This is a genomic window from Sphingobacterium sp. HJSM2_6 (genome assembly GCF_049316305.1).
In the GTDB taxonomy this organism is placed as follows: Bacteria; Bacteroidota; Bacteroidia; order Sphingobacteriales; family Sphingobacteriaceae; genus Sphingobacterium.
Genome location: NZ_JBMOXB010000001.1, coordinates 288,357 through 346,027, shown reverse-complemented (window position 1 = coordinate 346,027; position 57,671 = coordinate 288,357). Strand labels below are relative to the sequence as shown.

Here is a 57,671-nt window from a genome sequence, read left to right as displayed (position 1 = left end):
AAGATGCATTTGCTGTGGTTCATCCTGATCAGGTGTTATCATATGATCGGGTAGGCAATGTCATTAATTATATAAGTAATCCCAAAAACCCTAAAAATCAGACGGATAGTTTGTTGAATATGGCTAAAGCCTATTACGAGCAGGTTTATGAGGATTTTATGAAATTTTAGTACAGAAGAATATGTTGAAATTAAGAGGATGGTTTGCGCCATATTTGGCATTAGCCCTCCGTTTTATAACCTTATTAATTATTTATACCATCATGCGTGTTGGGTTTTATTATTTTAATAAAGCTCAATTCCCTCAAGTGGATATTTCCGGTTTAATAACCATGATGGCTGGAGGAATCCGTTTTGATATCGTGGCACTTTTTTATATCAATTTATTGTATATATTAATGGTCTCGCTACCATTTCCATTTAAATACCAGGATTTGTATCAAAAGATTGCAAAGTGGGTGTTTATTGTTTGCAATACCATAGGTATTGCTGTGAACCTGATTGATTTTCCCTATTACCCTTTTACATTAAAAAGAACCACCGGTACTGTTTTTGAACAATTTGCCAATGAAGAGAATATAACTTCGTTGTTTTTTGATTTCTTATTGGATTATTGGTATTTCCTGCTGGTATTTATTTTGCTAATCTGGTTCTTATTTAAAGCGTATGATTGGATTCAAATAGTTCGGCCTTCTTCAATAAACTGGAAATTTTATGCAGCGCAAACCTTATCCTTAGTTTTAGTAGCCTACCTGTTTATAGGTGGTGTCCGAGGAGGTTGGGCGCATAGCACAAGACCAATTACACTGAGCAATGCAGGAGATTATGTAAAAACTCCCGAAGAAATGAACATAGTCTTAAATACCCCTTTCTCCATATTAAAAACTTTGAAAGCGGTAAAGTTAAAAGAAGAAAAGTTTTTTTCTGACGAAGAGTTAAATGCAATTTATCCTGTCATACAGCATCCAAAGGATAGCGGAGAATTTAAAAAACTTAATGTAGTGTTTCTAATATTGGAGAGTTTTGGAAAAGAACACATCGGATTTTTTAATCAACAACTAGATGGAGGGAATTATAAAGGCTACACGCCATTTTTGGATTCCCTATTAAAAGAGTCTTATACGTTCAATCGTTCTTATGCCAATGGACGCAAATCTATCGATGCATTACCTTCAGTTATTACAGGGATTCCTTCTATTGGAGAGCCATTTGTATTATCCATATACTCCGGAAATAAAACAACTAGCCTTGCCAAATTATTAGGAGATGAAGGCTATGAAACGGCATTTTTTCATGGAGCTCCTAACGGAAGTATGGGCTTTTCTGCGTACATGCAATTAGCAGGAGTGAAGCATTATTACGGAAAAAATGAATATAACAACGATGAGGATTTTGACGGTATTTGGGGGATTTGGGATGAGCCCTTTATGCAATTTATGGCGAAGGAACTCAATGGATTAAAGGAACCTTTTTTTAGCAGTTTCTTCTCCTTATCATCGCATCATCCATTTAAAGTTCCCGAAAAATACCAGGACAAATTTCCTAAAGGGACATTAGCACTTCATGAGCCGCTTGGCTATGCTGATTATGCGTTGAAAAAATTCTTCGAAACCGCGTCTAAAAGTTCATGGTATTCCAATACGCTATTTGTTATTTGTGCTGACCATGCTTCTATGAGTCATTTCCCGGAATATAACACGATAGCTAATTCCTTTGCTATACCTATCGTTTTTTATTATCCTGGGGGTAATTTAAAAGGATTATCCAATAAACTCGTGCAGCAGATAGATATTATGCCTACCGTCTTAAACTACCTGAATTACGATAAACCCTATTTTTCTTTTGGATTTGATGCTTTTAATAATTCTACGGATAATTTCGTCGTGAGCAATATTGGCAATAGCTATAATTTTTTTATGGAAGATTATTTTCTGACTTACAGCGATAAGGAGGTAAAATCTGTATACAATTTAAAAGAAGATCCATTCATGAAAAAAGATCTTTTGGGAAAAGATCAAATCATTCAGGATAAAATGCTAAAACAATTACAAGCTTTTATGCAACAATACAATAATCGAATGATTCATAATAAATTAGTTGCCGATTAATTGAGGAGTTTTTTACCAAAAGAATACCGAATAATAAAGGACTGTTGATTATCAATAAATCCAGGTGAAAAATGAAAGGTTGCCATCAAACGACCTTCCAATCGTTTTGTTTTCAAAGGCACCCAACCAAGGTCTAATCGATTGTACCGATTGCGGTGATAAAAGGAGTCTCCTATAGGCAGATTCATAGCTTTACCAATATACAAGTTGTTGTCTATAAAGAAATTTCTATACCCCAAATGTAGGTTTGCAATAAAACCGGGAGATTTCCTCATCTCGTAAACGGAACGGAAACGATCAAATCCTATCGATGCTCCAGCATCCAAACTCACCGAATCTAGCCATCCTAATCTACTTAAATCTACCCCTAGTTTACCTAATAAGACGGCATTATCTTGAATGTGTTCATCGATACTATCGTTGCTAGTTAAAGCATTATGATACAACATTCCTTCATGCGCAAGATACATCCTTCCAAATCTAAACTTACCCTTTATGCCAGCAACAAATTGTTCTCGATTTTTATTCCCTTGTTTACTTAACCAATCGATAAAAACTGTTTGTTCAAATCGATCATTTTTATAGTTGAAGTACATCCCTTCGATGTTTGGCCGATCATACTGCAAGGTGTCAGCTAATACCATTCTAGAAATATCATTCAAACGCCCTTGCCTAGGCATAAAGCCCAGCGCAAATTGTATGTTTTTCGCTGAATAAGCATAATAGGCTATGGGCCTTACCCGGCTTTTATTTTCACGATTAATTCCAAATTCTTGATTAAAATGTATACCCCCCAATAATTTATGATTTTCTTCCAATTGAAAACCAAACTGCGGAGAAATGGTCGTGCCGAAAAATGTTTTAGGAATAGTATAAGGTGCAGAAAATTCCCGATTATCGACATAGCCTAAAAAATCAACCGTAAGATCAATTTTCTGCGAATAGGCACCTTGAGTAGAAAAGATAAATGTACAAATTAAGAGGATGGGATAAAAAATCTTCTTGTCGAATATCATAGATAAAGGTAAATTTTCTAATACCTTCAAATGTAGTTAAAATAAAGTTGAAATCTAGTCAATTATCAAGGCATTTATACGGTATCCGCAGGGTCTAATTTGGAGTTACATGATAAAAAATAAGGTCGAATGTTTTGCATTCGACCTTATTTTTTATCATGTATGGAAGTTTAAACTTCTAATAATAATCTTGCAGGATCTTCTAATAGTTGTTTCACACGAACTAAGAAGCTAACTGATTCACGGCCATCAATAATACGGTGATCATACGATAAGGCAATATACATCATCGGACGGATAACCACTTGGCCATTCTCCGCAATTGGACGTTGAATGATATTATGCATCCCTAAAATTGCAGATTGAGGTGCATTGATGATCGGTGTAGACATCATCGATCCAAATACCCCACCATTAGTGATGGTAAAAGTACCACCGGTCATTTCATCGATGGTTAACTTATTATCACGAGCCTTAGCAGCCAATTCAGCAATTGCTTTTTCAATTTGTTGAAGAGACATTGCATCTGCATTTCTGATAATTGGTACAACTAATCCTTTTGGTGCAGAAACTGCAATAGAAATATCTGCAAAATCAGAATATACGATTTCATTTTCATCAATACGCGCATTAACTGCAGGCCATTCTTTCAAGGCTGTAGTCACTGCTTTTGTAAAGAAAGACATAAAACCTAAACCAATGCCATGCTTCTCTTTAAACGTATCTTTATATTTTCCTCTTAAGTCCATGATCGGTTGCATGTTTACTTCATTGAATGTAGTTAACATGGCCGTTTCATTTTTTACAGCAACTAAGCGTTTAGCAATAGTTTTACGTAAAGAGCTCATTTTTTCACGACGCTCATTGCGAGCACCTGTTACTGCAGGAGCTGTTGTAGCTGCTGCAGGAGTACTGCTTGCCGCTGGCTTAGATTCAGGTTTAGCAGCACTTACTTGTGCCTTCTCCGCATCTTCTTTAGTTATTCTGCCTTCTTTCCCAGTACCTTTTATCGTCGAAGGATCAATTCCTTTTTCTCTTAAAATTTTTGCTGCTGCTGGTGAAGCTGTACCTGCTGCATAAGTTTCTGGTTTCTCATCTGCTTCTACAGCTGGGCTAGACGTAGATTCTTGTGCAGGAGCTGCTTCTTTTTCCGCTGCAGGAGCTGCTGCGGATGCACTGCCTCCTTCTTCAATTGTACAAACAACTGCGCCAATCTCTAACGTATCACCTTCTTGAGCAATGATGCGTAGAATTCCAGCTTTCTCTGCTGGCAATTCAAAAGTTGCTTTGTCAGATTCCAGCTCGGCGATATTTTCGTCCATTTCAACGTAATCACCATCTTGTTTTAGCCATTGGGCCAAGGTTACCTCCGTAATAGATTCTCCAACCGAAGGGACTTTGATTTCTAAGCTCATATAGTTTTTATTTTAAACCAGGTCGTCATATGCCTTAAATATACAACGACTGGTTAAATATTTTGTTTATTCAAATGATTTATTTATTATTTGCTCTTGTTGTGCTACGTGTTTTTTCATGTATCCTGTAGCAGGGCTACCACTTGCTGAACGAGCAATATAATCGGTAAATTCAATAGCAGTTTTACGTAGAGTACGGCAATAGAATGGCCAAGCACCCATGTTTTCATTCTCTTCTTGAACCCAGATAAATTCGGTAGCTTTTTTATATTTCGCATGAATTGCTTCCAATTGTTCTACTGGAGCAGGGTATAATTGTTCGATGCGAATCACCGCTACATCGCTACGCTTATCCGCTTGTTGTTTCTCTAATAAATCATAATAGATTTTACCAGAACAGAATAATACGCGTTTCACACTCGCTGCTTTTGCATAAGTATCATCAATTACCTCTTGGAAATCAATTTTGGTGAAATCAGCAATTTTTGAAACTACCTTAGGGTGGCGAAGTAAACTTTTAGGTGTAAATACCACCAATGGCTTACGGAATGAGCGCACCAATTGACGACGCAATAAATGGAAGTAATTGGCTGGAGTAGTACAATTTGCAATGATCATATTGTCACTTGCACATAACTCTAAGAAACGTTCAATACGACCAGAAGAGTGTTCTGGACCTTGACCTTCCATGCCATGTGGCAACATCATCACTAAACCATTAGAACGTTTCCATTTCGTTTCTGCACTGGATAAATACTGATCCACAATGATTTGAGCACCATTGTAAAAATCTCCAAATTGAGCTTCCCATACCGTTAAAGATTGAGGATTAGCTAATGCATAGCCATATTCAAAACCCAATACCCCATATTCTGATAATAGGGAGTTGTAAATGTTGAAGCGATCACCTCCATTTACATTTGCTAAAGGAATATATTTCTCTTCTGAATCTTCTAACGTTAATACAGCATGACGATGAGAGAAAGTACCACGTTGCACATCTTGACCAGATATACGTACGCGTTTACCTTCATTTAGTAAGGTAGCATAAGCCATCAACTCACCCATAGCCCAATCGTAACTATCGTTTTTGACCATCGATGAACGATCTTCAAATAACTTCGATATTTTACGGAAAAACTTCTTATCTGTTGGTAAACTAGTGATTTCAGTCGCTAATTGTAAAAATTCTTTCTCTGTTACTCTTGTTTTAGTATGCGCTGCAATTTCAATTTTCTTAGCTGCATGCAGTCCTTTCCAAGCACCACCGAACATCGGTATTTCTTCTTCTAGGTTTTCTACTTTTTTTGCAGCTTCTAATTGCACTTGTAGATGATCTTTAAATTCTTTCTCAATGTCCTTAACATAAGTGGAATCGACAGATTTTTCATCTACTAATTTCTTAGCATATACATCTTTTGGATTTGGATGTTTTTCGATGGTTTTGTACAATAATGGCTGTGTGAATTTTGGTTCATCCGCCTCATTGTGACCGTAACGACGATAACATAACAAATCGATAAAGACATCAGTTTTATATTTTTGGCGGTATTCTACAGCCAAGTTGATGGCATAAACTACGGCTTCTGCATCATCTCCATTGACATGGAAAACGGGAGAAGAGGTAATTTTAGCAACATCTGTACAGTAGGTACCAGACCGCGCATCTTTATAATTTGTCGTAAATCCTACTTGATTATTAATGACAATATGAATAGTACCACCTGTGCGGTAACCTTCCAGTTTTGACATTTGGGTAACCTCATAAACCACGCCTTGTCCTGCAATTGCAGCATCCCCATGAATCAAGATTGGAGCTATTCTTGAAGCATCTCCATCATATTTCATGTCGATTTTAGAACGTGTAATACCTTCTACGATCGGGGCTACAGTCTCTAAATGCGAAGGATTCGGTGCTAGCGATAAATGAATGTGTTTCCCATCTTCTGTAGTAATGTCGGAAGAATAACCCAAATGGTATTTCACATCTCCACCAAATTGTAATTCAGGATCTTCGTCCACATACATTTTCCCTTCAAATTCTGAAAAGATTGTTTTGTATGGTTTGCCCATGATGTTTGCTAATACATTCAAACGACCACGGTGAGCCATACCAATCATAAATTCCTGAATTCCTAGACTTGCACCTTTTTCGATCACAGAATCTAAGGCAGGAATTAAACTTTCAGCACCCTCTAAAGAGAAACGCTTTTGGCCTAAGAATTTCGTTCCTAAGAACGTTTCAAAGACTACAGCTCTATTTAATTTTTTGAAAATCTTTTTCTTTTGTTCAACACTGTATTTAGGTTGATTTCTACTCGCCTCCATATGGTCTTGCAACCATTTGATTTTTTCAGGATTACGAATGTATTTGAACTCCGCCCCAATGGATTGGCAATAGGTATCTTCAATTAATTGACGGATATCCCTCAATTTTGCAGGACCCAATCCAATTTCAATACCCGCATTAAATACGGTGTCCATATCAGCTTCGGATAAGCCAAAGGTTTCTAATTCCTTGCCTGGATAGTATTTTCGGCGTTCACGAACTGGATTTGTATGGGTAAACAAATGGCCTCGGTCACGATAACCATGAATCATATTCAATACGTTAATCTCTTTTAACGCATGGTCAGAAACATGTTCTGCATCGATGTTTCCGCCTTCTGATCCTTGTCCAAATTCAAATCCTTCAAAAAACTTTTGCCATCCAAAATCTACTGCGTTTGGATCCGCTTTGTATGCTTGATATAATCCGTCGATATAATTCGAATCTGCATTACTCAAATATGTCAATTTGTCCATGTGGATACGTAAGATAAAATTTTGCCAAATTTAGCAATTATTAAATTAGTTTATGGCATTTTATGTATATAAAAATCAACTAAAATTGCCACTTTTTATGCTATTACATGCTAAAAAATAAATAATAGTCTACTTTTAATAACATGCTATCCTTGTTATTGTTTATTTCGTTTGTTGTTTATTTTATTTCCTTAAAATCAACCTTTTTGTTCAGCCAATTTCTTTGCATAATCTTGCCAGCTAAACGTATTATTCTCTTTGACGCTTGTGCCCACCCCAGCCATATGCGACCAGAACCCATAAGTTGTGGATGGAGCGAAATCTAAGAGATTTTCCTCAAAAAAGGAAGCGCCTTCCAACCAATTAGAAGAAATTTCTTGTACAAAATAAGTCGCTAATAACCTCCGCTCAGCATAGGTTAGTGTACCCTGCTGTTTTAAGTGAATTATCAACTCATCTATTTGTACTTCGCCGGTATTACCCGCTTTCCAAAGGGGTAATATTTCTTCGTTGTTTACTTCAGGTTGCTCTTTTTGGTTCCCTACACCATTTACCTTAAAAAACACATTGGGATACTTTTTCAACATAAATCGAAAATAATCCCTCCACAATAAGGAACTGAGCAAGCGATCAAAACGTTTTTTATTTTGCGCTAAATTCGATTCATACATTCGGTGGAATATGTAGATAGGGGAGAGTGCTCCGCTAGCTATATAGGGAGAAATTAAGGAGTAATTCTTAAATTCAGGGTAATTTGGATCTAAAAGTGTTTCTAATTTTTCAATACCGAAAGCCTCTCCTCCAGCTAAATCATCATTTTGATGCGAACGAACCAAATCGTCCTCAAAACCTAATTCCTGTAATGTTGGGATGGAAGTAGACTCCAAATGCTGTGGGCTGGAAATCTGAGATGGACTAGGGAATGGTTTTCTGACTGAACTTTCACGTTCAATCTTTTTTCGAAAAATATTAAACTTATCTGGAATATCCTTAATTGGAAAAGGTAAATCTTCTTTATGGTATAAAGTATGACCTATAAAATGCTTTAAATTGATTTTAAGCTCCCATAATGCTGCCTCTACGCGTTCTGAAATTTGGGTTTCTCGCGTGGCAACCTCTCGGTGATGATAAACTTCATCTACCTCGTATTTCGCACAAAGCTTGGTAAGTATTTCTTCCGGTAAACCTGTGAAAGTCATTAAATCACTTCCTAGAGCTTGCAGTTTCTGCTTCAAGTGTGCTACTGTTTCCATGATGAAAGCAGCCCTTGAAATCCCGGTGTTATAATTGTCAAACTTGTTTTTGGAATAATAACGTGGGTCAAAACAATAAACTGGAATAACCAAATCAGCCTTTTGTGTTGCTTCCAATAATACTTCATTGTCGTGTAACCTTAAGTCATTTCGAAACCAAACAAGAACTACTTTTTTACCCATATTGTTATTTCCCCAAATTTGCTGCTAAGGCATTGGAAACAAATATACTTTTTTGAAGGGTTAAAATTTACAGAAAACTTAATTTTTACATGCATGAGACAATGTTTATGCGCAAAAGAATATGTTTATTTGTAAAATTTGTAAATACACTAAACTTTCAATGCGTATTACTGTTTCAATTAAGTAATAGATACAAATAAATATTAGAGAGCCAATGGAAGTGCTGTTGTCCGGTCTCAATTCTTATTTAGGGAAACGAGCCATGAGTAATTTGAATAGAAATGAATTTCATGTACATGGAATTGCTAGGGATCTCGATTTATTGAAATCAAGGTTATTTGAACCGCCTACTGGTAGTTTAAGTGTTGTGGATTTATTGCGTAAAGGCCAAACGTATGATTCGTTTGAAGTAAAAGGGGGCATTGATTTGTCTATTTATATAACACATGTGCCTACCCTTGCCGAAAAAATTTACCTCAACTTGGAATTAATTACCCTTCAAAATTTTATTCAACTCGCTATAAAAAATCATTGCCAGCGAATTGTTTACATCGCTAGGTTGATGGATAAACCTTTTATCCCCTACATTCAAAAGGTTTTAGAGGATTCTAAATTAGTGTATACCATTGTGCTTAAAAATTTGGCGATCGGCAAAGGGAGCGTATTGGATAAGTATATGCGACAGATGCTGAATAGTAAATACCTTGCTTATGATGGGGATATTGCGAATGTTAAATTCAGTCCCATATATGCATTAGATTTATTACGATGGATTTACAATGTGGACTGGACATCCTGTTTTAAAAATGAAATCATCGAAATTGGAGGTTCTCATGTGCTCACCATTCAGGAAATGTATCGCATGTATAAGAAGCAACTTTATCCAGATAGTCCGGTGAAAAGTTTTCGTATGCCTTCCTTTTTAATGCGATTACTATATAAAAAAATGTACCATATCAATAAGGAAGATATTGTTGAATTTAACCGATTGATGAAAATGGAATATCCCATTGATAACTCCAGTTGGAAAAATGTGGTTTTATTTTCTTTTACACCACTAGATCAAGTGATCAAATCAGATCAATAAGTATAATCCTTTATTTTATCCCCTGTTTAGACTACATTTGCAGGAAAAGATTTTAGCGATATGGGTTATAAAAGTTTACGAGACTGTGTAAATGATTTAGAGAAACATGGGCACCTTATTCGAATAAAAGAAGAAGTAGATCCCTATTTAGAAATGGCAGCAATTCACATGCGTGTGTATGATGCGCAGGGGCCAGCTTTATATTTTGAACGAATTAAAGGATCCAAATTTCCAGCAGTATCTAATTTATTCGGTACGCTAGATCGCTCTAAATTTATGTTTCGTGATACCTTAGATCATGTTAAAAAGCTAGTCGACATTAAAATGAACCCCATGTCGGTGCTGAAAAATCCTTTTCAGTATGCAGGCTCTTCTATGGTTGCATTAGGTGCATTGCCTTGGAAAAAAAAATCTGGAGCACCTATTCAATACGGTTTAACTCAAATTAGTGAACTCCCACAAATTGTCAATTGGCCAATGGATGGTGGTGCTTTTGTCACGATGCCTCAGGTATATTCTGAAGATATTCATAAGCCAGGTATTATGAATGCTAATTTGGGAATGTATAGAATTCAACTATCTGGTAATGATTATATACAAGATCAGGAAGTAGGTCTTCATTACCAATTGCATCGAGGTATTGGGGTGCATCAGACCAAAGCCAATGAATTAGGTAGACCTTTGAAGGTAAGTATTTTTGTAGGCGGTCCTCCATCACATCCATTATCTGCAGTAATGCCTTTACCAGAAGGCTTATCGGAAATGATATTTGCAGGTACGCTGGCCAATCGTAGGTTTCGTTATTTTTATGATGAGGAAGGTTTTTGCATCTCTGCTGATGCTGATTTCGTAATTACGGGTACCGTATATCCAAATGAGAATAAACCAGAGGGACCATTCGGAGATCATATTGGATATTATTCGTTGGTTCATCCATTTCCTTTAATGAAGGTGCATAAAGTATACCATCGGAAAGATCCGATTTGGTCATTTACGGTGGTTGGTCGACCTCCTCAGGAAGATACCAGCTTTGGGGCATTAATTCATGAAATTACAGGAAACGCTATTCCTCAGCAAATTGCAGGTTTACACGCTGTCAATGCAGTTGATCCTGCAGGGGTACATCCATTATTATTTGCTATAGGAAGTGAACGGTATACACCATATCAGGCGGTAGATAGACCTCAAGAATTACTTACCATTGCCAATCAGATTTTAGGAACAAATCAATTAAGTTTAGCAAAGTATCTTTTCATATCCAATTATCAAGATAATCCAGCACTGGATATTCATGATATAGCCGGATTCTTTACACATATATTGGAGCGCATTGATTTTAAAAGGGATGTGCATTTCATCACCAATACATCGATCGATACCCTAGATTATACGGGAGATGGACTGAATACAGGGTCTAAAGTTACTTTTGCAGCAGTTGGAAAAGCAAAAAGAACCTTATGGACTGAACTTCCTAGTCATTTTAACCTTCCAAGACCGTTTAATCAAGCTAAACTTGCCTTACCGGGAGTTTTAGTTTTGGAAGGAGCCAAGTTTACAAGCTACGCCGATGAAATTAATTTATTAGCACAATGGACAGCGGCATCCCAAGACTTGGATTGGTCGGGCATTGGATTAATTGTTTTAGCCGATGATGCTGGTTTTGTTGCTGAAAATGTCAATAATTTTGTGTGGACAACATTCACACGAAGTAATCCTTCTCACGATATTTATGGGATCCAAAGCTTTACGGAATTTAAACATTGGGGATGTCATGGACCTCTTATTATAGATGCTCGTGCAAAACCTCATCACGCTCCGGACCTGATTAAAGATCCTGAAGTCGAAAAGCGAGTAGACCAATTGGGCTCGAAAGGTGGATCTTTGCATGGCATCATATAGTGTAAAGCCTATCCTTAAATAAGCCTTAAGACAACAAATTAATTTGTTTAAAAATAAGAAAGCCTTGCTACTCATGTAGTAAGGCTTTTTATATGCATATTACCGTTTGCATCACCTAGTTATGCGGATTGTTTTTTTTGATTAAGTGTTCGGAATGTTCGATTTACCTTATTATCACGGTCAGAAGTAGGTTTAAACGGCAATTGTCCTAAGGACCTCCTGCCAGATTGCCTTTGGTTCAAAAAGAAATATGGACTTCATGTTTTTCTGCACCTTAATCACACTACAGCTTATGGCTTTTCAATGAAGTATGCTGTACAAGTTCATGCAGCATACCTATGCTCCAATGTGAGGCTGACATACAGTAGCTTGGCCTATCAGATGAACTCTAATTAAATAATAGAGAAGTGTTATTAAATTTTTATTTTCAATAAAATGAAGTTATTTGTGTTAATTATATAATTTTTAACACAATTGAATGTTAAATTTTCAATAAAAATTAAAAAACATTATGAATTTAATTATTTTATTCTTTCCTTTGTTGTGTTGATAAACAAAAACAAGTTTTAAAAAGATAAAATTGAAATAATATGTGTGGAATTGTTGGTGCATTTGATATTAAGCAGCCGGTTCAAGAATTAAGACCTCAGGTCTTAGAAATGTCCAAAAGAATTAGACATCGTGGTCCAGATTGGTCTGGTATATACAGTTCTGAACGGGCGATTTTGGCGCATGAGCGTTTGGCGATTGTGGATCCTAAATCTGGGAGTCAACCTTTATTTAGTCCAGATGGTCAAGTTGTGTTAGCCGTAAATGGGGAAATCTATAATCATCAAGAATTACGCAATTCATTACCAAATTATCAATTTTCAACGCTTTCAGATTCCGAAGTTATTTTGGCTCTTTATCTGGAAAAGGGGGTATCTTTTGTTGAAGAATTAAATGGCATTTTTGGATTCGCATTATACGATGGTCGTGATGATTCGTTTTTCGTTGCTCGGGATCATATGGGAATTATTCCATTGTATAAAGGAACTGATGCGTTAGGTCAATTATTTATAGCATCCGAATTGAAATCCTTAGAAGGCTTTTGTGATCAAATAGAACAATTTCCTCCGGGACATTATTTATATAGTAAAGAGAGCTTAGTACCAAAAAAATGGTATGTACGTGATTGGGAGTCTTATGAATCTGTAAAAGATAACGTGACGGATATTGCTAAATTGAGAAAAGGATTGGAGGATGCAGTTTATCATCAATTGATGTCGGATGTACCTTATGGGGTATTGCTTTCCGGAGGCTTAGATTCTTCAGTCATTGCAGCAATAACCAAGAAGTTTGCTTCTCGCCGTATCGAATCGCATAGTGAGGAAGAGGCTTGGTATCCGCAGTTGCATTCCTTTGCCGTTGGTTTAACAGGATCACCTGATTTAATTGCTGCTCAAAAAGCTGCCGATCATATTGGGACTATTCACCATGAGGTTAACTTTACCATTCAAGAAGGCTTAGATGCGATTCGTGATGTCATTTATCACCTAGAAACCTATGATGTAACGACAATTAGAGCTTCTACACCCATGTATTTATTGGCACGTGTCATTAAATCTATGGGAATCAAAATGGTCCTATCTGGCGAAGGTTCTGACGAATTATTTGGTGGTTATCTCTATTTTCATAAAGCGCCAAATGCGCAAGAATTTCATGAGGAAACTGTTCGTAAGTTAAAGAAATTGTATTTATACGACTGTTTACGCGCCAATAAATCATTAGCAGCATGGGGAGTGGAAGGCCGTGTTCCATTTTTAGATAAAGAATTTATGGATATCGCCATGACCATTAATCCTGCGGATAAAATGATTAAAGATGGTAAAATGGAAAAATGGGTTGTTCGTAAGGCATTTGAAGATTATTTACCAGAAAGTATCGCTTGGAGACAAAAAGAACAATTTTCGGATGGGGTAGGCTATTCTTGGATAGATACGCTAAAAGCGCAAGCAGAAGAAAAAGTAAGTGATACAGAATTTGCAGCTGCCGCGCAACGTTTCCCTATAAACACGCCGAAAAATAAAGAAGAATTTTTATACCGTAGCATCTTTGAAAAGCATTTTCCTTCAGATACAGCAGCGCGTACGGTACCTTCGGTAAAGTCGGTTGCTTGCAGTACTCCTGAAGCATTGGCTTGGGATGCGTCTTTCCAAAACTTAAACGATCCTTCTGGACGTGCTGTAGCAGCAGTACATAACGAAAGTTATGAGAAATCTAAAAGTGAAGTTACGATTTAAAAAAATTCAATTATCTCATATCAACTTGTATTAAGAAGATTGGACCAACTGGTTCAATCTTTTTTTGTATTCCATGAGATCCCATAATTAAATCGATTTTAATGTTATTTAATATAGGTTTTCCTTATCGTCGGTTTCGATATAGGTAGGCTATGGTGCTTTTTCAGATAGATTTGTTCTGCCATGTTAGCGCATCTCCTTCGGATCTCCTTCGAAGCATCTATGGATCTCCATCGCAACATCCTTGATAAATTGCGAAGGAGATGCGTATTAAATCCCAATGAGCTACGTTCATTGTACTAGCCTAGCTTTTACCTGGGCTTATTTAAGCCACGTTTATATTTAAGAGTATATTTCAAGGATTTATGCTGGTCCGGCAAATCAGAAACTTGTGGAATGGACACTCACGTAAATTCAGTTTTGTGGAATATTATTCGGATATCTAAAACCGTTTTTTGATAGCAGGGCTTTAGTCCTTAGCGGTGGAAGGAGAAAGGGCAGTGGTATAAATAAAGTATTGCGCTAGCATGTAGGTGCTCATGATGACTAAACCTGAGGTAGGAATATAAGCTACAAATTTGTTTAAAGCCAAGACACTGTCTGAAACAATAAACAAAACAGAACCTATGAATCCTGTTAAAAAATTCCATGTAAAACGACTTCCACTTCTTCGAAATGCAAAGTAACACATGGCAGATATAGTAACTACATAGAGGAGTACAGGGATTTTTAAAGGACCAAGGCTGGGCGATAGTATGCCGTAAAAATAGTAAGAGAAAGCAATTAATAATCCCAAAAGCAAAAGAGCAGGTATATCCTTAAGCAAATTTATCTTCGTTTTTTGTTTTAAGAAAGCGATAATATAACAGAGGTGGCCAAGTAAAAAGGAAAGTAGACCCAGCATAAATTGATCCGCTAGCATTAAAAAAACATCCCCCAATAGACCAAAAAATAGGCCGACTGCAATCAGTCTTTGGTACTTGCTGTTTAATTTTTTGAAAAGGACCAAAGACATCAATAAGCTCGAGCAAATTAATGGTTTGGTAGCGATTCTTAACCAAGAAAGATCAGCGTAAATACTTCCTAAATGAAGAAAGAATAAACAAATAAAAAAGAATTGAAAATATAGAATTTTATAATTTTTGATTTGATTATGCTCTTCCATCAACGTTTAGTTTATATTTTTCTTGGCTTTATTTCTTTTAACCAACAAGTAGCTTATCCATAAAAGAAATAACCAAACAGGTATCAATTCCACCGAAATTTTTAGTCCTGTAAACCACATCATCACCAAGACCGCAGTTAAAAAGAGCAGACTAAAGTAATTGCTTATAGGATATAAAATGGTAGGGAATTTAGTTTTGATGTTTTCTTTGTCTTTTTGCTTCCTAAAGAACATATGCGTTAAAGTAATCATGATCCAATTTATGATTAGCGCAGACACTACCAATGACATGAGGATACCAAGTGCTTCTTTAGGAATAAGTTTATTGATGATTACGGTGATAGCCACGATGCCAGCAGAAACTAATATAGCAGCAACTGGAGAGTGATTTTTATTTAATTTTTTTAAGAATCTAGGTGCATTACCTTGTTCTGCTAGTCCATATAACATCCGAGAATTACTGTATACACAACTGTTATACACGGATAAGGCAGCCGTCAAGACAATTACATTTAACACATTGGCAATAAGGCTAGTGAAGTAAAAAGTTTTCCCAAAAAGTTCAAATTCAAAGCCTTTCAGGGTTGCAAAAACTTCGACAAAGGGACTGGTATCTGCGGTAATGGAGCGCCATGGCATCAATGCAAAAAGAATAAACAAGGCGCCAACATAAAACACCAAAATACGCCATAATACTTGATTGGTCGCTTTAGGAATGTTTTTTTCAGGGTTTTCAGCTTCAGCAGCGGTGATACCTACAAGTTCTAATCCGCCGAAGGAGAACATGATGATGACCAGGGCTGCAAGCAAACCGGAATAACCAAGGTCAGCATTTCCACTTAACCATCCATGGGGGAGAAAACCGCCATCATTGTACAAATTGGAAACGGAAGCGCGATCACCAGCATTGCCCGAAATAAGGAGGTAAGTTCCAAAAATTATCATCGCAATAATGGCGACAACCTTGATGATGGAAAACCAAAATTCCGTTTCACCGTATACTTTTACGGAGGCTAAATTAATCACATTGATGATAGCAAAGAAAAATAAGGTCGAAACCCACAAAGGGATTTCAGGCCACCAGAATTGCACATATTTACCGATGGCGGTGAGTTCCGCCATACTGACAAGAATATATAATATCCAGTAATTCCAACCGGAGGAGTAGCCTGCAAAGGGCCCCCAGTATTTGTTTGCAAAGGATGAAAAGCTTCCCGATACGGGTTCTTCGACGACCATTTCACCCAATTGCCTCATGATGAAAAAGGCAACTAAGCCTGCGATGGCATAACCTAAAATAACGGAAGGTCCCGCTAAAATGGCGGCTTGGCCTACCCCTAAAAATAATCCTGTTCCTATTGCTCCACCAAGGGCTATCAATTGAATATGTCGATTGCTAAGTCCTCTTTTTAATTCGTTGTCGTTTTTTTCTTGCACAATAAATACGGTTAATTGTTGATGAAGATGTTTAAACTACTTCATGCTTGCATTTTGGAGATTTTATGATACCCACATTCTCTGAAAGTCGAAAATAAGAAATCTTAGGCTAGATTTTGTCGAAATAGTGATTTTATTCCTGTATTTGCTTTTATACCGACGGACTAACCGTAACCTGTCTGATTTTTTTAAGACAAATGGCTTGGTTCAAATTTACAATCAAAAAAATTAGACAAAAAAAATAGGCTTTTAAAAGCCTATTTACTATGTTTTTTTTGGGGTTATTATTTTTGCAAAGAGTTTGCACTACATCCGCAACCTTTACCACATCCAAGTTCATTCTTTTTCCGTTTAAAAAATGGTTTAAAAACAACGTAACATGCAAAAATAAAAAGTGCAAAAATGATGATGTATTGTATGACTAAACTCATGCGTAAAATTATTTAAGTAATTGATAAGCAATCAATGCAGCGACATAGGCAAGCCCAGTCATAAATAAGGTTTGTATTGCTGTCCATTTCCAAGAACCAGTTTCTTTCCTTACCACAGCAATAGTAGCCATACATTGCATTGCAAATGCATAGAATAATAATAACGAAATTCCTGAAGCAAAATTATACGCAGGTTTACCAGTGTTTGCATTTATTTCAGATTTCATTTTAGATAACAGCGTGTTTTTTTGTCCGTCATCGTCCAGGTCTACATCGTCTCCGATGCTATATACTACAGCCATCGTTCCTACGAAGACTTCTCTAGCAGCAAAGGACGATATTAAACCAATGCCCATTTTCCAATCGTAGCCTAATGGTCTTACGAAAGGCTCAATACCCATGCCGATATAGCCTAAGAAGGAATGCTCCAATTGATAGGAGGCAACTTCTTGCGCTAAGTCTTCTTCTGTTAAGTTGGGGCTTTGTTGTTCTACAATTTCTTGGGCATCATAAAATTTATTATTGGGCCCGAAATTGCCTAATACCCATAAGATAATAGAAATCATCAATATGATCTTACCAGCTTCAATTAAAAAACCAGAAGATTTGTCCCATACATTGGTGATTACATTTTTCCAGTCTGGAGATTTGTAAGTTGGTAATTCGAATATTAGAAAAGACGAACGAACGCTTTTGATGACTTTATTTAATATTAATGAAGAAAGTAAAGCGCCTACTATTCCTAAAATATACATGACAAATAAAGCGATTCCTTGCATATTGAAGCCAAGAATAGTATCCTCGGGTATTATTAAGGCAATGATAACAATATAGATTGGTAACCGCGCTGAACAGGTCATGAATGGGGTAACCAACATGGTCAACAACCTTTCTTTAGGGTTTTCAATATTTCTTGCTGCCATTACAGCAGGAATTGCACAGGCTGCGCCAGACATTAATGGTATCACAGACTTACCATTCAAACCAAATGGTTTTAACCAACGATCCATTAAAAACACTACGCGACTCATGTATCCTGTTTCTTCCATAATGGAAAGAAATAAAAATAAGATAACAATTTGTGGAATGAAGATTACAATACCACCTATTCCAGCAACGATACCATAGATCAACAAGGAAGTTAATGGTCCATCAGGTAATGATGCGTCTAAAAATGCCGTGATTTCTGCAAATAATCCATCGATGGAGTCCATCAATGGTCCTGACCAAGAAAATATGGCTTGAAAGATTAAAAATAACAATCCAAAGAATAAGATATAACCTAATATTGGATGTAATAATATTTTATCAATCGAATTCGTTTTATTCGATTGTTTGTTGGATTTTTTTTGAATGATATTGGATAATGCAAAAGACACTGATTCATGACGAATCAGAGACTCATCTTTTTGCATTTGATGGGTGTTTAGCTTGAATTTATTTCGAATATCAAGTAAGGCTTGTTGTTTTTCTATAGGAAGAATACCCACATTTTCTTGAGCCAAATACTGCCAAGTTAAATATTCTGTCGCTAATGGGAATAATTTTTTAGCCTCCTCTAAGGGTTCCTTGTAGTTGGAAGGAATTTCTAAACTATTAAAATATCCGGCCGGTTTTTCATCTAAAACTGCAATAAGTTCTTTAATGCCTTTTCCCGTCCGAGCGTTGGTCTTAATGATTTTAGTTTTTAGCAAGCTTGATAATTGATCTTCATCAATTTCAATTCCTTTGCTATCCATCTCATCCATCATATTAATTACAAAGATAGCTGGGAGCCCCAGTTCTCTAGCTTGTTGATATAAGATAATGGATCGTTTAATACTTGCTGGTTCCGCAACAACAATGGTTAAATCAGGGTATAATTCGTTGGATTTATCGCTCAGAATGTTGAACACGATCTCCTCATCCAAAGAGTTTGGAAATAGCGTGTAAGTGCCCGGTAAATCGACGATATGATAGGATTTCTGATTGGCAATTAAAGTTCCTTCACGTTTTTCAACAGTGATACCAGGGTAGTTACCTACTTTCTGATTCAGTTTAGTTAATCTATTGAATAGGGAAGTCTTGCCGACATTTGGGTTTCCAAGAAGGATAATAGCTGGTTTTTTCATTTGATATATTCTGCCTGTATTAGCTTAGCCTCTGATTTACGAATTGCAATTAACGTGTTACTTTCTAATATGTTTAGACAGATGGGGCCATTGAATGGTGCCTTGTGTTTGACCTCCACAATGGATCCTGGATAAAACCCAAGTTCAAAAAATTTGGCAGGGATTTCTGTGGATTGAATTTCATTTATTTTAACAATTTCACCGATTTTAAGTTGGTCGAGACTACTATTATACTGCATTTGGCTACAAATATTTTTCTATTTCAAAAAAAAAGATTAATCACAAAGATATATAATTAAAATCTTTTAAATTGCAAATTAAGTCACACTAATGTATTATTAAGATTATGCCAAAGATTGAAGAACTGGTTAAAGTGAAGCAATTCGCTAACCCTTGGCATCGCGTCACAATTAATGTTATTTATACGAGTAATTGGTTGAATGTAATGCTTGAAAAGCGCGCTGGAGCAAAGCAACTGACGTTGCAACAATTTAATGTATTAAGGGTACTTAGAGGTCAATTTCCAAGTCCTGTCACGAACAATTTACTGAAGGAACGATTATTGACAAAAACCCCGGATATCAGTCGGTTGGTGGACCGAATAGTCGGTAAAGGTTTAGCTTCTAGAGCGAAAAATCATGAAGATAAACGTGCCGTCGATTTACTAATTACCGATAAGGGTTTACAGCTTCTAAGTGAAATTGAACAGGATATGATGCTGGAAGATATCTTACAAACCAGCATTAGTTCGGATGATTGTTTACAATTAAGTGAACTCCTTGATAAATTTCGAGGTAAAATGGATGATTAAAATGCTAAGCTAATGGACATGATTATGGTCATGATCGTGATCATGATTATGTTCATTCTGCTCATGTTGATGTTCTTTTGGTTGGTTAGCTGGTAATTGATGGTGATGACTGTGGTCATGACCGTCGAACAGGAAATTAGCTAATGAAACCAAAACGCCACATAAAACAGCAAGCATCTTTTTCTTATTAAAAGTATGGTGGTCAGCAGAACCAGATTCGAATAAAATGGTGGTCGAAATGTGAAGGAAAATTCCAATCACTACAGCCATAATTTTATCGAAATATTGTGCTACATTACCAATCTCACCGGCGCTAATTCCTTTGCTGGTCAGGAACCCTAGTGGGGTCATGGCAGCAAATACGGCAATGAAAAGGCTTATTGATCTTTTCGTTAATTTGGTGTTTATGAGTAGACTTCCCAGCGCAAATGCAGCAGGGATATGGTGTATGGCAATTCCAAACACCAATTCATTACGATGCCCAGATGCTAAAGGGAATCCTTCCAAAAAAGCGTGTAAACATAAGCTGATTAAAATGGCTATTGGAAACGCATGTTTTTGACCTTCATGCCCATCGTGATGGATATGCCCATGTTCTATTCCTTGAGAGAAGTGTTCTAAAACTAATTGGAATAAGAATCCTCCTAAAATATATAATCCTATTACTTGGCCCGAAGTAGCTTGACTATGGTAAACTTCAGGAATTAAATGTAGAACCGTAATGGCAAACAAGTATGCTCCACTGAAGGATAAGATTAATTTTAATAATTGTGTATTGTCTCTTTTTACAAAGAAAACAGCGATACCACTTAATAAAGCGGAGAAAAATAAAATGGAGACAATTAATGTACTACTCATGGAAGTATTGGAGGATTAATAGTTTTGGGTTGAAAAAACTTCGGATAAAATCGCTGAAACAGATACCCTGTACCTAGGCCGATGAGGGCCCCTAGGAGAGCGCCTGAGAGTATATCTAATGGGTAATGAACGCCAACATAAATTTGCGAGAATGAGATGGAGAAGGCCCATAACAAACATAGCCATAGGGTGTGTTTCCATTTACGACGGAACAACACAATCCAGAAAAATGCCATGGCAAAATGATTCGTTGCATGTGAAGAGGTAAAGCTATAGCCTGAACCACATCGTGCCCTCAGGGTAATCTGCTCTTTAAATACAACATCGTTGCAGGGTCTAACCCTCTTAATCGTTTTTTTAATTAAATGAGAGGATGTTGCATCCGATATTCCAAAAGTTGCTAGCGTACAAGCAACAATAAGCACTCCCGTTTTTCCATAATGCTTTATGAAAAATATAATTAAAAATAAATATAAGGGAGACCAGGTGTAAGGATTTCTTAAAATGGGTAACAACCAATCAAAAATGGGGTTACTTAAGCCTTGATTGATGGCGAGAAAAAAATCTTGATCGAATAGGATAATTTTATCTAACATATAAAAATTCTAAATAGATAGGTTTAAATTCTAAACCAAATCTATAAAAAAAAAGCAATACCTATCAGATAATTGCAAACGAAACTTTGTTGCAACAAAAGTAGGTAAATAATTTAAAAAAAGAATAAAAATCTTTAATAATTATAGAATTCCTTTAATTTTACGGGCAATAAACTTTATACTATGGCATTAATCAAATCGATATCAGGAATACGAGGTACAATTGGTGGAAAACCTGGGGATAACTTAACTCCTGTAGACATTGTAAAATTTACCGCGGCTTATGGAAAAATCATTTCGAGCAATTCGGAAAATAAAAAGATTGTACTAGGACGTGATGCCAGAGTTTCGGGTGAGATGGTTTCTAATTTAGTGATTGGAACTTTACAAAGTATAGGCTTAGATGTTATTGACTTAGGCCTGTCGACTACGCCTACAGTCGAAATTGCGGTTCCTAAACTTGGAGCTGCAGGAGGTATTATCTTAACGGCATCTCATAATCCTGGGCAATGGAACGCACTAAAATTATTAAATTCGAAAGGTGAATTCATCGATGACGAAAAAGGAAAAGAAGTACTTGCTTTAGGCGAACGTTTAGATTTTGACTTTGCGCAAGTCGAGGAATTAGGAAAAGTAAGCTCAGACACTAGCTTTATGCAAAAGCATATTGATGAAGTGTTGGCTTTGGAGTTTGTCGATGTAGAGGCGATCAAAAAAGCTAATTTTAAAATTGCAGTTGATGCGGTGAATAGTACTGGTGGTACATTTATCCCGGCACTATTAACATCCTTGGGTGTTGAAACAATATATAAAATACACTGTGAGCCTAATGGTTTGTTTCCGCATAATCCAGAGCCGTTAAAAGAACATTTAACGGATTTATCGAAAGCTGTACTAGACCATCAAGCGGATTTAGGCATTGCTGTGGATCCAGATGTAGATCGTTTGGTGTTTATGATGGAAAATGGAGAGCTATTTGGGGAAGAGTATACCTTAGTTGCGGTTTCAGATTTTATTTTAGGACATAAAAAAGGTAATACGGTATCCAATCTATCCTCTACTCGTGCATTAAGAGATGTTACTGAAAAACATGGAGGTGAATATTTTGCTGCAGCCGTAGGCGAAGTAAACGTTGTAACTAAAATGAAGGAAGTGGAGGCAGTTATCGGAGGGGAAGGTAATGGAGGTGTTATTTATCCGGCATCGCATTATGGTCGTGATGCTTTGGTAGGTGTTGCTTTATTTTTGACGCATTTAGCGCAATTGGCTAAGTCAGCTTCTGCTTACCGTGCCGAACTACCACAATATTTTATGTCTAAAAATAAAATTACACTTACGCCTGATTTAGACATTGATCATTTATTGCTTAAAATGCAGGAGAAATATGCTCATGAAAAGCACAGTACTATAGATGGTTTAAAAATTGATTTTGAAAATGAATGGGTTCATTTGAGAAAATCGAATACAGAACCTATTATTCGTATTTATTCGGAAGGACAAAGTCCAGAAGCGGCAGAAGCGATTGCTCAAAAAATCATGAATGAAATTCAAGAAATTGTAGGCTAAGGTTTATCGCTGAAAATTATATTTAAAAAGCTCCCATTCCATAAGATTGGGAGCTTTTGTTTTCGAGTTGTTTGTATAGCATTGATAATAGCCTCCGCATAGGGGACAGGCAAGGGTTAGTTTAAACAGTAATTTGGGAGCGTGAGATAAATATACGGGTTTGATAGGGGTGAAAAGAGCTTAAATGGATGACAAAACGAGCATTTATTCCCTGATTTACGGAATATAAAGTAAAAAATAATTGTAGAAATGGAAATTTACTTTTATCTTTGCAACTCATAAAATATTAACAAATTTATTTATAACAATGTACGCAATAGTAAATATAGCAGGACAGCAATTTAAGGTTGCAAAAGACCAATATCTTTTTGTACACCGTTTACAAGGAGACGAAGGCGCTAGTATTGAATTTGACAATGTATTGTTAGCAGAAGACGGTGGTAAGTTTACTGTAGGTACTCCAAGTATCTCAGGTGCTAAAGTTTCGGCTACTATTTTGTCACATTTGAAAGGTGAGAAAGTTATCGTTTTCAAAAAGAAACGTCGTAAAGGTTACAAGAAGAAAAACGGTCACCGTCAACACTTCACTAAAATCCAGATTACTGGTATCAGTTTATAATTGAATTTTTAATCTGACGTAAGTCATAAATTAAGATAAAGAAATGGCACACAAAAAAGGTGCGGGTAGTTCCAAGAACGGCCGTGAGTCACACAGTAAGAGATTAGGTATTAAGATTTTTGGTGGTCAAAAAGCGATCGCTGGTAACATTATCGTTCGCCAACGCGGTACTCAACACAACCCTGAGGCTAATGTTGGAATCGGTAAAGATCATACCTTATATGCTTTAATTGATGGAACTGTAGTTTTCCGTAAAAAAGCAAACAATAAATCTTATGTTTCAGTATTACCTACTGAGCAAAACTAAGATTACAAAATATAAAAAATAAAGCCTTCCAATTTGGGAGGCTTTATTTTTTTTACCGTTTTTTTATAGATCTCGGGTAGTTTTGTTGGATCTTTTCCTCGCGGCGAATCCTATTGTTGTGAATATTTAGGATTATATGCTGAACGGTTTAAACTATTGGATTCATTCAGGAAATTCATAGAGCACAAAAAAGAGTCAAACTATTAGTTGAGGAATAGTTTGACTCTTTATTTTGTGGAGGATAACGGATTCGAACCGATGGCCTCTTGCCTGCCAGGCAAGCGCTCTAGCCAACTGAGCTAATCCCCCGTTTGCTGGAGCCAAATATAGCAAATAGTTTTATTTTTTATTGATTAAAGGTAAATTATATCTAGTACCATCCATAAATGTAGTTTCCGTTATCATATGGTTAAATTGCTCATAGGAGGCGGCTGGATATTCACCTTCTTTAATTTGTATTTTTCGATAGCAAATCATTTTATCTTCTTGGATAGCTATGGAGAATTCAATCTGTCCCATCGGAGAATCTACTTTCTTATTCATTGGTTTAATGATTGGAATTAAATTTTTGGGCAAGGTTATTTCAATTTCATCAATATCAGTATACCCTCGATGTATTTTTACTGGATTTTGCCTATTGTTGATAGTAGGTATTGGTCGAGTCCTATTGAACACATTTGGCAATATCGTCATATTTTGTTCATTCAGGATCCCATAACCTTCAATGTCAATTTGAATAGTCTCTGTTAAAATCGGTTCGCTGACATTATCTAACGTATAATGGATGGAATTAAAATTGATCCGATTGATATTGTACCAGTTTTTAAGGTTTTTGATCTGTTGATCTTTATTCTTATTGTAATTTGCAAAATGATTATCGAATTGAGTACCAGAAAATTTTGTGATGAGTTCTCCGGATAGTTTGCCTTTCTCATCCATAACTAATTTAGCTGTACGCTCTTGTAAGTTCTCGTTATAAGGATAAATAGACGTTCTAAGTATTTTCCCGCCTTCCTTGGTACAAGCTAATACCAATCGATCATCTGTGAAATCGCCTAAATATCCGAAAGGCATCTGTTGACTTGTACATTCAAGCCAAGTGGTATCTTTTTCAAAAGGTAAACATAGGATGATATGGTTTCCATCCACGATATTGGCAAATGAAGGGTCTACATCAATTTTGCTGGGCCCAGCTTCTACAATGCAATAATAAGAAGGGATATTCACCACATCCAATAATGCTTGCATATAATTGACTAGTGCTTTACAATCTCCATACCCTAAACGATCGACCTCCGAAGCTGGGAATGGCTCAAATCCTCCAATTCCTACTTGTATACTGATATATCTCGTCTTTGTTTGTAAATATTCATAAAGTTTTTTAGCTTTTTCACGATCTGTAGATAGATCCTTGGTCATTTCCTTAACTAATGCAATGGTTGGTTCGGGTAGTTTCCGCTTATCTTTTAATAAGGTTTCATTCATCCATAAGCCAAAGGACTTCCAATCGTTAAATTGACCTTTACTTTTATAGTATTGGAAGGTATGAGGAACGACTTCTACAGAAACACACAAGTTATCACGGTTAGGGCTATAGGCTTCCAATCTGTTAGCAGCAATATTTTCTACTTTCCATTCCCAAGTTTTTTGTTTTTCAGTAGACGATGTTACGGCCTCTGAAATCAAGTTTTTTGTGTTAATTCGCAGTTCTTCGTTGGGGGAGGAGATGATTTTATAACTGCTTTTTTCTATGGATAAATCGTGGTAAAAATTTGGTCTCCAAGCAGAAATAACTAAATTTTGATTATGCCTAATCTCAAATTCGTAACTGATGGTATAGGGGTAATTGATGTTGTTATACTGAAAGGACTTGACGCGATAATCATCAAAAAGACTCGATTCGGAACTTGCACTCTGATCCTGAAAGTCTTTCATTGAGAATTTTTTGATTGATTTACCGTCGGCATCAAATACCTCTCCTTTGATTTCTTTGATTTGCTTTGACTTATTGTAATAAAATGAAATTTCCCCATAATCATCACCGGATTTATTATGGATTGTAATCACGCGGTTGCCTGTCTCTACCATTTCTGTAGGTGATTTTATCCATATGGATTTATTTTCATCACGAACGGTGGCGGAAGCACGGCTTAATAGGTTCTTCGGAATTGAATTGCTGTCAAATTGAGCATATCCAGTAGCAATTGAAATAAAAAAAGTAAGAAAGAAAATAAGCAGCTTATTAATCATTTTTTTTAGTGAATTGAAAGTCTGTATTTTGTTGTTGAATAATCCTTGAGAAAAGTTCTTTTAAATGAAAGTATTCATCAGGCGAATACAAGGCATTATTTAAAAAAGTTTCTTGCCTAATCATGAGTTGATTGTTTTCAAATATAGATCGATAAGAAAATTTTGCTGCAGACTCAGGTAATACCAAGGACATGTTTTTTGGACCTCCACTTAGGTTGTATTTTTCTGGGATAGAAATATTAATATTATAGCTTTCATGCCTAGCGGCACCTAAATCCACATGAAATTTTCGCTCTTCCAGATTAAATGGGTTTTTAGTTGTTCTTTCGTAAAATATGGGGTTAAATAAGATTCTTGCCTCATTAAAATTATCTCTTAAATTCAATTCAAACTCGATCGTCTCTACCATAAAACTTTCTAAATTTTCGAGATTTTCAAGTTTACTGGATTTAATTTTGAAATTAGTCGTTTTTTCTATTAGTTTTTCTTCATACTCTTCAATCGAGTTATATTCTTCAATTTCAAATCTTTTTTGATAAGCTTCTAAACCGCTTGTTTGGATTCGGATATTTCCACTCAATATGCCCTCCTCATTTATTTTCCCTATAATATTGTAGAATGTTTTGGAGGGAACGGTATTAATCAATTCGATCCAGTCGGATTTATCTTTTGAATAGACTATGCGACCACGATCATTGATGGAGGAAATAGACAGTTCGCCAAATGGTAATAAGGATTTGGAGGCGTCTAATAAATAATCTTTTCCGTCAATCTTTGCTAAGCATAATACCCCATTAAAATCAGACATAACGGGGAAAATATAACTCGGAATTCCATTGTTACGCGTGGAAAATAACACAGGATAAGCTTCAATTTCTGCTGCCGATAGTGCAGCGATTAAACTAAAATTGATATCAGCGATATTACCCTTTTTTTGTTCGAGGGCTTTTTTTACACCATCTTGGGAATACTTACCTAAAAACTCATTCCAAACTATATTTTTTTGAATATAGTAATAGATCGATTTGGCTTGTTCTAATTTATTTTGATCCGCCTTAATAATTTCAGGAAGAATAGTTTTAAATGCTCCCTTATTTTTTATTTGTCCGCCAAATTCTTTGTCTGTCATTAGTTCTAAATCGATATCAGACCATTTTCTAGTGAAATTTTTAAATCCTCCATTCGCATCATGAAAGGTTCTCATTTCAAAATTTATAGACGAAATGTAATTTACTGGAGCCAACATAAAGGCCTCTTCTTTAAAGGCAGGAAGCTCCCTCATGATGTAAGTCATTTTAGAACAATCTTGACGCTGACCACCCCATAAAAAGTTTTTAGAAAGTAATTCAGATTTCTGGTCACTTAGGGGATAATGTCCTTTCAAATTGACGTTGTATTCAAAAACGGAGGGGATTACAGCAACATATTCACTGTATAATTTCGGTATATCACTCTGAAAATTCCATTTTTTAAAGTTATGTACATTGGGTGTGTAAAAACGGTAACTATATTCGATAATTGAATTGTTTTTGATGTTCGGTAAGGTAAACTTGGTCAGGTTCAAATATTCTGATGATTTCTCGTTGAATATTGCGCTTTTTTCCAAGTCAGTCGTAACAATAGTTCCATTTTCATAATTATAGGTTTTACCCTTTAATTCCCTTAGGTATTCAAACGTATTTCCATATTTGTACAAAGGGATTACAATATTTGCATCTTCAGACTCGTCTTTATTGAATATTTTGATACGTACATGTTTGATATGCGAAACCATCAATTGCCTTTCACTTTCCACATATTCTAATTCAGATCGTCCATATTCAAAAAGAACTATCGCATTTGCAGAAGTATCAATCAAGCTATGATCATTTGTGAATTGATTCGCTTCAATTTTAGGCATTGGTGAATCTTGGGCATAACCAATGGGACTCCAAAGAAAAGCTAAGATGAGAGTTTTTAAAAATTTCATACAATAATTGGTGATAATTAAGACTAAGTTAATAATATTATTTATCTAATAATTCAAGAATTTGAAATATTCCTTAATATATATACTGAATTCAATTTTAAAAACACAATTTACAGTATAGTTAATATAGAATTTAATGTTTTAATAAACTAATAGCTTAAATGACTAATAATTATAGGGAAACTTTAATTTTTATCATTCAGGAATTCTAAGGCCGAAGTTTATCATTCGCCTATTTTTAGAAGGCTTGGAATAGCCATCTTTTCAAAAATATGAAACCGATTAAACGTATTAACTAAGCTTCGAGCAACTGTTTTTCATAAAGTGAAGCGTATTCTTGTCCGATAGCTAATAATTGCTCATGCGTTCCTGATTCAATGATTCTGCCTTCATCTAATACTAAGATATGATCGGCATTTTTAATAGTGGAAATTCTATGTGCAATAATAATTGCTGTTTTTCCTGCCATGATTCGGCTTAGATTGTATAATATTTCTTCTTCAGTTTTTGTGTCAACAGCTGATAAGCAATCATCAAATATCAATATTTTGGGATCTTTAATGAGGGCTCTTGCAATAGAAACCCGTTGTTTCTGACCACCAGAAAGGGTAATGCCTCGTTCACCTATGTGGGTGTTAAATCCTTCTTCAAAGCCTTTTATATTATCATATACAGCTGCATCTTTTGCTGCTTGTTCTACATCGTCCATTTGGAGTTTGTCTAGTCCAAAGGCAATATTTCGAGCTATGGTATCTGAAAAAAGGAAAACTTGCTGCGGAACAAATCCGATTTGAGACCTTAGGGAATGTTGTTTGAGCTGCTGAATATCTAAGCCATCTATTTTAATCTGACCTTGGTCTACATCGTACATGCGTAGTAAAAGATTGGCTAAGGTAGATTTCCCAGATCCTGTTTTTCCAATGATAGCCAATGTTTTTCCAACAGGAATAGTAAAACTTACATTGTCAATGGCCGTTATTCCAGTATCTGGATAGGTAAATGAAATGTTTTGGACTTCTATAGCTCCTGATAATACGGGGGATTGTGTACCATCGACGATATCAGATTTTGTTTGAAGAAATTCATTGATTCTTTTTTGGGAGGCTGCAGCTCGCTGTATAAGCGAGGTGACCCAAGCCAAAGACATGGCTGGAAAGGTCAATTGATTTACATAAATGATGAATTCTGCAATATTACCAGCGGTGATATTGCCATTATTTACTTCCAAACCGCCAATATATACGGTTATAATGGTGCTGAATCCAACTAGAAAAATGATCAATGGGAAAAATATCGCTTGAACTTTAACTAGGTTTAAATTGATGGTCTTATAATGATCACTTTCTTTTTTGAAATTCTGTATAATATCTTCTTCTCTACTGTAGGATTTGATGACGCGTATGCCCGAAAATGTTTCTTGAACAAAGGAGGATAATTGGGAAAGCTGCCTTTGAATTCTTTCGCTTCTTCGGTTCATGACTTTATTCACAAACAATATGATGATCGATATAATGGGTATAGGGAGTAACGCGTAGGTAGCCAATTTCGCATTTACACTATACATGGCATAAATAATCATGATGGAAAGTACAACGGTATTAATCGCGTACATGATGGCAGGCCCTAAGTAATTCCGAACTTGATTTACATCTTCAGTGGCCCGACTCATTAAATCGCCAGTGTTATTTCGTCTATAGAACGCAAAATCTAATTGTTGGTAATGATCGTATATTTCATTTTTGATATCATATTCAATATGTCTGGAGGTCAGAATAAGTGTTTGCCTCATCATAAATAGAAAGATTCCTCGTAATAATGCAAGGATTAATACTACGGCACCGAAAAACAACAAACTATATCCAAATAAATCGTAAATGATTTTTTGGCGGTCAAAACCATCATACAATCGATATAAGTCTATGTTTTCTTTTACTAAATCGAAGGCTTCGCGAATGACTTGAGCAGGAAGAATGCCGAAATAATTGGAAATAATTACAAATATTACCCCAGGGATAAGTCGCCACCGATATTTGTAAAAAAATTTATTGAGATAGGCCAGTTCTTTCATCAAAACAAAAGTAAGGTATAATTTTAAATTATTTGACTTACAAGCCTCTGATGAATGTAATAGTTTAGCAATTATTAATATTTTCTATCAACTGCCAATAGAACTAAATAATTTCTTAATTTTGTAGCTGTAAATTTTTATTTTTTATGTTTAATGACTCTTCCTCTCTTTTTGATCTGATGCGCGTCTCAGACCATCAAAATATTTTTGTTTGCAATGATAAAGAAGTAGGTCTAAAAGCTATTGTGGCTATTCATGATACCACATTAGGTCCTGCGATTGGTGGTGTGCGGATGTTACCTTACAATACCGAAGCTGAAGCTATTGAGGATGCTTTGCGATTGTCTAAAGCCATTACTTATAAAGCTTCTCTTGCTGGCTTAAATTTAGGTGGAGGTTCTGCAATTATCATTGGAAATAATAGAACAGAAAAAACGGAAGTTTTAATGCGTCGTTTTGGAAGATTTATTGAAGGTTTAAATGGTAATTTTATCGCTTCTATTGACGTAGGTACAACTCAAAAAGACTTGGAACATATTCATGCAGAGACTAATTATGTTGCTGGATTACCAACATCGTTAAATGGCTCAGGAGATACCACTGTATTTGCGGCTAAAGGTGTTTTTTACGGTATTAAGGCGGCTATCAAAGAGCTTTATGGGGATGAGAATTTAGCAGGTAGAAAAATCGCTGTTCAAGGAGTAGGAAGTGTTGGAGAACATTTGGTTTCTTTATTAAGAGCGGAAAATGCGCGTGTTTATGTTTCGGATATGACCGAAGAACGTAAAATGAAAATTGCAGCTAAATATAAAGCGGAACCTATTACTTATTCTACTAGCTTCGAACTAGACGCCGATGTTTATGCACCATGTGCTTTAGGAGGCACTGTTAATCCGGATACTGTGGCCCGCATGCGATGTAAAATAATTGCTGGATCTGCCAATAATCAATTGTTGGAGGAAGAACGTACCACAGCACTGTTAAAAGAAAATAATATTTTATATACGCCTGATTTTTTAATCAACGCAGGAGCTTTAATAAGTTGCTATTCAGAATTGGAAGGTTATGGAGCAGAACGTACAGACCATTTGGTTAGACATATTTACACTGCGACAAGACATGTAATTCAGAAAGCAAAAGAAGAAAATATATCTACGCATCAAGCAGCTAAAGAGATTGCTGAAAAGCGTATTCTTGATATGAAAAAATTAAAATAAGTAGTATAATATCGTTCTTTATTCATACTCGTTCTTACCAATAATTTATGCTAAATAGAAGACACCTACGGGTAAAAGTCATGCAAGTATTGTATGCTTACAATTTGTCAGACGACAAAGCCATTGTAAACTTTGAGAAAGGTTTACTTAAAAATGTGGAAGAGGTAGATGAAATGTATATTTGGACACTCAACCTGCTGGATGAAGTTTCTGAATATGTATTAAAAGATGTGGAAGGCATTTCTAATAAATGGATACCTACAGAAAAGGATAAATCCTATACCTCAACAAAATTAAATACCAACACTTTCATTGAATCTTTACGTCAAAATAGAGCTTATCTTGAGAAAGTAAAGAAATTCAATGTAGATTGGAGTTATGATCCTGAGATTGTGCGTTCTATTTTTGCTCAATTGAAAGATTCAGAAGCCTATTTGGATTACTTAAAACTGGAAGATCGTTCTATCTCTGCAGAAAAAGACATCGTAAAGCATATTTTCAAAAAAATTATATTAAAATCTCCTGATGTTGAACAAGCATTGGAAGAGCGTTTCATTAATTGGCAAGTCGATAAGGAAGTGCTACAAGCGATGATTGCCAAAACTTTTAAAAATTTCAGCAATGAGGTGCCTTCAAAAAACAACCTTGCCGAATTAACACCTAGTTGGATTGAGGATAGGGATTTTATTCTTGATTTGTTAAAAGGAAGTATTAAATACGCTAAGGAATTCCAAGACTTAATTTCTGCTAAAACAAAGAACTGGGAATCGGATAGGATCGCATTATTAGATAATATTTTAATGCGTATGGCTATTACAGAATTAATTCATTTCCCAACGATTCCTGTAAAAGTGACAATTAATGAATATATTGAGCTTTCTAAATCGTTCAGTACGTTAAAAAGTAGTACCTTTATTAACGGAATTTTAGATAAAATATTAGCAGACCTAATCGCTCAAAAAAGAATTAAAAAAGAGGGTAGGGGTTTAATAGCATAATCTTAAACATATGAAAAAATTATTTTTTGGTTTTCTGTCTTTGTCATTTTTAATAGCATCTTGTAACCAATCGGCAGATGCGAATAAAGGCACTCAAGAAACAGAAAATGTGGACTCTACGAGTGCTTCTGATGGTATTGGCATTATGACTTTTAAAGAGTCTGAATTTGATTTTGGAAAAGTTAAAGAAGGTGAAGTAGTAAAACATGTATTTACTTTCGAAAACACAGGAAATCACCCAATCATTATTTCTCAAGTTTCTGCCAGTTGTGGCTGTACGACACCTTCCTACAGTACAACACCGGTATTGCCAGGTAAGTCTGGGGAAATTTCTGTAGAGTTTAATACGGAAGGACAGACTGGTCAACAACAAAAGATAATTACTGTTGCTTCAAATGCGGAGTCTAATATTGTAACTGTACAATTGAAGGGTCAAGTAGAAGCAATCTAATAACTTAAAACTATTAAAATTAAATAAAAATGATTTCAACTATTTTATTGCAAGCTCAAGGAAGTGGCTTGATGCAATTTTTACCAATGATTCTTATTGTGGTGGTTTTCTACTTCTTCATGATAAGACCTCAAATGAAAAAACAAAAAGACCATAAAAAATATATCGAAGAAATTGATGTGAACACTCGTGTTGTTACTACTGCAGGCATACATGGCCGTATTGTAGAAGTAGGCGATAAAACCTTTTTAGTAGATGTAGGTAATGGTGTAAAGATTCGTTTTGACAAATCTGCAATATCATTGGAAGCTTCTAAAGCTTTGAATACTGAAAAAACTGCTTAAGCTTTCGCTTAAGACTTTATAACAAAGCATAAAAAGAGCCGTATGATTATCATACGGCTCTTTTTATGCTTTTATAGGAATGTGTTTGGCATTTAAAGCACTATTGATGGTTTTGTTTGATCTCTTGAAGACTCCTTGTTCATTGCGTTAATTTACCTACCCATTCATCTGAATAGGCTATCAGCTGCTTGTTAAGGGACTAGGTCATTAGTCCTTTAGTCATGCAAAAGTTATTGGTTATAATACATCCTGATATAAAAAAAGGGCTGCATAAATGCAGCCCCTAACAGTCACCGAATGAATTATCATCGGTCTAGGCAGTTTTCTCAACTGGCTAAATGTTTTATTACTGATGATTCTATAAATCATCAGTAATAATTTATTTTGGAATATTAAATAATCGAACTTCAGACATTTGGAAATTAGTTCCTGAACGTAATTCCGTCATTGAAAAACGATAGTGCTTGTAAGCGGTATTGTTATCAAATATGAATGTTCTTGACTGATACCTATCTGTCCACTCTTCATTGGATCTTTGATCAACAGTAGTCCAGGTTTGACCATCTTGAGAACCTTCAATTCTCCAAGCTTTAGGATCTCGTTCTGGAGCATCATTTCCTGAAGTCATGCGGTATCCATTGACAATTTGAGGAACAAAATACTCAAACCTCCAGGAAAGATTATTTCCAACACCGCCTAAAAAGACTTTGGTTCTCGTGTTATTGTCAATTAGTTTTTTAGAACCTTCACCTCCATCTGGTCCACCTCCATTTTCATGAGAGATTGTGAAGGTATTATCTACATTAGTTATATCTTTAATTATACCTAATTCGGCAACTAATAGATTTAAATATGCGATAGATCCTTTTGGAGTCTTAATATTCAATTTAATCTCTTTAAATGCACCTGCATCAAAAGTTAATTCAGTATTATCCTCATTAGAGATCACCGGAGCAGCATTTGTATATCCATCTAACCAGCTAGTGCTTCCAACATTCATATTGGTCTCATAACTGATCTTTAACTTTCCAGCTCCTGCTGGAGCCGTGATCACATTAATTAAACTCGATGGATTAATTCGAATAGTTTCCTCACGTTGCGCCCAATAGCCATCTTCGTTTAGTACCACTAATTTCACATTAAATGTACCAGTATACAAGAAGGTATGAACGGGTGATGCTTCTGATGAGGTACTGTCATCTGCAAAATTCCATCGTACATCCTTATAGTTCGAAGATTTATTGGTGAACTTGTAGGTAAATGGATCATTAGGATCCACCAATTCAAACTCAAATCCAGCTGCTGGTTTGGGTGCCTCTTCAATGAGAACAGGTACTTTCTCTTCCTTTCCGCATCCACTTAATACAAGCGAGAAGAATAGGCAACAATAAAATATGTTTAAAAATTTCATAATCGTCGTATATTAATAGTTATGGGAATCTAACTAAACGCCACTCTGATGCTTGAAATAAGTTATTTCCTACATTTGAAGTAATGTTTAATCTAAATTGAGTAAAGGCCTGTGGAATATCGATATCAAATCGTTTTGTCAATAAACGAGTAGCAAAATCAACCCCAGACCTTGTATCTACTGTTGTCCAATTGACACCATCATTAGATCCTTCTAAAAACCAAGCATTAGGATCTCTTTCCTTTGCATCGCCCCCAGAAGTTAAGGTATAAGCACCGATTTTTTGTGGAGTATTGAAAATCAAAGTACACTGTAGGTCACCTGTAAAACTTGATTGGAGGAATTTACTTCCATAATTTCCATCGACCAATTTTAAAGAACCTTCATTTGAGTTTGGCCCACTATTATTGTCTCTATTTACAAAAAAGTTAGAACGATCTCCTGTAACATCAACTTCAACCACATTTTTGGAATCTATTAAAAGAATGGTATAATTCTTCTCAGGGTTAATTACATGTAGGGTGGAAGAAGCTAATTTTACTACAATAGCTAATTTATTGTCAATATTCTCATTGATCACTGACCATGGGATATCTAAGTTTAAATTTGCTGTTTTTGCATTGCTAGCTACCTGTACTCTAGCTGGTAAAGTATATTTACCAGTTTGTAATGGAACGGTGTTAGCTGGTAAAATACCTTGCGCAATTAAGCTAGCGATAGTATCTGTAGATGTTTCCACATCAACAAAAAATGTAGAACCTGGAAAGCTTGCCAAGCTAATACCGATAGGAATACTCATACCGGAAGAGGAACCTTCATAATTTACTTGGTTTTTAGCCTCTAAAACTTGTCCTGCTCCATTCACTAGCGATAAATAATGAATATCATCAGTGCTAATTAGATCAGATACTTTTAACACAATAACACCTTTGGCATTATTTGGATCGATGCTGTTTCCTTTCCCAGCATTGGTAATTCGGTAACCTATTACAATCGTTTTATCAAAATATTGTTCCACCTCTGTACGGGTAATTTTGATATTAAATTGCGTTGCATCTGATCCAAAATTTACTTTTGTAGAGTTCGGTAGAAATAGGGAGCCCGAACTAGCAACAACATGGGTAGCACCTAAATTAGAACTACTAATGTATGCTTCGGCAGCTTCTTGATCGACTTCAAAAGTCACCTCAAACGCTTTTGAAGCTGCATTACTCAACTTTAATCCTACTGGAATTGTTAGGTCAGTATTCGTTTTAATAATGTCACCTATAACAGTTCCTGAGCTCACCGAAGTTGGTGAGCCAGGTTGAATGTTGAATTCCTGTAATGTATCTTCACTACAACTAGCAAGTAGCAATGCAGATAATAAGCAGAGTGTTTTTATATGATTTAACTGTTTTTTCATAATGCTATTCTATTTATCGATCCAAACTCTACCATCCAATTGCCAGCTTGTTTGTCTTGGTACTTTTAACCAGCTGATAATTTGAGTGGCAATATCCAAATTTCTAGGCACCATTGCCGCCAGACTACTGGAGGTAGGCGCACACATATAATCATTTAAACGAGCGATAGGGTAGTTGTTACTTCCGGTAGTCAAGTGGTTACCTAATGGGCCGTCATCAAACAATTGATTTTGATCAGTACCCGTTAAAGGCCAGTTTCCTGCCAAGAATCCATAATAAGGATGATTTGGAGATACACCAATTTCACAGCTGAATTGTTTAACTACATCAGGTGAAAGTGCAGCCTTCCAAATTTTAACATCTGCAACATAAGCATCGGATGCCCAACCATTCTTATTGGGTAGATAGCCTACACGTAGCTTGGCAGCTGAGTTAATCGCCCCCCAACCAGTAATATTACCTTCTTTAGACAATTCACCATTGGTGTATAAACGCACTGTTCTGACTCCATCTTTAGTACTTCCTGTAACGGTAATGGAATTCCAAGTGCCTCGATTAAGATTTTTATCAGCTTTAACTTCACCAGTTCCTTTATCACCTCGAGCATTGAATATCCAAGACTCTCCAGCTAGGTGAATGACCCAACCAATACCGTCTGTTTCCCTATCCCAATCGGATTGCCAGTGTAGTCTTTTTCCAACTACAGATGGATAACTAAAACTATAGGTATTATTTGATCCTTTATTCTTTTTGATTTTAAATTCAATGGTAAAATCATTTAAGCCTAAGTTGAAGACATCATTATCGCCTTCATTCAGTTCTGCGTAATTCTGACCTTTAAACAACATAAAATCACCAATATATTTATTACCTATAAATGGCTTCCCTACATATTTAGAAGTAAATTTAGGGGTATACATTATTGTGAAGGTATTTAGATTGGGATTACTAAATATCGTGTTATCATTTTGATTATCTGGAATTTCCGCAAATCCACCTTGGCTAGAGGTAATCACTACCAACCAATTTTCTTTATCAAAATTACTCCGACTTCTTAAACCTGCTAATATTTCACCAACTTGTCCATCAAATTTTTCAATACTTGCTTTGTAAGTAGGGAAGGAGTTATCATAACCTACTTCTTTTCCTGCAGTTTCAATATCTGTAAAATGGGCAGTTACAAAATCAATATCTTCAGCCTTAAGCTGATCCACTGTTTTTGTGGTTACATCGGCATCATTTTGAGCGCTTACTCCTGTAATACCAGTTGCATATTCGTCAATGAATTGGGAAGATGGGCTGACAATACTCATTTTAGCATCTTCATTTTCCTGAAGTATACGTTTAAATACCAAAGGATAATCTTCCAATTTATTTAACGAGTAATCATTATCCCGAACACCGTGTTTAGTATAATTTACACCAGTTAATATATTAGTCCAGTTAGATTGAATAGCTAATGCATTCTCTTCACTTAATGAAACCCACGAATAAATGGAGTTTGGTATTATTGAATTTAAGTTACTAATGTTAGCAGTTCGTACCGATTCACCCCTTGCTCCGTCAGCAATGATGAGTAAAACTTTCGGTTTACCATATAATACATCCACATTTTCTTCACCAGTCTCTGGGAGAATCTTACTAAATTCTTCATTGCACGATTGAGATAAAACAGCAACCGTAAATAGCATGCAACTTAGAACTATCTTGTTTATCATCTTTTTCATAACGTTCATTTATTCGATAATTAATCGGATAATATTTTGAGGATTATATTCATCAAATTTTGAGAAGTATCCAATTAACAATAGTGCGCGTCGGCCATCATCAGATTGTGTTTCTACCACTTTAGATAAACTGCCATTCAGCATTCCTGTGGTATTTAAACCTGAAGCTAGTTGACCACTACTATCCAAAATCATAAATCTTTTTCTAATGATTCCACCGTAATTATTAAATTGTCCACTTACTACTATTAGGCCATCATCTAATTGTTGAGCGAATGATGGACTTCCAGTATCAAAAACTTGAACTTTAAAACTATCATCAATAGATCCATCGGAATTAAGCATGACCATTTTTGGAGTATTTACCCCATTAAATGATCTGAAATCCCCAACAAGAATATATTTCCCAGTTGTTTCATTATAAGATACATTCGATATTCTATAGTTAGCACCTTCGCCACCGACATTAAAGGATTGGTCTATAGTACCATTAGCATTTAACCTCGTAATGTATCCAACAGGAGTATTGTCAAACCTGTTAAAATTACCGTATACTAATAATTTTCCTTTTAAGGTTCCTTCCTCATGGAAATAAGAATTTACGTTTCCATTAGCACCTGGCAAAGCAGTGTTGTTATTGAATCGGTAAGTTTTATCTAATGTTCCATCTAAGTTCAATCGAGCCACATTTCTTATTTCGGTACTATCCAAAATTACCGAGTCACGGGTTTCCATAAAATTTGGTTTTCCGTATATTCGATTAATATGGTATCTGAAATTTCCAACAGCAAGAATTTTGTTCTCGTGGTTGTAAATTTTATTCACAGAACCTTCAAAACCTCCATTAAATGTTGGATAATATTTGATAGTATCCGTTTGGTCAGGTCTTCTAAATGGAATAACTGGCATGGTATCAATTTGTCCAGCTACATGGATTCTGGTTAAGTTGGAAATATTATCTCGACGTTGATCGTAACCAGAAAATGCACCACCTATATAATAATGATTTCCAATTTGTACCAAGGAATTTAAACTTCCATTAGCACCTGTTCCTGTTCTCCAGCTCACATCATAATTACCATTTTTATAAGTTCTAACCAAGCGATTAATTGGTTTTACCAAACCTCGATTTTCGTAATTAGTAAATGAACCTACATAAATAATTTTATCATCAGGAGTTTCAAAAAGATTGTTAATTCCATTATTAGTACCTATTAAAGCTTGCCAGCTAGGATCTATTTGAATCTTTCCAACTACATCAAACTCAGGTCCATAGACTACAATATCATCCACATTGATAAAGGTTATTCCAGAACTTGCAAATTCTGGGACTTTAACTGTCAGATCTTGGTCTGTTACTGAAATGATCTCTGCGATTTGGCCATTAAAGAAAAACTTTAGTTTTTCCCGAAAGGCTAAAAGGCCTGTTGCTTTAATTTTCACTTCTGTTCCGGGAGTTCCAACAGATGGACTTGGCAATTGTGTTCTTTCCATCACAATGCCTATTGCCTGCTTGCCCTCTTCGTAAGGATTGCTGTGAAACTCTATTTCCTTATTACAGGAAGAGAGTGCTAATATAAAAGCTAATCCTAAAATATTGAATAGATTTATCTTCATGGGTTACCTCTTACTTTCTAAAATATCGTTAATAATTTCCCATGATCCATTATCCAAGCCGAATGAAGACTTCGTGTAATTTAAAACATGGATTACTCCGTTATTGGGTTGTATGTCTGAACTTGAGACAGGGATCTGCCAAAAATTATTTGGATTTGTTTCGTCAGATATATAATTTAAATTCAATTGACGATACCCCATATATTTTAACCTGCTAGTTTCATTACCGTTTCCGTCATATTGGATAACGTCTTGGTATTCAACACCTATGTTCGTTATATTTCCTGCAAAGGAAATGTAGTGTTGCCCCGGGAAGGTGCTTATTAAAGAATAGTCTATTTGAGGATAATCTTTTAATAAATTCTTTCCTCTAAACATATATTTTAATAGATGATTTCTCCAAATCGCGGAATCTACATCAGACAAGTTTTTTATGGTATCTAATCCTAGTCCAAATAATTGGGAGTTCAATCCACCTTTTTCTAATGAACCTATTAAGTCTTTAATATCAGGATCAGATGGAGCAAAAAATGTAAACTCGTCATTTTTAAACGTCTCTTCTAAGCCTGCTAATCGGATTATTTGAGCAATTGTGTCAAACAGTACAGGTTTAGAATCCATATAATCTAAAATACTCCCGTCAAATTTTGCTTGTGCTTGACCTCCATCTGAATAATATTCGTCCTTACTACAAGAATACATTAGGATACTTGTACAAAGAATGAAGACTATTGTTTTTAATGTGTTTTGTATGTTCATAACCTATCTTCCTATAGTTGTCCAATACTCATTTAATTTCATGTCTGGATTATAGTTTAGTGCACTTCGGTTAATCGGCCAGGTCCAACCACCTCTATTGAATTGATCTAAACTTAAAGGAGACATAGTCCATTCGGGGCTCATGATTCTTCTAGTTCTCACCAGATCAAAGTAACGATGCCCTTCTCCAATTAATTCACGACTTCTTTCCAAGAAAATAAAATCCTTTAATCCAGATTCTCCTCCTGAATAAGGAGTTGCCTCTGCACGATTTCTTACAAGGTTTAAAGCCCCAATAGCCAATTCAGTTCTACCTAATTCCGCACAAGCTTCAGCATACAATAAAATGGCATCCGAATAACGGAAAATAGAGAATGTATTATCTGGGTTTTTATCTTCATTACCCGAAGCATATACGTTCGTACCAAACTTCCGTAATACGAATTGACCATTATCCGAGATAATATCTTCAAACCACATATCCCTTCTTTTGTCTGCTACATCATCTGGGAAAATTTGGTTCATGTAAGTTGAGATAAAGTAACAATGGCTTACTTGGTTCGTATATCTAGGAAACTTATAAGGCCAACGTAAGAAATGATCCCAAAATGGAGCTAATGCAGCGACATCATCTCCGTAATTGATACTACGGTAAAATTCAAATAAGGATTCTTCACTTCTTCCTTTTGTTACAATAGCCCAATTTTGATCCGTAAAAGGTTGGATTAGCTTATGCTCACGACTATCAATTAATTCCTTACCTAAATCCGCAGCAGCAGTATAATATGCCGTTTTGTTGTTCTGATCAAAACTTGCATTCCACATGTTCATGTGCATTAATAAAGCAATCACCGCTCCTCTAGCCGGTCTAGCTCCGCGAAGGGAAGCATCATTATAGGCCCAAGGCAAATTGTTTTTTTCCGGAAGTAATTCAGCTATACAGTTATTCAGAACCGTTACCATGTTTTCACGACCCTGAGATTTAGCATGGTAAGCATCGGTATAGTAGACCACATCTCCATACAAACGAACCATCCAGAAATAGGTAAAACAACGTATGAATTTAGCTTCAGCAATGTATTTAGTCGTTTCTGCAGAGCTTAAATCAGGAATTCCTTCCTCTAATTTATCCAATAAGATATTGACGCTTTGAATAACTTGATAATACTTGGTCCAATCGGTAATGGCATTAATATTATACCAAGAATAGGTGCTATTATTGATGGCTTCCATAATATCATTTTTACCGAGTACTTCGATAACTCTTCTTGCATCTAAATTATTAGCCGTTGGCGCTACAAAAATTTCTCCGGATCTAGCTTCACCTATTGCACCCATCACCCATGTTTCATTTATTTTCTCAAAAAACTTACTATAGGTAAAGGCTAAATTACTTTCTACATCCTCTACTGTTTTATAGTAGTTATTTCCTGTCAAACGATCTATCGGTTCTACGGTTAGGTAATTTTTACAGCTTAAACTGGCAGAAGAAATCAATATTCCTAAGCCTATTGTCTGAAGTTTATATTTAAAAAATCGTTTCATAATATTAAAAGCTAAGATTTAAACCAAGATTGTAGGTACGAGGTACTGGGTATCCATCTGTCATATCTCTTCCTAAACTGGATACGTTTTCTGGATTTGGACCTGAATACTTAGAAAATGTAGCCACATTATCTAAAGAACCATACACTCTTAATCGTTGAACACCAAAACGACTTAAAAAGTCTCTATTAAAATTGTATGCAAGAATGATGTTATTAATTTTGAAATATGAACCATCCTCTAACCATAGCGATTGATCACTTCTTAATGGTCTGATATTATTCATTCTAGAATAATCGTATGCATAAGGGTATTTTGCTACATCGCCTGGTTGTCTCCACATATCGATATCATTTAAAGGGACAACGGCATTTCTTCCGAATGGATCACCCATCAAATTCATTCTACTTGCTAAGGCTGTATTTATAATGGATCTCCCTGCTGTATAAGAAGCATAGAAAGACAATTGGAAATTTTTGTATTCAAATGTATTTTGCAGACCACCTGTCCAATTTGGTTGGGCAGATCCTGTTCTTGCATAATCACGATCATCTAATATATAATCCCCATTTCTATCTTCCCAAATTGGATCTCCTGCTTGGAAGTACGTTCCATCAGCAGTTCTATACCTTAAGCCTGTAACTGGATCTACTGGTACATCTTCATCTCTACTGTATACGCCATTATTTATTAACATATAATTGGAAAAAGTCGAAGTACCTACACGATTCACGATATGCAATCCTTCATTAGTAGCATCCCATTTAATGTATTGACCTCCATAACTAGCTGGTAATTTTAGTAGCATATCTTTATTATATGCACCATTTACGGATAAAATCCAATTAAATTGACTTTCACTAGGCATTGGACGAATATTGATCGCAAATTCATGACCGTAATTTATTATACCTGCATCATTGGAATATAGTTTAGAAAATCCACTAGTATTATTTAAGAAGGATTCAAATAATACATTATCTACTTTCTTATAATACGTATCATAAACTAAAGTAATTTTATTGTTAAACATGTTTAAATCCAAACCCACATTATATTGCATAGATGTAATTGGTTTCAAAGATGGATTTGGAATAAAATTGTAATCGATACCTATACCACGTTCTTGATTATAAAAACCAGATATATTATAACGTCCATACACACGTTCTAATGAACTGGATGGCATTACATTGATACCCCAAGTCGTTCTTATAGCAGCTTGGTTGATCCAAGGCAATGACTTAATCCATTCTTCGTTATGCGCATTCCATTTTAATCCAATCGAAGGATTCTTCGTGTATAAATTTTCGAATCCATTGATGGATGAACCGTCCATACGATAGGTTAAATCCAAAATGTAGCGCTTTTTATAACCATAATTTGCTGCAAATGCAAAGGAAGCTGCGCGTTCATCTGTGAAATTACTTAATACACCACCACCTCTTGAAAAATAGCCATCATAACCCAAAGGACCTTCGAATTGATCGTTTGGTGTTCTTTTTTGTAGTGTTGCAGTATTTAACTCTTGGACATGTCGAACCTCATTGAATAAGTTGAAGAAAATATCATGAGTCTCTGCAAAACTTTTCGCAAAGGTCATGGAACTACGACTATATAATTGAGATCGTCTTCCAGCGTAAGAATAGACTTCTGAGAAAGAACCTGAAGATGCCGCAGGTGAAAATTTCTCTTCATTTCCAGAATTAAACTCATAACTCAAGGCTGAATTGATTCTTAAACCTGGTAATATTTCAAAACCCGCCTCCATATAAGGTCTAATTGATTTCGAGCTGTTATCATTTTTAGTCCGTATAGCTCCAATGTAATCTGCAGATGCATTATAAAATCCGGGAGGAGGTAATAGGGTAGAGGACATACCACCAGATGCTACACCTGTTTGCAAAATTCCTGTTCCATCTCCTTTACTTTGCTTTCCTAAATTGGCAAATACCTGTCCTGTAAAATTGAATTTTCTAGAAGGTTTATAATCCATTCGTAAGTTAGCAGAATAACGTTTGAATCCCGTATTTCTAATGATACCGTTTTCTGAATAATAACCTAAGTTACTTTTGTAAGATAACATTTGATTACCACCATCTAAAGTCACGTTATGACTTTGGTTAAACGTGTTTTGATAGTATAAATCTTGCCAGTTAGTGGAATTATTAAAATACGAATTTAAACTATCTGCTAACATAGGGTTATTCATAATTCTGTCTATTTCCGATTGAAACCGCGCATTATCTATAATTTGGAGTAGTTTTAAACGACGCTCCAAGTTACCACCTAGTGTTTCTCTAAGTTTTGGTGGAGTTTTAAGGAAGGTATTATTTACGTAGGATATTCTCGGAACTTCTGAATTTCCTTTTTTGGTATTGATAATAATTACCCCGTATGCACCTTGAGAACCGTACAAGGAAGTTGCCTGAGCATCTTTCAATATCTCAATACTTTCCACATCTTCTGGAGGTATCATTGAAAGTGGGCTAATGCCTGGTCCTTGTTGCTGTAGACCAAACTCTGAAGCTCTGTCAGCATCCATAGGTACCCCATCAATAACATACAATGGTGAAGTTGGCATCAACACTGATTGGCTACCTTCTCCAGCCGTTCCTAAGTTGGAAAGACCACGAATCTGTGTAGATCCTCTAAAACCTGGTGCTCCGGTATTCACCTGAACATTTAATCCTGGTACTTTACCTTGCATCAATTGTTCTAAGTTTGCCGCTGGAACATCTCGGATGTCTTTTTGACCTAATGTGGTAGAAGCTCCTGTGGACGATTCTTTAGAACGTGTTACATAGCCCCGTACAACAACTTCCTCTACCGCATTATCAGTTGAACTCATTTGCACTGTTAGGGTAGTTTGATTGGGCTTGATGGTCACTCTTTTTTCAGCAAAGCCTACGGCCTTAAATAAGATTACTGTATTGGGATTTACCGAAATTGTAAAATTTCCGTCTGGGTCAGAGGCCGTCAGCGCTCTACCCGTAGTGACATTGATAATGGAAGCACTACTTATTCCATTATTGGATTCATCAACAATTTTACCCTTGACTTGCAAAGCTTGCCCAAAAGCTGCTTGTGCTGAAAAGAGTACTATGATAGTGAATGCGAATATATTGCTTAATAATTTCATAGAAGGTTTCATTTAATCATCCTCAAATTTTGGATTGTCATTACGGAAATGGAAAATAATCTCCCAATCACCTTGCTTAAATATTCTAAAATCTAGTCCTAGATTGGCGCGTTCACGAACCCCATTCCTTGCCATTCTCGAATAAGCAAATTCTACTCTTGCATGATCTCCATTGACATAATCTGTCCGGTAATTGGTTAATGGAATAGGATATGCGACATCATATTGTACATATTCTGTATTTACAGTTTTATTAAATCCGTGAACCAATAAATCCCATTTGGTTTCATTGAATTTCAATGGATTAATAAATGTACCGTCTTTGGCCATAAACTTAAACCGCAGATTGTTCCCGTTTCCACCTTCAAATTTTCGAATATACACCACAATATCTTTCCGCTCTGAATTATTCTCTAATCTTCGTTCCGTTTGTTCACCAATTAAATTTGTACTAATCCATGCTGGAATAATATAATCTTGTTTACTTGGATCTTTAGGACTTTTCGGGTCTGGAGCGACTCCTCCTGTATACGGATTAATATCGGTTGAAGGAGAATAATCGCGTTGGAACCATGGTATTAATTGAAAATCCTTTAAAATCTTGGATCCACCTGTATTCGTTATTTTTATATCAAAAAATCGAATATCCTGAGTTTTTAATACCGTATCTACTGGTCTTGGTGCGATTAATTCATTGGAAGAGGACCCCCATAGAATAATTCTTCCTAATGAATCTATTTCTAAAAGAGATTTATTCACCAATTTTCGCTTGGCCTCAATTTCTGCTAAAGAATTTTCCAAACCATCATATTCCGTAATCCACTCGTAAGTCGGTACCTTTTGGAAAAGATCAGTAACGGGTCTTCCATCACCATATCGAGCGTTGATAATTTCAAATTTTAGTGGTAATGTTGAATTATTTGGATTTAATGTACTAAACAGGTTAGTACGACCTAAAATAGGCTCTAACACTAAATTATCATATTTTATTTCGTCACTAATAAAGTCTCGATCTTCAGGAAGATTATAGATATCTGTACATGATCCAAGTAATCCATAACTGGCCAGCAGAATACCCATAAATCGTAAGCTATTTTTAATTTTCATAATTTATCATCTGCTTTAGGGTTAATCATTTGATTTATAATTCATGCTCCAATCCGCTAATTGGAATAAATTCCCATTACGTAATCTCAACACTGTCAATCGGTAATGTTTATACGGTACCGTATTATTAATCCAGAACACGCGTTGTTGGAACCTTCCTGTAAACTGTTCACCAGCTCTGGAATCTAAAGTCGTCCAATTGCTTCCATCGTTTGAGCCCTGGATAATCCAATCAGCTGGATCTCGCTCAGGCGCATCATTAGCAGAAGTAAGGGTATAAGCATTCGAAATAGATGGTTCATTTAATTCTGCATTCATCCAAGCTGAACCAAAATCACCTAATAAGAATTTCGTTTCTGCATTACCATCGAATACATATTTAGATGCTTCAACTGCATTAGGACCATTTGAATGTTCTCTAGAAGTTGTAAATACCCCACCCACAACTTTAAATAAATTCGGCGGTGGCGGTATATAAGTTAAACGTGTTACGAAATCATTAAAACCAAATACATGGCTTGTATTTATTACGTGGATGATTCCGTTTTTTGCTTCAATGTTTATCGAAGAAGTATTCGCTGTTACCCAGTTTCTATTGAACTGACTATTTTTAGTGTCTGCAAATTCAATGATCTTTGGTCCTCCTTCTAAAAATCCAGCAGAATTGGCATTCACCAATTTCGCATTCATACGTCTACCATATTTGAAATCAAATATTCGAAGACCATCTTTAAATTCCATTGAATCACTTAAAAAGGCGCCTCTAATTATATAATTAGAAATCATCGTGTCTAATTGTTTAAGTTCAACATTAGATAAGTATTCTAATGGTTTATCCGCTTCCCTTCTCGTATTGTTTAAGTTTTCAATAGCAATTTGAAAGTTCTGGTTAGTTGGGGCAAAGAAAGTGAGGTTGGAGCTATCTTTTAATATTCCAATGTTTTCTGTGCGTTCTAAAACTTTTATTAGGGAGTCAAAGACACCCGGTTTACTTGCTAGGTATTCAGCGATTGTGCCGTCGAATTTTATTTTTTGAACACTTTGATCAAAGTATCCTTTATCTTTCGCACAAGAGCCAAAAATGACCAGTAGCAGGAAATAAAAATATGATGTATTTATTTTCATGACTTTACTAATTTATTTCCAGTATTCGTTTTGAATTAATTCCTTGTTCTCTGTGAGTACATTATTTGCTAAAGGCCAAAAAATTCCATTTTCCGCTATTAATTGTTTTAAGGAAGATTGTTCAGATTTTAATTTAGCCTGACGGATAAGATCATACCAACGATGTCCTTCACCCATCAACTCCCGATTACGTTCTTTAAAAATAGCATCCAACAATTCCCCATGTTGCTGAGAAGAATAATTGGTTAAACCTCTACGTTCTCTAAGCATGTTTAAGATGTTAATAGCCTCGGTTTGTTCTCCTAATGCCACAAGTGATTCCGCACGCAGTAAATACATATCTTCTAATCTTGTAAACACAGTAGCACTCGTATACATTCGGAAACTTGGATCAGTAACGCCACCCATAATGACTTTTATTTTACTAAAAATTGGATATTGTCCATTAAAATTTCGGAAGTAGTATTCTGTTGTTGGATTTCCGAGCGTATCAATGCTAAAACGCTGATCTGTAGGTTCATCGAAAAAAGACAATATTTTATCTTTTGGAAAGTACATGTCTGGTGTACTTTTATTTACTACCGGAGATGCTAAGGTTAATTCTTCAATATGTCCAGTAAATGAACCTTCCACATGCGCCCAAACATGGCCAAAAGCTAATAGATGGTTATTGTTTTTATCGTAGAAAAACCCATTAGGACTTTGTAAATTTTCTGTCTGTAACAAGCTTAAGCTACCTCTAGATTGATTGTCAAGGACAAATTTGCTATACGCAGCGGCATCAGGATAGTTTGCTTGCCAAGCAGAAAGATGTGCGAGTACAGCATAAGCCGTCAATTTTCTGGCTAATGCTCCATCCCAACGAGAAGCGGCTTCATTATAATAATTTCCTTGTTGTTGCTCATCATTTGAACTATACTTGTATGGAAGCATTGCCGCAGCTGCTCTTAATTCCAATTCTGCCCAAGCAAGTACTTTCTCTTGATTTTCTCTTATTTTACTTTCAAAACCACCTTCTTTAGAGGAAGTAATCAATGGTACATCTCCCCAAATTCGAACCATATAGAAATAGGCAAATGCGCGGAGAAACCTCGCTTGCGCAATATCAACTTCCATGTTATTATTGGTATAACGTGGGTCATTGTTTTTTACTTCTATTATTCGTTCGATAAAGATATTGGAAGCATTAATGACAGCGTACCACCTTCTCCAACTTTTAAGATCATTCATTACTCCAAATGAAGCATTTAAATCATTGTTGGAAATGGCTTTTAAATCTTGCCTTAAGGGAATAGAATAGTCACCTGAACGCACCTCTCCATAAAGCCAATGTGCATTGTGATCGTTCATTGCGGCCTTGGTAAGACCATATATACCCATTAATGCGGCTCTGGAATCCTCCATATTTAACCACATATTTTCTTCCGAAACAAGGCGAGAGGAATTCACATCCAGCATCTTTTTGCAGGAACCAAATAAAATGGTTAAAAGTAAAAGTATTATATAATTAATTTTCATGATTTCCTCACAGTTTAAGTTTAAATCCTAATGCAAAGGTTCTAGGCAATGGCATACTATAGCCATTATCATAACCTAAGTAATTGACTAACTCTGGATCTCTTCCCGAATATGAGCTCACGGTAAATAAATTATGGGCAGTTAAGTAGAGGTATAAATCTCCTCCTTTGCCTAATTTATTTTTTATAATGTCCTTCATATTATAGCCCAAACTAACCGTTCTTAATTTTAAAAATGATCCGTTTTCTAGGAATAATGTTTGATTCTCTTGGTATGGACTAACTGAACTCCAAGGGTTATAAAGGGGATATTTTTCATAATCTCCTCTTTTTTCCCAATAAGTGATTTCTTTGATGGAATTAATATTACTGGAGTTTTCATTTTCAATGAAGTTAAAACGATTAGCCATTTCTTGGTTAATGATCTTACGACCTAGGTTGAAATAGAAATTTAAATTAAGATCAAAGTTTTGATAAGCGATGTTATTGTTCCATGAACCAGATAATTTAGGGATGATGTTCCCTTTAAGCACTTTATCTTCTTTGGTGATTTTGTTATCTTTATTTGTATCAGCCCAAATAGGATCTCCAGCTTTTAGCGTAATGCCATTATAAGTCATTTTATCACCCGCTGCACCTGGAACTTCTTGATCTGTATTGTAGATGCCAGAATTTTCATATACCCAAAACGCATCGATTCGTTCGCCAATTTTTAACATTCTATTGCCAATTTCGACTTGTTCAAGGCCATTTGGTAAGGCTAGAAGTTTATTGTTGTTGACGCCTAATGTAAGCCCTGAGTTCCATTTCAAAATGTTATTGGACACAAGATCTGCACTCACACTAAGGTCTAAACCGATATTACGAACATCCATACCGCTCGCATATTCGTATTGGTACCCAAACTCTTTCTTGCCTGGCAATAACACTAATTGTTCTTTGTTATCTCGGATATAGGCATCTAAACCTAGTTGAATATTATGTTCCTTGAAACCTAAATCAACACCAATATTTGCCTGATCTAAATAAGACCAAGGAATATCATAACCTACCCATCCAACATCATATGGACGAACTAGAACTGCAAAACCATTATAGCCAGGTAATGTAGCATTACCAGTATAACCAATGGCTGAAGTGTAACTAGGTCCTTGTGAATAGTTGTCATAAACATTGTAAACGCCCAATCGACCAGCACTAGCACGAATGCCGAAATTGCTAATATGATCTTCATCCTGGAATAATGCTTTTTTACCATTCCATCCTAAGGATAGGCTAGGGGAGAAAAACCAGCGAGAAGTTGGTTGCGCATTAGACGAACCATCATAGCGTAAGGTTACATCGGCTGTATAAATCCCGTCGTAGGTATAAGATGCTTTTCCATGGAAATTTACCATATTGTGTTTGGTCCTATCCAAAAATTTATAAACTAATTGTCTTGGAAAAGCTGTAGGATTCAAATAATTATCATTTCTAGGATTAGATTCTAATAAGTTAATTTTAATAAAATCATTAACTCCTTTAAATGCATACGCGTAATTATATTTATAACTATCCCAAATTAAGCTGTTTCCTAATTCAAAAAAGAAATAATTGGCCCCATCTTCGATATCATAGTTCAATTTATTATTAACTATCATTCGTTGATTGTATCCATAATAATTGGAAGCGAAATTATTATTTTCTAAAATGGTACTTGGATAAAAAATATCCCGGTAACCTTCATTATAGTCTATACCAAATTGACCTGTATAGCTAAATCTGTCGAATTTTAGACCTAATTTGAAAAATCCTTCTAATACATTATTGAAGTTATTATCAAAACTTTTGTCGAATTCATTCAAGTACGACCCATAAACATCTTTATTTGGAGCAAGAGGAGCACTTAAATCTGGTAAATAGCCCATCATTGCAAAACGATTTCTCAGGTTTTTATTACGATCCCGATTCAACTTAGAACCATTGACCATGGTTTCGAAATTTAGCCATTTGAAAGGTGTCAATGTTAAATAGAATCGTGCATTGTATTTATCTAGTTTCGTAGCATCAGCAACTCCACTAGAACGAACATTACCTAAAGAAAACTGAAAACTAGCTTTCTCACCGCCTCCTATTATATTGGCATTGATACCATGATTTGCAGCTGCTCCATAATAATGATCGGTCCAGTTCGATGGTCCATAATAATTATTATTTAAGGAATCACTTAAGTAAATAGGGTATACATCATCATCATTATACCGTCCATTGCTGGTGTACAAATCATAAAACTGATTTCGGAAAGCATTTTCGTATGCCCCATTGATGGTGGTCACCGATGGTCTAGCCGACATGCCTAAGTAACTATTGATCGTGATAATCTTTTGTTGATTTCTTGGTTTACGTTTTGAAGTAATTTCAATAACACCATTTGCCGCTAAGGGACCATAAATGGACATGGTCGAAGCGTCTTTCAAAACGCGAATACTTTCGATATTATCGATTTCAAAATTCGCTAGTAAATTCGTTTCTGGTCCAATGCGTTCGATATCATAGTTTTGAATGTCAAATGCAAATGGATGATCACCAATTAACGGAACCCCATCAATTACGACAAGGGGTTGTGTACCATAAATATCTCTGGTACTCATTAATGGTTTACTCAATCCTCGAATAAACATGGGCATGTTGCTGCCTGATTCTCCAGTAGGTTCGCTGACATGAACACCTGGTAATTCCCCTTTAATAAATTGCTGAAGACCATTCCCCGTTACTAGACTCGTGTTTTTCATGGATTTTATTCCATTAAATTTAGGCAAGTTGAACTCGTAAACAGCTTTCACTCCAAAGGTAGAATCAGTTTTTGCCGTATCCTGGTAGGCGACGTTGTGGTAGCTGAGCTTGATAGCATAGGTGTTTCCTGAGGCTAACAGCATCAACATCATGAACGTTTTGAACTTCCATATTACACTCATAGTAATACTGATTTGATTTGGGTTAGTAATAATTTATAATGTTTAGTTTTTTAAAGCATACCTGCTTTATCAATTGATTTGCTGGTTAATAGCAGTTTTGTGCGTAAAAAATAGTTACATATACGTTTTTTTTATAGGTATATAAATCACTTATTCACCAGCGAAAAGAGGCTCTTTTGTTGGTAAAATCGTTTTAGCAATTCTTTCGTGAAAGGTACAGCCTAATCTTATAAGGCTATATTTTGGCTGTTTAATTTAAACTAGCTGACAGGGAATTTTTTGAGTAAATAATTTCTTTTCATAGGTGAACTGTTTAATTTGTTAATTAATGGTTTTTGTAAAATAAAATAGCTGCTAAGCTGTTTATATTGGTTTATAATTTCATTCGCACTTGTGTATTGCGACTTAACCTAATTTAAAAAAACTGGTTATTTTTTTTAAAAAGGTAGGGAATAGAATTTAAGCAACTGGCTCCGTCCATTCTCTTTTTCGCAAAAAAAAATCCAATGAAAGGTTATTTCATTAGATTATATCTACAAAGTAGTTCTTCAATTTGCTGTATCATCTTTTCTGTTTTAGTGTTTATTTTTCAATGGTTAAAACTAATTTATAAATTAAAAACGTTTTAGCAAACTTTTTTTAAAAAAAAATCCATTATCAATACAATTTAATTAAAAACTGTAATTGAATAACCTTGATTGTAACAGCTAAGATAAGCAGATAAGATAGTTACACTTTATTTAGTTCCCATGATAGGATCCTATTGATCTTATTTCCTTGATGCATTTGAGTAACTGTAATACCTTTAATGTTGTGGTATTCCAATACTGCCTTCAATGGTTTTAAATTTTCTTTGTTCGAAACTAATGAACTACAGATTCCAATTTGATCTTTTAATTGTATACTCTCACTAATAAGTTGAGTAATAAATTTCTTTTCACCACCAGTGCACCAAAGTTCATTCGAAAGTCCTTGGAAATTTGCATTAAAATTATCTTCTGTCTGGTGTAATTTTTTGTTTTTCTTGACTACCGTTGCTAAATAATCTTCTTTAGACTTGTAAAACGGCGGGTTACACATAATCGCATCAAAATACTCTCCAGGAAGAATAACCCCATTCAATATATGTTTTGGATTCTCCTGTTCGCGCAATTGAATAACTTTATCAAGACCAGGATTTCTGCTTAAAATTTTACCGGCATGAATTAATGAAGCTTGATGTACTTCGGTAGCGACAAATGACCATGGATAGGAGCGTGTACCCAAAATTGGATAAACCAAACTGCTACCTGTACCAATATCTAAAATTTTTATTTTTTTATTTTCCTTTGTCCCAATAAGGTCTGCTAAATAATGAATATAATTTAACCTTCCTGGAATTGATGGGCATAAACTTTGCTCCAAGATATCCCAACCTTTGATGTCAAATCCATATTCTATTAATGCTTTGTTCAAATAGAACACTGCTTCAGGATTAGAAAAATCAATTGATACACGTTTATCTGGTGTACTTTGAAGAAAATGTTTCAAATTAGGTACCTTTTTAACTAACCTGGTAAAATCATATTCTTGATTGAATTTATTTTTCGGGTGAAGATTTTTTAGTTTTTTTTCCATTATTTTATATAATCACAAAGATATCTATTAATAACGATATGATTGAATCAAATATACTATTGGTCTTACTTTTATTCTTCTTTATGGCGATGCTGTATGTGTTGAGTAAGCGTTTTCAGATATCCTATCCTATTTTTCTAGTCATTGGTGGTCTAATGATATCCTTAATTCCGGGTCTACCTGAATTTAGCATTAATCCCGATGTAGTATTTTTGCTGTTTTTACCTCCTTTATTATTTGAAGCTGCTTGGTACACTTCATGGACTATTTTTTGGAAAAACAGAAGATCCATTATGATAATGGGGTTCGGCTTAGTCTTTGTGACTTCATTAGCTGTTGCTTTTCTATCTATCCAACTTATTCCAGGATTTACCTTAGCGCTTGGCTTTCTATTAGGAGGAATCATATCTCCACCAGATGCTGTCGCTGCAACATCGGTTTTGGAAGATATCAATATTCCTAAAAAGGGAATTTCCTTATTGGAAGGGGAAAGTTTAGTAAATGATGCGGCCTCCTTAACCGTTTTCAGAATGGCTTTAGCCGTTATTCTTACGGGAACTTTTGCCTGGCAAGATGCGGTGCTCGGCTTTTTCACCTTGGCATTTATGGGAGTAGTTGTCGGATTAATAATAGCACATATTCTTTATTTGATTTTGCGATATATTGCCAAGTCCTCTAGCATTACCACTCCAATTACACTTATTGCACCTTATATTATGTATATCGTTGCAGAACATTTTGAATGGTCAGGGGTGTTGGCTGTAGTGGCTGGTGGTTTATTTTTATCTTTTCGGTCTAAAGATTATTTAGATTATCGTACCCGTATCCAAACTCGAGAAGTCTGGGATACTGTAGGTTTTTTATTAAATGGTTTTGTGTTTATTCTTATTGGACTAGAGCTTCCTATTATAATTGCTGGTATAGAATCGGTGTCTATGGACTGGGCGATCAAAGTAGCTTTGATAATTACGGCAGCGATTATTATTCTTAGAATTGCTTTTATCTATGTGGCGTTTTACTTTCCGCGAATTATTTTTGCGAAAATAAAGAAACGAGAAGGTAACCCTGGATGGAAGTTGCCTTTGATACTCGGATGGGCTGGCATGCGCGGTGTTGTATCTCTAGCCTCTGCTTTAGCTATTCCACTGGTACTAGCAAATGGTCAAGCATTTCCACATCGTAATTTAATTCTATTTATCACATTTGTGGTCATATTGATTACTCTAGTGTTGCAAGGCTTAACTTTGCCCACACTTATTAAAGCAGTGAAATTGGAAGGCAATTCCGAAGAATTACCCGAAGATGTGCAGTATGAAGCTATTCGGTATCGATTGGTTAAAGAAGAATTGGAGCTTATCAAAAATAAATATCCCCTTGAACTTGAACAAAGCAATACGGTGAAAGCGATTAACCTACAACTTAAAAGAAGATTAGAATCTAGCGCGACCACCTTAAGTAGCGAAGGAAAAATAAAGATGGCTAATGAAAAGGAGCTCTATAAAAGAATCATGCAAGATTTGATCGATGTCCGAAGAAAAGTTGTTTATGAATTGATGGATGAGCGAGCCTATGACGAAGAGGTTTTACGCGCTTTGGAACATAATTTAGATTTAGAAGAATCCAGGTTAAACCGTTCCTAATGGAGGAAAAAAATTATTTAGCGAATTATTGCTAATCTATCGTCATAATTCCTTCAGACCACATGTCACTTGCAAATTAAGAGCTCTCTTTTTATGCTCAAAGTTTCTACCATAGTTAGAAAACACTTTCCTAAGTGTCCCTCGCCCTGGAAAAGCTAAATAATTTGGTGTGGAAAGTAAAAGAATACAATATACTTAGTCTAGAGGTCGATGTCAACTGCATATAGGGGAATAATGAAATGGTTAATCCCATATAGTGATTCAGCGAAATTTGGTAACCTAATTCAGTATAAGACAAGTATAAGACAAGCGCATTTTAGGCGGATCTACTTTGGATCTCCATCGGATATCATACGGATCTGCATTGGAGTTTTCCGAAGGAGATCCAAATCATATCCAAAGATGATACCGGTTTGAATTGTTGAATTTCAGTATAACCTATTAGTTAATATAGAAGAGGTGTTTATCCTTTAATTTTTGAGTAGCGAATAAAAAAAAGGTCTTTAACCAGTGCGGTTAAAGACCTTTTATATAGCGTATTTGCTAGATTATCCTTTTTGACTGTCAATCCATTGACGAGCATTCACAAAAGCTTCTAACCAAGGAGAAACTTCGTCTTGACGACCTGCTGGGTAATTTGCCCAGTTCCATTGGAAAGTAGATCGTTCAATATGTGGCATAGTTACTAAATGACGACCTGACTTATCGCACATCATGGCTGTATTGAAATCAGATCCATTAGGATTATGCGGGTATTGTTCGTAAGCATATTTTCCTACGATTTGGTATTGATTTTCCGCTTGTGGTAAGTTGAATTTTCCTTCACCATGTGAAATCCAAACCCCCAATGTACTGCCAGCTAAACTAGAAAGCATGATGGAATTATTCGCTTGAATTTTTACTGAAACAAAATTAGATTCGTGTTTGTGCGAATTGTTATGAAGCATTTTTCCATGAACCTCATGGTCAGGATTGATTAATTCCAGTTCCATAAACAATTGACATCCATTACAGATACCTACCGAAAGTGTATCAGGACGAGCGAAGAATTTTTCCAAAGCTGTTTTTGCTTTTTCATTGTATAAAAAGGCACCTGCCCATCCTTTCGCAGAACCTAAAACATCCGAATTAGAAAAACCTCCTACAGCTCCAATAAATTGAATATCTTCCAAGGTTTCACGACCTGAGATTAAATCTGTCATATGGACATCTTTAACATCAAAGCCAGCTAAATACATCGCATTAGCCATTTCTCGTTCGGAATTAGATCCTTTTTCACGTAAAATTGCGGCTTTTGGACGATGAGCCCCAGCTACGAATGCTGGTTTTTTCCCTGTAAAATGGCTAGGAAAAGTATAAACCAAAGGTTGGTTTTTATAGTTTTTAAAACGCTCATCTGCAGTACCATTTTTAGATTGCTTTTGATCTAATAGGTAAGATGTTTTAAACCATGTATCTCGTATTTCTTCCACATTAAATTGGAAAGAGTCTTCAAAATTTTTGAAAGTAATTTGATTTCCTTCAATGACTTCTCCAATTTTAATTGCTTCGATTCCTGCTTCAGCAATACTTTTTTCAAATTCCTCGTTGTTTTTTGGCTGAAGGATGAGTGCAATATTTTCATTAAATAGTGCTTTTACCGAATCAGTTTCTTTAAGTTCGGTTAAATCGTAGTTTGCCGCAAGATTTACATCGGCAAAACACATTTCCAATAAACTAGTGATTAAGCCACCGGAACCAATATCATGGCCTGCTGCAAGTTGGTTAGATTTAATTAATGCTTGAATGGTATTAAATGCCTTTTTAAAATATCCGGCATCTTGTATAGTAGGGGCATCCTTACCAATTTGATTTCTAATTTGTGCAAAGGAAGATCCACCTAATTTAAATTGATCTTGTGATAAATTGATGTAATATATAGAACCGGCATCTTTTTTCAATACGGGTTCAAGCACTTTATTAATATCTGTACAATTTCCAGCAGCTGAAATAATAACTGTACCTGGGGCAATTACATGATTGCCATCAGGATATTTCTGTTTCATGGAAAGAGAATCTTTTCCTGTTGGAATATTGATTCCTAATTCAATGGCAAAATCTGAACATGCTTTTACGGCATCGTATAATCGTGCATCTTCTCCTTCATTATTACAAGCCCACATCCAGTTCGCTGATAGTGATATTCCTTTCAGTCCATCAATAATAGGTGCAAAAACTAGATTTGATAAGGACTCTGCAATTGCGTTGCGTGAACCTTTCGCCGGATCGATCAATGCAGTTAAAGGTGAATGACCTACCGTTGTAGCAATTCCTTCTGTTGATGTATAATCCAACGCCATCACTCCTACATTGTTTAAAGGTAGCTGCAATGGACCTACACATTGTTGTTTAGCAACACGTCCTCCAACACAACGATCCACTTTATTAGTTAACCAATCTTTACATGCTACTGCTTCTAATTGCAATACCTGATTAAGGTAGGTTGGAATATCTTGTTTTTGGTAGGAGACTTCTGCATATACACGGCCGATACGCTGATCATTCATGATGGTTTTTGGTGAAGAACCAAAGAAATCCGCTAAGTCATAATCCATCGGTTTTGCACCAGTTTTTTTAGAAGCAAAAGTGAATCTATGATCATTCGTAACATCACCAACCGTATACATTGGTGCACGTTCACGATCTGCAACAATTTTCAGTTTTTCTATGTCTTGTTCCGCAATAACTAGTCCCATACGTTCTTGGGATTCATTGCCAATAATTTCTTTTGCAGATAGGGTAGGGTCTCCAACAGGTAATTTATCCAAGTCAATTAATCCGCCTGTGTTTTCTACGAGTTCAGATAAACAATTTAAATGT

General features: G+C 35.6%; 41 protein-coding genes and 1 tRNA gene (2 of these 42 cut by a window edge). 14 read left to right on the top strand and 28 right to left on the bottom strand.

Translation table 11 applies throughout. From position 1 onward, the window contains the following. Positions 1-170: the 3' end of an LTA synthase family protein gene (locus ACFRAE_RS01465; protein ID WP_422795335.1), read on the top strand. The gene continues 1,711 nt to the left of window position 1, outside the view; 170 of the gene's 1,881 nt are visible here — the last part of the coding sequence; the start codon falls outside the window, past its left edge; it ends in the stop codon at positions 168-170. Positions 171-181: 11 nt separating this feature from the next. Then, the gene (locus ACFRAE_RS01460; RefSeq protein WP_422795334.1) at positions 182-2,107 is read left to right on the top strand and encodes an LTA synthase family protein; all 1,926 of its coding nucleotides are present in this window, start codon (positions 182-184) and stop codon (positions 2,105-2,107) included. Here the strand turns inward: ACFRAE_RS01460 and ACFRAE_RS01455 are convergent. The 4 genes from ACFRAE_RS01455 to ACFRAE_RS01440 all read right to left on the bottom strand — a co-directional run bounded on the left by ACFRAE_RS01455 (position 2,104) and on the right by ACFRAE_RS01440 (position 8,779). Continuing rightward, entirely contained in the window at positions 2,104-3,123 is a 1,020-nt protein-coding gene (locus ACFRAE_RS01455) for a hypothetical protein (RefSeq protein ID WP_422795333.1), read from the bottom strand. The two genes, ACFRAE_RS01460 and ACFRAE_RS01455, sit on opposite strands and share 4 nt — an antisense overlap. A 170-nt stretch (positions 3,124-3,293) precedes the next feature. After that, on the bottom strand, positions 3,294-4,538 hold the full coding sequence (gene odhB, locus ACFRAE_RS01450; RefSeq protein ID WP_422795332.1) for a 2-oxoglutarate dehydrogenase complex dihydrolipoyllysine-residue succinyltransferase: 1,245 nt from the start codon (positions 4,536-4,538) through the stop codon (positions 3,294-3,296). A 66-nt stretch (positions 4,539-4,604) separates the two neighbouring features. Further along, positions 4,605-7,343, bottom strand: coding sequence for a 2-oxoglutarate dehydrogenase E1 component (locus tag ACFRAE_RS01445; protein WP_422795331.1), 2,739 nt, complete (start codon positions 7,341-7,343; stop codon positions 4,605-4,607). A gap of 197 nt (positions 7,344-7,540) precedes the next feature. After that, positions 7,541-8,779 (bottom strand): deoxyribodipyrimidine photo-lyase, encoded by a 1,239-nt coding sequence (locus ACFRAE_RS01440; RefSeq protein WP_422795330.1) that lies wholly within the window; start codon positions 8,777-8,779, stop codon positions 7,541-7,543. 262 nt (positions 8,780-9,041) lie between these two features. Between ACFRAE_RS01440 and ACFRAE_RS01435 the strand changes: the two genes are divergently transcribed. The 3 genes from ACFRAE_RS01435 to asnB all read left to right on the top strand — a co-directional run bounded on the left by ACFRAE_RS01435 (position 9,042) and on the right by asnB (position 14,047). Further along, positions 9,042-9,866, top strand: coding sequence for a hypothetical protein (locus ACFRAE_RS01435; RefSeq protein ID WP_422795329.1), 825 nt, complete (start codon positions 9,042-9,044; stop codon positions 9,864-9,866). A 60-nt stretch (positions 9,867-9,926) separates the two neighbouring features. Then, on the top strand, positions 9,927-11,765 hold the full coding sequence (locus ACFRAE_RS01430; RefSeq protein WP_422795328.1) for a UbiD family decarboxylase: 1,839 nt from the start codon (positions 9,927-9,929) through the stop codon (positions 11,763-11,765). A gap of 590 nt (positions 11,766-12,355) precedes the next feature. Continuing rightward, positions 12,356-14,047 (top strand): asparagine synthase B, encoded by a 1,692-nt coding sequence (gene asnB / locus ACFRAE_RS01425; RefSeq protein WP_422795327.1) that lies wholly within the window; start codon positions 12,356-12,358, stop codon positions 14,045-14,047. A gap of 469 nt (positions 14,048-14,516) precedes the next feature. Here asnB and ACFRAE_RS01420 read toward each other — a convergent pair whose 3' ends face one another. The 5 genes from ACFRAE_RS01420 to ACFRAE_RS01400 form a co-directional block, all read right to left on the bottom strand. Next, complete coding sequence (locus ACFRAE_RS01420) at positions 14,517-15,212, bottom strand: lysoplasmalogenase (RefSeq protein ID WP_422795326.1); 696 nt, start codon at positions 15,210-15,212, stop codon at positions 14,517-14,519. 6 nt (positions 15,213-15,218) lie between these two features. Continuing rightward, positions 15,219-16,649, bottom strand: a complete 1,431-nt coding sequence (locus ACFRAE_RS01415) for an amino acid permease (protein WP_422795325.1) — start codon at positions 16,647-16,649, stop codon at positions 15,219-15,221. Positions 16,650-16,933: 284 nt separating this feature from the next. Continuing rightward, positions 16,934-17,080 (bottom strand): FeoB-associated Cys-rich membrane protein, encoded by a 147-nt coding sequence (locus tag ACFRAE_RS01410; RefSeq protein WP_422795324.1) that lies wholly within the window; start codon positions 17,078-17,080, stop codon positions 16,934-16,936. Between the two features lie 8 nt (positions 17,081-17,088). Continuing rightward, positions 17,089-19,191 (bottom strand): ferrous iron transport protein B, encoded by a 2,103-nt coding sequence (feoB, locus tag ACFRAE_RS01405; protein ID WP_422795323.1) that lies wholly within the window; start codon positions 19,189-19,191, stop codon positions 17,089-17,091. Next, positions 19,188-19,430, bottom strand: a complete 243-nt coding sequence (locus tag ACFRAE_RS01400; RefSeq protein WP_422795322.1) for a FeoA family protein — start codon at positions 19,428-19,430, stop codon at positions 19,188-19,190. The genes feoB and ACFRAE_RS01400 overlap by 4 nt, the downstream gene beginning before the upstream one ends. Before the next feature lie 107 nt (positions 19,431-19,537). Here ACFRAE_RS01400 and ACFRAE_RS01395 point away from each other — a divergent pair, with 107 nt between their 5' ends. Then, a complete protein-coding gene (locus ACFRAE_RS01395; protein ID WP_422795321.1) occupies positions 19,538-20,002 on the top strand; it encodes a MarR family winged helix-turn-helix transcriptional regulator in 465 nt (154 codons plus the stop codon). A gap of 9 nt (positions 20,003-20,011) precedes the next feature. Here ACFRAE_RS01395 and ACFRAE_RS01390 read toward each other — a convergent pair whose 3' ends face one another. Both ACFRAE_RS01390 and ACFRAE_RS01385 read right to left on the bottom strand, forming a co-directional pair. Continuing rightward, positions 20,012-20,860: a ZIP family metal transporter gene (locus ACFRAE_RS01390; RefSeq protein ID WP_422795320.1), complete on the bottom strand. Its 849-nt coding sequence runs from the start codon at positions 20,858-20,860 to the stop codon at positions 20,012-20,014. Then, entirely contained in the window at positions 20,857-21,456 is a 600-nt protein-coding gene (locus ACFRAE_RS01385; RefSeq protein WP_422795319.1) for a phosphatase PAP2 family protein, read from the bottom strand. Before ACFRAE_RS01385 ends, ACFRAE_RS01390 begins: the two co-directional genes overlap by 4 nt. 183 nt (positions 21,457-21,639) lie before the next feature. Between ACFRAE_RS01385 and glmM the strand changes: the two genes are divergently transcribed. The 3 genes from glmM to rpmA all read left to right on the top strand — a co-directional run bounded on the left by glmM (position 21,640) and on the right by rpmA (position 23,948). Next, entirely contained in the window at positions 21,640-23,022 is a 1,383-nt protein-coding gene (gene glmM / locus ACFRAE_RS01380; RefSeq protein ID WP_422795318.1) for a phosphoglucosamine mutase, read from the top strand. 307 nt (positions 23,023-23,329) lie between these two features. Then, complete coding sequence (gene rplU / locus ACFRAE_RS01375) at positions 23,330-23,641, top strand: 50S ribosomal protein L21 (RefSeq protein WP_099367640.1); 312 nt, start codon at positions 23,330-23,332, stop codon at positions 23,639-23,641. 43 nt (positions 23,642-23,684) lie between these two features. Continuing rightward, the gene (gene rpmA / locus ACFRAE_RS01370) at positions 23,685-23,948 is read left to right on the top strand and encodes a 50S ribosomal protein L27 (protein ID WP_422795317.1); all 264 of its coding nucleotides are present in this window, start codon (positions 23,685-23,687) and stop codon (positions 23,946-23,948) included. A 235-nt stretch (positions 23,949-24,183) separates the two neighbouring features. Here the strand turns inward: rpmA and ACFRAE_RS01365 are convergent. The 4 genes from ACFRAE_RS01365 to ACFRAE_RS01350 all read right to left on the bottom strand — a co-directional run bounded on the left by ACFRAE_RS01365 (position 24,184) and on the right by ACFRAE_RS01350 (position 30,235). Further along, a tRNA-Ala gene (locus tag ACFRAE_RS01365) sits at positions 24,184-24,257 on the bottom strand. A gap of 30 nt (positions 24,258-24,287) precedes the next feature. Continuing rightward, on the bottom strand, positions 24,288-26,198 hold the full coding sequence (locus ACFRAE_RS01360; protein WP_422795316.1) for a DUF3857 domain-containing protein: 1,911 nt from the start codon (positions 26,196-26,198) through the stop codon (positions 24,288-24,290). After that, positions 26,191-28,167 carry a DUF3857 domain-containing protein gene (locus ACFRAE_RS01355; RefSeq protein WP_422795315.1) on the bottom strand — a complete coding sequence of 659 codons (1,977 nt, stop codon included), beginning with the start codon at positions 28,165-28,167 and terminating at the stop codon, positions 26,191-26,193. The genes ACFRAE_RS01360 and ACFRAE_RS01355 overlap by 8 nt, the downstream gene beginning before the upstream one ends. Before the next feature lie 295 nt (positions 28,168-28,462). Further along, positions 28,463-30,235 (bottom strand): ABC transporter ATP-binding protein, encoded by a 1,773-nt coding sequence (locus ACFRAE_RS01350; RefSeq protein WP_422795314.1) that lies wholly within the window; start codon positions 30,233-30,235, stop codon positions 28,463-28,465. A 146-nt stretch (positions 30,236-30,381) separates the two neighbouring features. On the opposite strand from ACFRAE_RS01350, the gene ACFRAE_RS01345 reads away from it, so the two are divergent. Genes ACFRAE_RS01345 through yajC form a run of 4 tightly spaced genes read left to right on the top strand, consistent with a single transcriptional unit; the run spans position 30,382 to position 33,245 of the window. Beyond that, the gene (locus ACFRAE_RS01345; protein WP_422795313.1) at positions 30,382-31,452 is read left to right on the top strand and encodes a Glu/Leu/Phe/Val family dehydrogenase; all 1,071 of its coding nucleotides are present in this window, start codon (positions 30,382-30,384) and stop codon (positions 31,450-31,452) included. 47 nt (positions 31,453-31,499) lie between these two features. Then, positions 31,500-32,450 carry a transcription antitermination factor NusB gene (gene nusB / locus ACFRAE_RS01340; protein ID WP_422795312.1) on the top strand — a complete coding sequence of 317 codons (951 nt, stop codon included), beginning with the start codon at positions 31,500-31,502 and terminating at the stop codon, positions 32,448-32,450. A 10-nt stretch (positions 32,451-32,460) separates the two neighbouring features. Further along, complete coding sequence (locus ACFRAE_RS01335) at positions 32,461-32,901, top strand: DUF1573 domain-containing protein (RefSeq protein ID WP_422795311.1); 441 nt, start codon at positions 32,461-32,463, stop codon at positions 32,899-32,901. A 29-nt stretch (positions 32,902-32,930) separates the two neighbouring features. Next, on the top strand, positions 32,931-33,245 hold the full coding sequence (gene yajC / locus ACFRAE_RS01330) for a preprotein translocase subunit YajC (RefSeq protein WP_422795310.1): 315 nt from the start codon (positions 32,931-32,933) through the stop codon (positions 33,243-33,245). Positions 33,246-33,624: 379 nt separating this feature from the next. Here the strand turns inward: yajC and ACFRAE_RS01325 are convergent, their stop codons facing one another. The 12 genes from ACFRAE_RS01325 to rlmF form a co-directional block, all read right to left on the bottom strand. After that, positions 33,625-34,656 carry a PKD domain-containing protein gene (locus ACFRAE_RS01325; RefSeq protein WP_422795309.1) on the bottom strand — a complete coding sequence of 344 codons (1,032 nt, stop codon included), beginning with the start codon at positions 34,654-34,656 and terminating at the stop codon, positions 33,625-33,627. Between the two features lie 19 nt (positions 34,657-34,675). Further along, positions 34,676-36,061 (bottom strand): discoidin domain-containing protein, encoded by a 1,386-nt coding sequence (locus ACFRAE_RS01320; protein WP_422795308.1) that lies wholly within the window; start codon positions 36,059-36,061, stop codon positions 34,676-34,678. Positions 36,062-36,070: 9 nt separating this feature from the next. Beyond that, positions 36,071-37,789, bottom strand: coding sequence for a LamG-like jellyroll fold domain-containing protein (locus tag ACFRAE_RS01315; protein WP_422795307.1), 1,719 nt, complete (start codon positions 37,787-37,789; stop codon positions 36,071-36,073). 9 nt (positions 37,790-37,798) lie between these two features. Next, positions 37,799-39,406, bottom strand: a complete 1,608-nt coding sequence (locus tag ACFRAE_RS01310; protein WP_422795306.1) for a DUF5008 domain-containing protein — start codon at positions 39,404-39,406, stop codon at positions 37,799-37,801. Between the two features lie 3 nt (positions 39,407-39,409). Continuing rightward, on the bottom strand, positions 39,410-40,165 hold the full coding sequence (locus tag ACFRAE_RS01305; RefSeq protein ID WP_422795305.1) for a hypothetical protein: 756 nt from the start codon (positions 40,163-40,165) through the stop codon (positions 39,410-39,412). A gap of 3 nt (positions 40,166-40,168) precedes the next feature. Beyond that, positions 40,169-41,710: a RagB/SusD family nutrient uptake outer membrane protein gene (locus ACFRAE_RS01300; RefSeq protein WP_422795304.1), complete on the bottom strand. Its 1,542-nt coding sequence runs from the start codon at positions 41,708-41,710 to the stop codon at positions 40,169-40,171. Positions 41,711-41,714: 4 nt separating this feature from the next. Next, a complete protein-coding gene (locus ACFRAE_RS01295; RefSeq protein ID WP_422795303.1) occupies positions 41,715-44,852 on the bottom strand; it encodes a SusC/RagA family TonB-linked outer membrane protein in 3,138 nt (1,045 codons plus the stop codon). Between the two features lie 12 nt (positions 44,853-44,864). Beyond that, positions 44,865-45,959, bottom strand: coding sequence for a DUF5007 domain-containing protein (locus ACFRAE_RS01290; protein ID WP_422795302.1), 1,095 nt, complete (start codon positions 45,957-45,959; stop codon positions 44,865-44,867). 21 nt (positions 45,960-45,980) lie between these two features. Continuing rightward, entirely contained in the window at positions 45,981-47,084 is a 1,104-nt protein-coding gene (locus ACFRAE_RS01285) for a fasciclin domain-containing protein (RefSeq protein WP_422795301.1), read from the bottom strand. 12 nt (positions 47,085-47,096) lie between these two features. Then, positions 47,097-48,602 (bottom strand): RagB/SusD family nutrient uptake outer membrane protein, encoded by a 1,506-nt coding sequence (locus ACFRAE_RS01280; RefSeq protein WP_422795300.1) that lies wholly within the window; start codon positions 48,600-48,602, stop codon positions 47,097-47,099. Between the two features lie 7 nt (positions 48,603-48,609). Then, entirely contained in the window at positions 48,610-51,555 is a 2,946-nt protein-coding gene (locus ACFRAE_RS01275) for a SusC/RagA family TonB-linked outer membrane protein (RefSeq protein ID WP_422795299.1), read from the bottom strand. 729 nt (positions 51,556-52,284) lie between these two features. Further along, positions 52,285-53,172: a 23S rRNA (adenine(1618)-N(6))-methyltransferase RlmF gene (rlmF, locus tag ACFRAE_RS01270; RefSeq protein WP_422795298.1), complete on the bottom strand. Its 888-nt coding sequence runs from the start codon at positions 53,170-53,172 to the stop codon at positions 52,285-52,287. Between the two features lie 38 nt (positions 53,173-53,210). Between rlmF and ACFRAE_RS01265 the strand changes: the two genes are divergently transcribed. Further along, positions 53,211-54,812 carry a Na+/H+ antiporter gene (locus ACFRAE_RS01265; protein WP_422795297.1) on the top strand — a complete coding sequence of 534 codons (1,602 nt, stop codon included), beginning with the start codon at positions 53,211-53,213 and terminating at the stop codon, positions 54,810-54,812. 548 nt (positions 54,813-55,360) lie between these two features. Here the strand turns inward: ACFRAE_RS01265 and purL are convergent. Further along, positions 55,361-57,671 carry the 3' portion of a phosphoribosylformylglycinamidine synthase gene (gene purL, locus ACFRAE_RS01260; RefSeq protein ID WP_422795296.1) on the bottom strand. The gene runs 1,364 nt beyond the window's last position, so the window shows 2,311 of its 3,675 coding nt (coding positions 1,365-3,675); its start codon lies beyond the right edge, outside the window; the stop codon is at positions 55,361-55,363.

What these genes read in the sequence shown, in the direction of transcription:
- ACFRAE_RS01460 (WP_422795334.1), top strand. Translation starts at nt 182, where the DNA reads ATGTTGAAATTAAGAGGATGGTTTGCGCCATATTTGGCATTAGCCCTC.
- ACFRAE_RS01455 (WP_422795333.1), bottom strand. Translation starts at nt 3,123, where the DNA reads ATGATATTCGACAAGAAGATTTTTTATCCCATCCTCTTAATTTGTACA.
- odhB (WP_422795332.1), bottom strand. Translation starts at nt 4,538, where the DNA reads ATGAGCTTAGAAATCAAAGTCCCTTCGGTTGGAGAATCTATTACGGAG.
- ACFRAE_RS01445 (WP_422795331.1), bottom strand. Translation starts at nt 7,343, where the DNA reads ATGGACAAATTGACATATTTGAGTAATGCAGATTCGAATTATATCGAC.
- ACFRAE_RS01440 (WP_422795330.1), bottom strand. Translation starts at nt 8,779, where the DNA reads ATGGGTAAAAAAGTAGTTCTTGTTTGGTTTCGAAATGACTTAAGGTTA.
- ACFRAE_RS01435 (WP_422795329.1), top strand. Translation starts at nt 9,042, where the DNA reads ATGAGTAATTTGAATAGAAATGAATTTCATGTACATGGAATTGCTAGG.
- ACFRAE_RS01430 (WP_422795328.1), top strand. Translation starts at nt 9,927, where the DNA reads ATGGGTTATAAAAGTTTACGAGACTGTGTAAATGATTTAGAGAAACAT.
- asnB (WP_422795327.1), top strand. Translation starts at nt 12,356, where the DNA reads ATGTGTGGAATTGTTGGTGCATTTGATATTAAGCAGCCGGTTCAAGAA.
- ACFRAE_RS01420 (WP_422795326.1), bottom strand. Translation starts at nt 15,212, where the DNA reads ATGGAAGAGCATAATCAAATCAAAAATTATAAAATTCTATATTTTCAA.
- ACFRAE_RS01410 (WP_422795324.1), bottom strand. Translation starts at nt 17,080, where the DNA reads ATGAGTTTAGTCATACAATACATCATCATTTTTGCACTTTTTATTTTT.
- feoB (WP_422795323.1), bottom strand. Translation starts at nt 19,191, where the DNA reads ATGAAAAAACCAGCTATTATCCTTCTTGGAAACCCAAATGTCGGCAAG.
- ACFRAE_RS01400 (WP_422795322.1), bottom strand. Translation starts at nt 19,430, where the DNA reads ATGCAGTATAATAGTAGTCTCGACCAACTTAAAATCGGTGAAATTGTT.
- ACFRAE_RS01395 (WP_422795321.1), top strand. Translation starts at nt 19,538, where the DNA reads ATGCCAAAGATTGAAGAACTGGTTAAAGTGAAGCAATTCGCTAACCCT.
- ACFRAE_RS01390 (WP_422795320.1), bottom strand. Translation starts at nt 20,860, where the DNA reads ATGAGTAGTACATTAATTGTCTCCATTTTATTTTTCTCCGCTTTATTA.
- ACFRAE_RS01385 (WP_422795319.1), bottom strand. Translation starts at nt 21,456, where the DNA reads ATGTTAGATAAAATTATCCTATTCGATCAAGATTTTTTTCTCGCCATC.
- glmM (WP_422795318.1), top strand. Translation starts at nt 21,640, where the DNA reads ATGGCATTAATCAAATCGATATCAGGAATACGAGGTACAATTGGTGGA.
- rplU (WP_099367640.1), top strand. Translation starts at nt 23,330, where the DNA reads ATGTACGCAATAGTAAATATAGCAGGACAGCAATTTAAGGTTGCAAAA.
- rpmA (WP_422795317.1), top strand. Translation starts at nt 23,685, where the DNA reads ATGGCACACAAAAAAGGTGCGGGTAGTTCCAAGAACGGCCGTGAGTCA.
- ACFRAE_RS01360 (WP_422795316.1), bottom strand. Translation starts at nt 26,198, where the DNA reads ATGATTAATAAGCTGCTTATTTTCTTTCTTACTTTTTTTATTTCAATT.
- ACFRAE_RS01355 (WP_422795315.1), bottom strand. Translation starts at nt 28,167, where the DNA reads ATGAAATTTTTAAAAACTCTCATCTTAGCTTTTCTTTGGAGTCCCATT.
- ACFRAE_RS01350 (WP_422795314.1), bottom strand. Translation starts at nt 30,235, where the DNA reads ATGAAAGAACTGGCCTATCTCAATAAATTTTTTTACAAATATCGGTGG.
- ACFRAE_RS01345 (WP_422795313.1), top strand. Translation starts at nt 30,382, where the DNA reads ATGTTTAATGACTCTTCCTCTCTTTTTGATCTGATGCGCGTCTCAGAC.
- nusB (WP_422795312.1), top strand. Translation starts at nt 31,500, where the DNA reads ATGCTAAATAGAAGACACCTACGGGTAAAAGTCATGCAAGTATTGTAT.
- ACFRAE_RS01335 (WP_422795311.1), top strand. Translation starts at nt 32,461, where the DNA reads ATGAAAAAATTATTTTTTGGTTTTCTGTCTTTGTCATTTTTAATAGCA.
- yajC (WP_422795310.1), top strand. Translation starts at nt 32,931, where the DNA reads ATGATTTCAACTATTTTATTGCAAGCTCAAGGAAGTGGCTTGATGCAA.
- ACFRAE_RS01325 (WP_422795309.1), bottom strand. Translation starts at nt 34,656, where the DNA reads ATGAAATTTTTAAACATATTTTATTGTTGCCTATTCTTCTCGCTTGTA.
- ACFRAE_RS01320 (WP_422795308.1), bottom strand. Translation starts at nt 36,061, where the DNA reads ATGAAAAAACAGTTAAATCATATAAAAACACTCTGCTTATTATCTGCA.
- ACFRAE_RS01315 (WP_422795307.1), bottom strand. Translation starts at nt 37,789, where the DNA reads ATGAAAAAGATGATAAACAAGATAGTTCTAAGTTGCATGCTATTTACG.
- ACFRAE_RS01310 (WP_422795306.1), bottom strand. Translation starts at nt 39,406, where the DNA reads ATGAAGATAAATCTATTCAATATTTTAGGATTAGCTTTTATATTAGCA.
- ACFRAE_RS01305 (WP_422795305.1), bottom strand. Translation starts at nt 40,165, where the DNA reads ATGAACATACAAAACACATTAAAAACAATAGTCTTCATTCTTTGTACA.
- ACFRAE_RS01300 (WP_422795304.1), bottom strand. Translation starts at nt 41,710, where the DNA reads ATGAAACGATTTTTTAAATATAAACTTCAGACAATAGGCTTAGGAATA.
- ACFRAE_RS01295 (WP_422795303.1), bottom strand. Translation starts at nt 44,852, where the DNA reads ATGAAATTATTAAGCAATATATTCGCATTCACTATCATAGTACTCTTT.
- ACFRAE_RS01290 (WP_422795302.1), bottom strand. Translation starts at nt 45,959, where the DNA reads ATGAAAATTAAAAATAGCTTACGATTTATGGGTATTCTGCTGGCCAGT.
- ACFRAE_RS01285 (WP_422795301.1), bottom strand. Translation starts at nt 47,084, where the DNA reads ATGAAAATAAATACATCATATTTTTATTTCCTGCTACTGGTCATTTTT.
- ACFRAE_RS01280 (WP_422795300.1), bottom strand. Translation starts at nt 48,602, where the DNA reads ATGAAAATTAATTATATAATACTTTTACTTTTAACCATTTTATTTGGT.
- ACFRAE_RS01275 (WP_422795299.1), bottom strand. Translation starts at nt 51,555, where the DNA reads ATGAGTGTAATATGGAAGTTCAAAACGTTCATGATGTTGATGCTGTTA.
- rlmF (WP_422795298.1), bottom strand. Translation starts at nt 53,172, where the DNA reads ATGGAAAAAAAACTAAAAAATCTTCACCCGAAAAATAAATTCAATCAA.
- ACFRAE_RS01265 (WP_422795297.1), top strand. Translation starts at nt 53,211, where the DNA reads ATGATTGAATCAAATATACTATTGGTCTTACTTTTATTCTTCTTTATG.